This window comes from Dactylosporangium sp. NPDC051484 (genome assembly GCF_040689395.1).
Classification (GTDB): Bacteria; Actinomycetota; Actinomycetes; order Mycobacteriales; family Micromonosporaceae; genus Dactylosporangium.
Genome location: NZ_JBFAZX010000031.1, coordinates 1 through 57671 on the forward strand (window position 1 = coordinate 1; position 57671 = coordinate 57671).

Genomic DNA, 57671 nt, shown 5'->3' on the forward strand with positions numbered 1-57671 from the left:
TCGCCTTGGGCGAGTATGTCGAGCAGTTCGAGGCGTTTGCCGTTGGACAGTGCTTTCCCGCTGACCGCGAACGCGTCGTACAACTGCGCCTTCGCGGCGGTGTCGTGCTCCGGCATGGCTTCCTCCATAACTCCATGGAGTATTATAGTGCATTGGCTGGAGCGCCGTCCGCCACCGACTCTGAAGGAGCATCGTGGGGTTCTCCGAAGACCATCTCGTCCCGCTCGTCGACGCAGGACTGGGCAACAGCACTTATCTCGTCGACCTCGGTGACGGCCGCGCCCTGGCCGTGGACGCGTCTCGCGACCTGCGCGCCCTGCACGCCGCCGCGCAGCGACGCGGGCTGACGGTGGCATACGCGGCGGACACGCACCTGCACGCCGACTTCCTCTCCGGCGCCGTCCAGCTCGGCCACGACCACGGCGCCGTCGTGCTCGCGGCGGCGGCGAGCGGGCGCGCGTTCCCGCACCGCGGCCTCGCCGACGGCGACGAGGTCGATCTGGGCGGGCTGCGGCTGCGGGTGCTGAGCACCCCCGGCCACACCGACGAGCACGTCGCGTATCTGCTGCTGGACGGCGGCGTCGAGCTGGGCGTGTTCACGGGCGGGTCGCTCATCGTCGGCTCGGCCGCCCGCACCGACCTGCTCGGCGCCGACCGCGCGCAGGAGCTGGCCCGGGCGCAGTACCACTCGCTGCGACGCCTCGCCATGCTGCCGGACGCGACCGCGGTCTGGCCCACACACGGGGCCGGGTCGTTCTGCTCCGCTCCGCCCGGCACCGAGCGCACCTCCACCATCGGCGCCGAGAAGGCCGCCAACCCGCTGCTGGCCGCGCCCGACGAGGACGCGTTCGCCCGGCGGCTGCTGGCGAGCCTCGGCACGTACCCCGCCTACTTCGACCGGCTCGCGGAGCGCAACCGGCGCGGCCCCGCCGTCCTGGCCGGGACCCCACCGCTGCCCGCCCTGAGCTGCGACGCGCTCCGGGCGCTGCTCGCCGACGGCGGTTACGTCGTCGACGCGCGGCCCGCCGTGGACTTCGCAGCGGGCCACATCCCGGGTGCGCTGTCGATCCCGTTGCGCGCGCAGTTCGCCACCTGGCTGGGCTGGCTGGCGCCCGACGACGTCCCGATCGCCGTGGTCGCCAACGACGACCAGGATCTGCACGAGATCGTCTGGCAGGCGTACAAGATCGGCTTCGAGCGGCTCGCCGGGCACCTCGCTGGCGGCATGCACGCGTGGCTCGCGGCCGGCCGGCCGCACCGCACGACCCCGTTCGTCACCGCGGACCAGACCTCGCCGGGCCGATACCTGGACGTGCGGCAGCGCGCGGAGTTCGGTGCCGGGCACGTGCCGGGCGCCGTCAACCTTGAGCTCGGCGCCCTCGCCGAGCACCACCTCGACGTGCCCGGCGGCGCGGTGGTCGCGTGCGGGCACGGCGAGCGCGCGATGACCGCCGCGAGCGTCCTCGAACGCGCCGGGCACACCCACGTGAAGGTGCTCGACGGCGGTCCTTCCGAGTACGCCGCCGCACACGGCCTGCGCCTCGTCGACGGCGAACAACGGTGACCGGCACCGCCACCACCGCCACCATCGCGCCGGCTCGTCCGGTGCGGCTGGGGCTGCGGGAAAACTGGCTGCAGTTCACCCTGCTCGTCGTCGTCAACGTCTGCGTCGGCGGCCTGGTCGGTCTGGAACGCACGACCGTGCCACTGATCGGGACCGAGGTGTTCGGCCTGGCCAGCGACCTGGCCGTGTTCTCGTTCATCATCGCCTTCGGCGTCACCAAGGCGCTGACGAACCTCGCCGCCGGCGCGCTGACCGGACGCTTCCACCGCAAGCAGCTGCTGCTGGTCGGGTGGTTGCTCGGCATCCCGGTCCCGTTCGTGCTGGCGTGGGCGCCCGCGTGGGGCTGGATCGTCGCCGCGAACGTCCTGCTCGGCGTCAACCAGGGCCTGACCTGGTCGATGACCGTCAACATGAAGATCGACCTCGTCGGCCCGGCCCGCCGCGGCCTGGCGACCGGCCTGAACGAGGCCGCCGGCTACGTCGCCGTCGGTGGCACCGCCCTGCTCACCGGCTACCTCGCCACCCGTTACGGGCTTCGCCCGGCCCCCGAGCTCATCGGAGTCGTCTTCGTCGCCGCTGGCCTGCTGCTCTCGGTCGTGGTCCGCGACACCGCCGCGCACGTCGCCCTCGAGCTCGCGCAGCACCCGAAACCGGCCACCGAGGCCGAGCAGCCGGCCGGTCTCGCACCGACGTTCGCACGGACCTCGTGGCGGCACCGCTCGCTGCGCGGCGCCTGCCAGGCCGGCCTCATCAACAACCTCAACGACGGCCTGACCTGGGGCGTGTTCCCGCTGCTGTTCACCGACCACGGCCTCGGCCTCGCCGCGATCGGCCTGATCAAGGGCCTGTACCCGCTGCTGTGGGGCCTCGGTCAGATCCCCACCGGGCACCTCGCGGACCGCATTGGCCGCAAGCCCCTCATCGTCACCGGCATGCTGGTCCAGGCCGTCGGTTTCGTCGCCGCCCTCGCCCTGCTCGACCGCCCGATGCTGGCCGGCATCCTGTCCGCGGTCCTGCTCGGCCTGGGCACCGCCATGGTGTACCCGGCCCTGATCGCGTCCGTGTCGGACCATGCCCACCCGGCCTGGCGGGCCAACGCCCTGGGCACGTACCGGTTCTGGCGCGACATCGGCTACGCCGCCGGCGCGCTCGTCGCCGGTGTCCTCGCCGACGCGCTCAACCTCAACGCGACCGTCATCGCGGCTGCCGTGCTGACCGCGGCGTCGGGGCTGCTCGCCGCCCGCTGGATCAGCGACCGCCCGGAGTAGGCGTTCGTCACTTCGCGCGGCCGGCCAGCGCGGAGAGCCGGATCGCCGCCGTCGGGCACATCTGGGCGGCCAGCTCCACCACGCCGAGTTCGGTGATGACGCTGTGGCGTGGGCGGGAACGGTCCTCGTCGTCGAACACAAAGCGGTCCGGCGCGACCGAGACGCAGGTTCCCGAGCCGACGCAGATGTCCGCGTCGACGCTCACCCGCCACGACGGCTGCGCGGCCGCGAGCCCGAGATAGGCGAGGAAGGTCGCTTGCAGCGACGCCGGGAACCGCAGGAACTCGAAGTGCGCACCGGGGAGGATGACCGCGTCGGCGGCCGCGCTGTACTGCGCCCACCCGCCCATCAGCTCGTGCCGGACGTTGGTGTCACTGTCCCAGCCGATCGCTACCAGCGGGCCCCGCAGGCGCGCCGGCTGCGCCATCTTGTACAGGGCGTTGGCGTCCACATCGGCGCGCATCACACCCAGACACAGCTGCACCAGATCAGGCGTCGGCGTGCCGCCCATCTGCCGGATGAGGCTCTCGAGTTCCGCCGCGAGCTGCACGTCGTCCATGGTCAGGTAGGTGCCGTACGGCCCTTCGTGCGGCGCGACCTGGGACGAGACGAAGACACCCGCCGGCGTGGCAGCACCGCCGCGCTCCAGTTGCACGGCCGTCTCATAGGCGATCAAGGCCGAGCCGCAGTGACCGAAGAGGCCGAACGGCCGGTCCAGATACGGAAGCAGGGCCTCGGTGAGGTCCGCGGCGAGCTGTTCGTACGTGGCGTACGGCGCCTCCCGCATCCGGTTCTCCCGCCCGGGCAGCTGGATCGGGCAGATCTCCAGCCCGTCCACCATCCTGGGCCACCGCCGGTACATGCTCGCTCCGCAGCCGGAGTACGGCAGGCAGAACAGGCGCGCCTGGGCGTCCTCGCTCGGCGGGCGCAGCAGCCAGGGCGTCTTGCGGACCGCGCCGGCGTGCTCTGGGTTGCTCATGCTCTCTCCCCCACGGATATCGCGCCGCGGGTGCGCGCGGCCACGGGCAGGCTGGTGATGCCGGCAACGAAGTTGGAGGCGATGTGGGTGACCTCGCCGGCCAGCTCGATCTTGTCGAAGGTGGCGAACAGCTCTTCGAAGAGCGTCCGCAGGGTCATCCGGGCCACCGCGAACCCGACGCAGTAGTGCGCGCCCGACCCGAAGGTGAGGTGGCGGTTGGGGTGGCGGCGCACGTCGAACGTGAACGGCTCCTCGAAGATCTCCCGGTCGCGGTTCGCCGAGCCGTACCAGACCACGACCGCGTCGCCGGCGCGAATCGAGACTTCGCCGATGCGCGTGTCGCAGGTGGCATACCGCAGCACGTGGTTCGCGGGCGATGCCCAGCGCAGGGCTTCCTCGATGCCGCTGCCGAGCAGGTCCGGCTGAGTGGCCCAGGCCTCGTAGCCGCCCGTGGTGATCAGTTCGAGCAGCGCCGCCTTCGGTACCTCAGGCACCGTGACCGTCGAGCCGATGAGCAGCAGGTAGCAGTTGGCCATGACAGCGCCGCGGTCGAGCGGCCGACCGTCGACGTGCATCGTGAGCAGCAGGCTGAGCAGGTCGTCGCCCGGCCGGCGGGCCCGCGCGGTCGCCATGTCCTGGAAGTATGCGAACAGTTCCCGGTGCGCGCGCTGCGCCGTGGCCTGCGCCCCGGCCGGCAGCCGGTAGAGCGGATCGTCCGGCGCGATCGCGATCTCCGCGCGCTGGGCGAGCCAGGCCCAGTCGCTGCTCGGCAGGTCCATGAGCGTGCCGAACATGACCACCGGTAGCTGATGCATCGCGGCGGCGAAGTCGAACGGCTCGCCGGAGCGCATCGGGTCGAGCAGCCGGCGTGCGTGCTCGCGCAGCAGATCCTGGTGCCGATCGGTACGCCCGCCGACCAGCGCACGCTGGAGCGGGGCACGCATCTGGGTGTGCCGCGGCGGGTCCGTCGCGGACAGTTGCTGGCGGCTGGCCGGGTCGGGCTCGCCCAGCAGGGCCAGCAGCGTGCCGCCCTCCGACGTGAAGGTGCGGTGATCGCGGAGCACGGCTTCGACGTCGCGGTATCGGGTGACGGACCAGTAACCCACCCGCGATTCGGTCGGCGGATGCCAGTGCACCGGGTCGCGCTCGCGCATCGCGTGCCAGACCGCGTGCGGGTTGCCGTCCCGGAAGACGGCCGGGTCGGTGAAGTCGACGCAGATGTCGACCGCGGCGACGTCGGGGGCGGGCGCGGTTCTCACGGCTGGTCCCCAGCCTCCTCGTTCGGCACGGTCATGACCGCCGCCAGCTGCCGGATCGTCGGCCGCAGAAACAGGGTCACGGCACTCACCTCGATGCCCAGGCGCGCCTGGATGTCCAGCAACAGCTCGACGGCCATCAGGGAGTGCCCGCCCAACTCGAAGAAGTCGTCGTCGACGCCGACCGGGTCGACGTTGAGCCGACCGGACCACAGCTCGGCCAGGGCTGACTCCAACTCGCCGCGCGGGGCCGCATAGGCCGAGCTCAGCGGCAGGTCCTGCCGGCCCGTGACGCCGAGTGATTCGGTGGGGTTCAAGGGATCACCACTTCGCTGCGAGCGGGCGGGGCAGGTGTCGTGTCCGCGCTGTTCGCGGCGGCCACGACGTCGTCGTCGGACAGGCTCTCGATCTCGTCGAGCAGGGCGCGCAGCGACGGTCCCGCTCCGGCCGGCTCGGACAGGCTCGGTTGCGGGCTCGGCTCGGCGGCACGCTGCTGGCGCACCCGTTCGGCCAGCGCGGCGATCGTGGGCGACTCGAAGAACGTGCGCAGTTCGATCCGCACCCCCAGCCGCTCGCCGATGCGGGCGCACAGCTGGGACGCGAGCAGGGAGTATCCGCCGATCTCGAAGAAGTCGTCGTGCGGGCCGACCGCGGCGCCGTCGAACGCCTCCGACCACATCGCGCCCAGGACACGCTCGATCGCGTCTGCCTCGTCGGCTGCCGACAGGCCGGCCTCGTCCCGATCGATCGAGGCGGTGATCGGCCGATCCGGCTGCGCGGTCATGCTCCGCAGCACCTCCTGGTAGGTCGCCACCATCGCCGCGACCTCATCGACGCGCAGGAGGGCCGAATCGAACTCGGCGGCGACCACCACTCCCCCGCCGGGCTGGAGCTCGACCAGCCAGGTCAGGTCGAACATGGCCGAGCCGGTCTCGACCAGCCGGCCCTGGTGCAGGATGACGCCGGGCGTGTGGCTGCTCGCACCCGGCGCCGAGTCGAGGCTGAAGACGACCTGGAACAACGGGTTCTCACCTCGCTGGCGCGGCGGGGCGAGCCGCTCGACGAGCAGGTCGAACGGCAGCTCGCCGTGCTCGTACCCGTCCAGGCAGGTCGCCCGCACTCGCCGTATCACGTCGCGGTAGCTGGGCTCACCGTGCAGGTCAGCGCGCAGCACGATGGTGTTGACAAAGAACCCAACCACCCGGTCGAACCCGGCCCCGGGCCGGTTGGCGAACGGTGTGCCGATCGGGAGGTCGGTCGCGCCGCTGTGCCGGTGCAGCATCACGGAAAACCCGGCCAGGGCCACCATGAACAGGGTGGCGTCCTCTTCGTGGCCCAACGCCGTGAGTGCGCCGAGCAGCTGCGGGTCCAAGGGCATCCGGATGCTCTCGCCCGCGCGGTCGAAGGTGTTCGGACGTTGGCGCTGCGACAATTCGATCCGCTGCGGTGCCTGCGCCAGCGCCTTCGCCCAGTATCGCTCAAGCCGCTCCAGGTGCTCCCCGCGCAGCCGTTCCCGTTGCAGCGCCGCGAAGTCGGCGTAACTCAGCTCGGGTGCCGGTGCGCCGCGGCCGTCGTACTCGGCGAGGATGTCGTCCAGCAGCACCCGTGCGGACCATCCGTCGAAGACCAGGTGATGTGCCTGGATGGTGAGCTCGAACTCGTCGTCGCCGAGCAGGTGCAGCGACATCCGGCAGACCGGCCCCGCGGCGAGGTCAAACGGCGCGGCCGCTTCCTCGGTGATCAACCGGTCGGCCTCTGCCACCCGGACCGCGGGATCGAGACCGCGCAGGTCCACCGGGCGCAGGGTCACCGCGCCGGCACCGACCGGCGGGAACACCTGCAGCGCGTATCCGTCCACTGTGGTGAACACGCTGCCCAGCGCCTGGTGGCGGACGCTGGCGCGGGCGACCGCATCGGCGAGCCGGGTGACATCCACGGCCCCGGTCAGCCGTAGCCGGATCGCGACGTTGTAGCGGGGATTCTCCGGGCTGAGCCTGTGCAGCACCCACAGCCCTTGCTGGCTCACGGACAGCATGTTCGCCCCGGGCGGCGCCGCGCGGTCGCGCAGCGCGTTGGCCACGAGCTGCGCGCGCCGGCGTGCCTGGGGCAGGTCGTCGTGCGCCTCGATCCCGGCCGCGCGCTGCTCGTCGATGAGCCGGGCCAGTGCTTGCACGGTACCCGCCCGCAGCGTGTCGCCGACCCGCAGCCGGATCCCGAAGATGTCACCGAGCCGGGCGAGCACCCGCGTGGCGGCCAGCGAGTCGCCACCCAGCTCGAGAAAGCTGTCGTGCGCGCCGGGGCTCGCGACCCCGAGCACCTGCGACCACACCTCGGCCACCCGCCGCTGCGTCTGGCTCTGCGGCTCGACCCACGGGGTGTCGATCGCCGGCCGGCTCAGGTCGGGCTCGGGCAGCGCCGCGTAGTCGGTCTTGCCGTTGGCCGACAACGGGATCCGGTCGACGACGACGAAGCGGGCCGGCACCAGCGCATCCGGCAGCCGGGCGGCGGCATGCTCGCGCAGGGCGGACACGCTCGGGACCTGCTCCGACTGCGCGACGAGATAGGCGACGAGCGCCTGACGGCGCGCGCCGACCTGCCGCACCTGTGCCACGGCGCGGCGGACGCCGGGGTGCGACTCGAGCACCGCTTCGACCTCGGCAGGCTGAAACCGCACCCCGCGAAGCTTCACCTCCGCGGCGCTGCCCGTGCCGATACGCCCGAGAAACTCGAGGTTGCCGTCTTCGCGGCGCGCCGCGAGGTCGCCCGTGCGATACATCCGGGTGCCCGGTGGCCCGTACGGGTCGGGCACGAATCGGGACGCGGTGGCGCCGGGGGCCGCGTGGTAACCACGGGCGAGCCCGATGCCGGCGATGTAGACTTCGCCCGGCTCGCCGCCCGTGACCGGCACCAGCCGCTCGTCCAGCAGCCGTACCGTCATGTTCGCCACCGGGCTGCCGATCGGCAACTGCCCGGCCAGCAACAGCCCCTGGTCGTGCTCGCCGCTGTGGAAGTAGGTCGCGGTGGCGGTCGCCTCCGTCGGGCCGTACACGTGCACGAGGGCCACCCCGAGCCGCGGCCAGCGGGCCACCGCGTCCGCCCGCACGGCCTCGCCGCCCATGAGCACCATCCGCACCGTCGCCGGCAGGTGCTGCCGCGACTCGTCGAGCTGCTCGACCAGCTCCTGCCAGTAGGCGGTGGTGATGCCGAAGGCGCTAGCCCCGCTGTCACGCACGATCTGCAGGAACCCCGGGATCGACCGCATCGCCTTGCGGTAGCCGGCGAACACGACGGTCGCTCCGGTCAGTACGGACGGGAACACCTCCTCCAGAAACGCGGAGAAGCTGACCGAGGCCAGTTGGAGGAAGCGGTGGCCGGGCCGCAGGGCGAAGCGGTCGGCGGCCAGCAACGCCAGGTTGACCAGCCCGCGATGGGTGATCACCACCCCCTTCGGCGAGGAGGTCGAGCCAGAGGTGTAGATGACGCATGCCGCGTTCGCCGGATCGACGGCCGGCGCCGACGGGTCGACGGCCGCGGTGACCGCGGTCAGGCTGGGCTCGGCGTCGGCATCGACGATCACGACGGGCGGCGCGGACCCGGGCACCCGATCGGCGACCGCCGCGGTGCAGACGATCGCATCCGGCGCGCAGTCGGCCAGCAGCAGCGCGATCCGGTCCGGTGGGTAGTCGGGGTCGATCGGCACCCACGCCGCACCGGCGCGCATCACCCCGACGGCGGCCACGAGGATCTCGCGCGACGGTGGCGCGATCACCGCGACCCGGCCCTCCAGCGCTACCCCGAGCCCACGCAGCCGCCCTGCCAGCGCCGCGGAGAGCTCGTCCAGCTGACCGTAGGTCAGCACGGCGCCGTCGTGCTCGGCCACCACCGCCCACGGGGTGCGCCGCACCCGATCCGCGATGACGTCGTGGACCACCTCGCCGCGACCGAAGTCGCGGGCCGGCCCGGCGAGATCGCCCATCGTCGTCGCCGTCGCGGTCATCGCAGGACCTCCTGTCCGGCCAGTACACGCTGTGCCGCGGCCACGCCGGCGCCGAGCGTCACCTGATGCCCGAGATCGGCCAGCGCCTGCTCCAGCGCGGCGACCGCACTGACGACGTCGCCACCGTCCACCCACCCGCAATGGCCTATCCGGACGGTTCGGGCAGCGTCGGCACCGATGCCGGCCGTGATCTGCACGCCGTACCGTTCGAGCAGGTGGGCCACGAGTAGCCGGGCGTCCAGCGTCTCCGGCAGGCGTGCGCCGGTGACCGCACCGCTGGCGTGTGCGGCGGCCACCGTGTGCTCAAGGCCGAGCGCACTGACGGCGGCCCGGGTCGCGGCGCAGAGCACCGAATGCCGGCGCCAGACCGCGTCGAGACCTTCGTCCAGGATCGCGGCGAGCGCCTGGTCAAGCTGGACTACCAGGCTCACCGGCGGGGTGAACGGGGTGGCGTGGCGGTCCACGATCGCCTCGCGAGTGGCCGTCCAGTCGAAATAGAACCGCGCGCCCGTGGCCCGCTCGTGCGCGTTCCAGGCCCGCTCGCTCACCGCGACGAAGCTCAGGCCGGCGGGCGTCATCAGCGCCTTCTGTCCCCCGCCGATGACCACGTCAAGGCCCCAGTCCTTGGTGCGCAGTTCGTCCGCCCCGAGACTGGACGCGGAATCCACAATGGACACCACCGTCTTGGTCGCCGCGCCGAACGCCTCCATGTCGCTGAGCGCGCCGGTCGAGGTTTCACAATGCACGCCGACCGCGGCCACGATGGCGGGGTCGCGGGCGATGGTGTCGGCGACCCGCTCGTTGTCGACCGCCTCCCCCCACCGGTGCGTCAGCTCGACGACGTCCAGCCGGAAGGCCCGGCACATGTCCACCCAGCGCTGCGCGAAATAGCCGTTGTTCGCTACCAGCACCCGATCGCCCGGGGAGAAGACGTTCTGGACCACGCTTTCGAACGCACCGGTCATGCTCGAGGTGAAGAGCAGCACGTCACCCTCGGTCAGGAAGACGTGGCGGAGTCCGTGCAGCACCCGGTCGTACAGCTCGGCAAAGCGCGGGATGCGTTCGTCGAAAACGGGCAGTGCCCCGGCGGCGAGCACCTGCGGCGGCGCCGCCGTCGGCCCCGGGACCATCAGCCGGTACCTGCTCCTCATGCCGGCGTCGCCTCCTCGCTCGGTGCCGCGAGCCGTTGCTGGACCTCGGCGTCCGACATGGACAGGACGTCCTCCACGGACTGCGCGATCTGCTCGGCCTGTTCCTCACCGCCGAGCCGATGCGCAAGTTCAGTGGCGAGGGCGCCCGGTGTGGCCGCGCGAAACAACAGCGAGGTCTCCAGCGCCACCCCGAACAGCTCGCCGACATAGGACAGCAGCTGGATGGCGAGCAGTGAATGGCCACCGAGGTCGAAGAAGTCATCGTCGACGCCGACCCCGTCGACGGCCAGGTGCTGGGCGAACGCCGCGGTGAGCAGCCGTTGCACCGCCGTGCGTGGCGGTGCCGTCGCGTTCGCCACGCCGCCCGCGGGTTCGAGCACCGCGAGCGCGTCGGCATCGACACCGCCGCTCGCGTCGAGCGGCAGTCGCGGCAGCGCCACGACGGCACGGGGAAGCATGTAGTCGGGAACCACCCCGCCGAGGAAACGCTGGACCTCGCGCAGGCCCGGGGCCTGGCAGCCCTCGGCCGCCACCACGTAGGCGGTGAGCACCGCCGGCGCGCGCCGGCGGCGCTGGATCAGCACCGCCGCGTCGGCTACGGCCGGGTGGCGGGCCAGCGCCATGGCGACCCGGCGGGTCGGCACGTGCCGGCCGTGTTCGTCCTGCCACGGTTCGGCCACCCGCCCCAGCAGCGAGATGGTGCCGTCAGGACGCCAGCGGGCCCACTGTCCCGTCCGCAACAACCGGACCCCGCTGTGGAAGGGGTCGGGCACGAACGCCCGCGCCGTGCGAGCTGGGTCGTCCGGGTAGCCCAGTGCCACCTGGTCGCCGCCGACGTAGAGTTCGCCGCGCACCCCGATCGGCTGCGGCCGCAGGTTGGCGTCCAGGACATAGAGCCGAGCCCCAGGCCCAGGTCGTCCGATCGATCGTTCGCCGCATCCGTCCAGCGGCTGGGACGTCCACGCGACCGGCCCGGACACTCCGGGCGGGGCGAACGCCCAGCACACGCCGGAACCGGCGGCGACCGAGACGTCTGCCGTCGTCACCGCCATCCGGAGCCCGGCCGAGGCCGATTCTCCGCGCGCCAGCACCGCGACGGTCGGCGCCGCCGCGGGCGGCGAGCCGTCGGTGGCAGGCAGCTGCACCGTGGCGCCGGCCAGCAGGGCCGCACCGAGCTCCCAGAGCGCGTCCGGGTGCCCCAGCGGATTGCGCACCGCCACCCGGTCAGAGCCGGTCAGGCCAAGCTCGTGCGCCGCCGCGGCGATCGCGGCGTCCAGTGCCGCGAACGTGACCGCCAGCGGACCATGGCCGGCGACGACCGGAAGGTAGGCAACCGCCGCACCGTCGACGAAGGGCAGGCCGGCCACGGCGTCCTGCGACGCGGGTTCCAGCTCCTCGACCGCGGACATCTGGGCGGCCATGACCGCCGCACCGCGGGACAGGACCGCGAGCACCGCGACGACCAGACCGGCATCGCCGAACGCCGGCACGCCGACGACGTGCCGCGGTCCGATCCCCTGCTCGCTCAGGGCCGCCGCCATCCGCTCGACCTCGCGATGCAGGACCGCGTAGCTCAGCTCTCCACCGGCGGTGACCACCGCGATCGCGTCGGGTCGCAGGCGGGCCCACCGCTCGATCGCCCGTAGCACCTCGAGCCGGCTCGACCCCTCGTCCCGGGTCGGCGCGCCGGCCCGTGAAGGCACGGCGGGCACGGCGGGCACGGCGGGCAGGACCGGCAGCGACGGGCCGACCGGCCACTCGCGGGTCAGCACCCGCCGCTCGGCATCGTCGAGCAACGGCAACGCCGAGATCGCGGTCCGCGGGTGGTGCGCGATGGCGTTGAGCAGCGTGACGAAACAACGCCCCAGCCGGGCCACCGTCGCTTCGTCGAACAGGTCCGTGTTGTAGTCGACATTGACCTGTGTATGCGTCGAGCGCATGATCGCGCCGAAGGAGAGGTCGAACTTCGCCAACCCGGTGTGCATGCCTTCGACCGCGGCGAGGGTGAGCCCGTCCGCCGTCACCCCGCGCGGCGGTTCCTCGTCGAGTGCGCAGGTCACCTGAAACAGCGGGTTGTAGCTGAGGCTGCGAGCCGGGCCGACGACCTCGACGACCTGGTCGAACGGCAGGTCCTGGTGCGCGTAGGCGTCCAGGCACACCCGCCGGATCCGATCGAGGAGGTCCACGAAGGACGACTCTGGCGCGATCTCGGTGCTGGCCACGACCGCGTTGATGAAGTAGCCGATGACGGGCCGCAGCGCTGCCCGGTTGCGGGTGTCGACGGCGAGGCCGACGTTGATCCGGCCCGCCCCGCTGCAGCGATGCATCAGCACCTGGAACGCCGCCAGATACACCATGAACGGGGTGACCCGTTCACGGCGCGCGAGGTCGCGCAACGCGTCCATGGTCGTGCCTGGAATGCAGAACGAGTACCACGCGCCGCGATAGGACTGAATCGCCTGCCTCGGCCGGTCGGCCGGCAGGTCGAGCAGGCCGTCGGCACCGGCAAGCTGGCGAACCCAGTGGTCGCGGTGCTCCGCAAGCCGTTCGCCCCGCAGATACTCGCGCTGCCACCGGGCGAAGTCGGTGTATTGCAGCTGCAACGAACCGAGGTCTTCGCCGTCGTAGGCACGCATGAGCTCGGCGAGGAAGATCTCGGTCGAGACGTAGTCGAAAATGATGTGGTGCGCCAGCAGTGCCAGCACATGCCGGTCCTGCTCGAGGCGGAACAGCACGGTGCGCAGCAGCGGCCCGCGACGCAGGTCGAACCCGGCCGAGGCCAACTCGGTGAGCCGCGTGTGCAGCCGCTCCTCGCGCTGCGGCTGCGGGCCGTCGGTGAGATCCTCCAGCGGCACCTCGATCGCCGCCGCCGGCTCGACCACCTGGACCGGCCCGCCGTCGCCGACGTCGAACCGGGTGCGCAGCGCGGCATGGCGGGCCACGACCGCCCGCACCGCACGAGCGAACCGGTCGCGGTCGAGCACACCGGTCAGCCGGCAGCGCCACGCGATGGTGTAGAGCGCGCTGCCTGGGGTGATCGCGTCGAGAAAGAACAGCCCTTGCTGCGTGACCGACAGCTCATGCACGCTCGGCCCCTGCCGCTGCGCCAACAGCTGCTCGAAGAGGATGCGCTTCTGCGGTGGCAGCGCGGCGATTCTTGCCGCGAGCTCGGCATCCGCAAGCTCTGCCGAATCCATGAATCGGGCTCCTGTCTAGAACAGCACTCGCGAGTCGGCACGCTCCCGCGCGTCTCGGGATTTGCGCAGGTCCCGGGCCACGTTGAGCCGCTTGAGCCATCGGTCGCGGCCGTCGTAGCGCGGCCGGAACGGGTTGCGACCGTGTACGGCGCGGTAGTTGTCCACGAACAGAACCTGACCGGGGGCGAGGCTGATCTCAGTCAGGCACCGGTCGAGTTGCGCCGACAGCGCCGCGAGGGCTTCCTGCGCCTGTGGGTCGTCCGGCGTCGGGTCCATGAAGTACGGATCCAGTCGCAGATACGGCGTAGCCGGGTCGCCGAACAACACGGCGATGCGAGCCGGCTGCTGGTGCAGCTGGCGGATGCGTTCGTAGCTTCGCCGCTGCGGTTCGGCCAGCTTCTCCATCCGTTCGGAGTCGATACGGTGCGACTCATCGGGGCGAATCTGGAACCGGGGCTGGAAAAGCACCTCCACCACATCGCGGGGCAGCCGAACCGCGTCGACGGGAGCGTAGGTGGTGGCGACCTGGTCGAGGTTGCGCAGACACATCATGCCGACGTACTCGGCCCGGTAGGGGTGGAACGCGTCCTCGACGTGCCACCAGATCTTCGCCGTGCTCGCGGAGTTGAGCTGCAGGTTCTCGTGACCCCGGATCGGCAGGATGTCATGCATGACCCGGCTGTTCTGTTGCGTCGCCCAGCCGAACGGCTCCCCGAGCAGGAAGGCACAGAGCAGGAAGAACCCGTCCTCCGCTATGGTGCGGGCGCCGGTGCTCTGTTGCCCCCAATGCTGCGGCGTGTCCCCGATCCGCTCGTCGTCGACCGGGTAGCCGCTGATGACGACCGCGGCGTCGGTCTCGTTGAGCCGGAACTGGCTCAGCTCGGCGCGCAGCCGCCGCGGCAGTTCCTGAGCGAACACGCTCGCCCGGGCGAGCAGCACCTCGTCCTCGATCGACTGGTGCTCCGCCACCAGGGCATCCACGACCGACCGGCAGGCGGCAACCTCGCCGGCGGTCAGGTTGATCTCCAACATCGCTACCTCGAGCTGGCCATCGACGCGGCACCGACGGCGGCACCGCCGCCGGGACGGGGACGGAACAGCACCGGGAGTCGCGTGATGCCGTTGATGAAGTTGGACCGCATGTGGGTGACCTCGCCGGCGAGGCTCATCTCCTGCACCGCGTCGAGCATCTCTTCGAGGAGGACCGCCAGCACGACCTGCGCCGGCGGGCCGCCGATGCAACGGTGCGCCCCCACGCCGAACGCCAGGTGTGGATTGGGTGTCCGCCCGGGATCGAACGTGTACGGGTCGTCGAACACGGCACTGTCCCGGTTGGCCGAGGCGACCCAGGCGCAGACCAGCTCTCCCGGTTCGAGCTGGACACCGGCGACCCGCACCGGGGCGAGCACCCGGCGCATGAGGTGGTTCGTCGGCGACGACCACCGCAGTGCCTCCTCGACGGCGCTCGGCACGAGACTCGGGTCGGCCTGCAGCCGCCGCCAGATCTGCGGTTGCCGGCACAGCTCGAGGATCAGGTGCGAGGCGACCTGAGGTGTGGTGGTGATCGCGCCCATGGCGAAGCTGTAGCAGTTCAGCAGCAGCTCATGGTCGGTCAGCGGACGGCCACCGAAGTCGATGTCGAGCAGGGCCGAGATGACATCGTCGCGGCGGTGCCGGCGGCGCTCCTGGATGAGTTCGTTGAACATCGAGAAGAGCTCAAGATGAGCGTTGCTGAGGGTGTGACTCTCCGCGCCGGCCGAGTAGGTCGGGTCGCCGGGGGCGACGCCCGCCATCGCCAGCCGCGGAATCTGCGGCCACAGCTCATGCGGAATGCCGATGACGTCACCGATCGCGGCCAGTGGCAGGTGGATGGCGAAGGCGGCGACGTCGACCACCTCACCCGAGCTGAAGGCGTCGCCGACGGCCCGGCGCACATGCTCCCGCACACGCTCCTTGCGCTCGCGCGACACCCTGGTCGACATGGTCCGCATCACCGGCAGCCGGACCCGCGCGTGGTGCGGCTGGTCCATCAGGTTGATGGTGCGACCGCCCGCGATGTCACCCTTGGCGACGGCGAGGATCGTGCCGTACTCGGAGCTGAACCGCTTGTCGTCCATGAGGATCGCGGCCACGTCGCGATGCCGGGTGGCGGACCAGAACCGGTCGCCGTCCGGGGTGTGCTGGGCCCACATCGGCGCCTGCTCCCGCAACTGGGCCCAGGCCGGGTGTTGCGACGAGGTCCGGTAGCGCTCAGGGTCGTAGAGATCTACATCCGACAGTTCCGGCAGGGAATCTGCCTCAGGATGTGCCATGCGCACAAGCACCCTCCCTCGCTGGGGGCATCGACGATGCCACGGCCGGGCGGCGGCGCGCCCTCACCGGAACCGAGCTGAAGCCATTGATCCAGTTGGAATAGAGGTGCTGCGGCGGCGCGATGACGTCCACGCCGTCGAACCGGCGCACCAGTTCCCGGAAGAAGGCGGCCAGCGCCATCCGCGACAGGGGCGCGCCGATACAGTAGTGCGGGCCGGCGCCGAAGCCGAGATGCGGACTCGGCAGTGCCCGCAACGAGAACTCATACGGGTCGGCGAAGACGGTCTCGTCCCGGTTCGCGGACGGCAGCCAGGCGCACACCCAGTCGCCGGCGGCGATCGGGACGCCGGCGAGGACGACGTCGTTGACCGCTCGCCGCACCAGGTGGAACGGCGTCGAGGTCCACCGGGCGCCCTCCTCGACCAGTGCCGGCACGAGCGTCTCGTCGGCAGCGACGCGCCGCCACAGGTCGGGTCGCTCGGCCAAAGCGAGCACGGTGTGGTTGATGACATGCGGCGTGGTCGAGTTCGCTCCAGCCATGAAGCTGTAGCAGTTGAGCAGCAGCGTGCCGTCGTCCATCGGCCGGCCGCCGGGCGCCAGCGCGATCAACGCGCTGATGAGGTCGTCACCCGGATTGGCCCGCTTGTGCGCGATGATGTCCATGAAGCAGGCGAAGATCTCGTGGTGCGAGGTGCTCAGGGTGGCCGCGGTGCTGGCGCCGACCGCGAACGCCGGGTCTTCGGGGGTCAGCCCGACGGCACTCCAGTGGGCGAGCCGGTCCCAGTACTTCTCCTCGATGCCCATCAGCTCGCCGGTGACGGCCATCGGCAGGCTGCGGGCAAGATCGGCCAGGTCTTGCTCGCCCTCGCCGAGCCGGTCGACCAGCGCCGCGACACGCGCGGTGACCCGCGGCGTCCGGTTGCGCACGACGGTATGGCTGAACGAGCGCATCGCCTGGGTGCGCAGCGCGGTATGCCCAGGCGGGTCCATCAGCGAAATCGTCGCGCCGCCGGCGGGGTCGGGCGCGCCGACCGAGGCGAGGATGGTGCCGTGCTCGGAGCTGAAGTTCCGATAGTCCTTGAGCACCCGTTCGCATTCGGCATAGCGGGTCACACACCAGAATCCGGGCTGCCCCGTCCGCTCGTGCCACCAGACCGGGGCGGTTTCGCGCAGAGTTCGCCAGGCACCGTGCTGGTCGCCGGAGCGAAATCGCTCCGGGTCGAACAGGTCGATGCCGGCCAGCGCGACCGTCTCCGGAGGCTTCGGTGTGATCCTCATGGTCAGCCGCCGACCGGCACCGGCTGCGGCTCAGGCGAGGCCTGCCGCAGGTGCTCCGCCAGCTCGGCGACGGTGGGGTGACTGAAGAAGTCGCCTGCGGACAGGTCAAGCCCCTGGGCTCGCAGCTGTTCGAGGATGCTGACGCTGCGCAGCGAATCACCGCCGAGGGCGAAGAAGTTGTCGTGGATCCCGACCACGTCGAGGTCCAGCGCCTGCGTCCACGCGGCCGCGATGGTGCGCTCAACGTGGTTGCGCACCGGCGTGAACTCGGGCAGGTCCAGCAGGTTGCCGCGCGACTTCCACGGCTGCGGCAGCGCGGCCCGGTCGAACTTGCCGTTGGGGTCCAGCGGAAGCTCCGCCAGCACGACATAGGTCGCCGGTAGGGCGTACGCCGGGAGCCGCTGCGCCGCCCAGGCGCGCAACTGCGATGCCGTCACGGTGCCGGCCGAGTCGGTGCTGCCCGTGGCAACGTAGGCGGCGAGGCGCTTGTCGTTGCCGTCCGACTCGACCGCGACGACGACGCAGCCGCTGACCGCGGGGTTGGACCCCAGTACGGTCTCGATCTCACCGAGCTCGACCCGGAATCCGCGGACCTTGACCTGACGATCCGTGCGCCCGTGGAAGTCGATCGCGCCGTCGCTCCGCACGCTGGCCCGGTCGCCGGTGCGGTACATCCGGGCACCGGGACTGGTGGCGTAGGGGTCGGGCAGGAAGACCTGAGCGGTCAGCCCGGGGCGGTGCAGGTAGCCACGTGCGACACCGTGGCCGCCGACGTAGAGATCGCCGACCGTTCCCGCGGGCACCGGCTGCAGCGTCGCGTCGAGTACGTACATGGTGGCACCGGTCAGCGGGGTGCCGATCGCGACCCGTTCCGCCGGCTCGTCCGTCCCGGCGCGGTGTAGCGAGGCGAACACTGTGGTCTCGGTCGGCCCGTAGGCGGCGTAGACCGTCCCGGCGTGCGCCGCGGCGGTGCGGATGTGCTTGGGCGAGAGCACATCGCCGCCGGTGATCAGGCTACCGACGTAGGCCAGAGCCTGCGGCGCGAAGTCGGCGAGCAGATGGAACAGCCCAGTGGTCAGGAACAACCAGTCCGGACGGTGCCGGGCGAGCTGACGGTGCAGTTCCTGGACCGAGCGCAGTGCGGCGGCCGGGAAGAGCACCACCGTGGCGCCGCGACACAGGGCCGCCCAGATCTCGAAGGTCGACGCGTCGAAGGAGACGGGAGCGAGTTGGGCGACGCGCTGCCCCGGGGCGATGGCCAGCCGGCGGTCGTCACGAACCAGCGCGAGGACGTCACGATGCTCCACGACCACGCCTTTGGGCATCCCGGTGGAGCCGGAGGTGTAGATCACGTATGCGGCTTCGCGACCGGATCCGCCCGCACCCGACGGCTCGTCGGCCGGCGGATGGTCCGCCACGGCGAGCGCGTCGACCGTCAGCACCGGAATCGAGGTCTGGCCGGCGAGTTGGGTAGCCAGCTCCGCACTGGTGACGATCGCGGCAACGCCGGCGTTGGCCAGCATGAAGTCCCGCCGCTGCTGCGGGTAGTCGAGATCGAGCGGCACGTACGCCGCGCCCGCGCGCAGCACCGCGAGCAGCGCGACGACGAGGTCGGCACCGCGAGGCAACGCGACCGCGACCGTGGATTCCGGACCGATCCCGCGAGCCTGAAGGCCGGCGGCTACGCGCACCGCCGCGTCGTGCAGCTGTCCATACGAGACGGAACTGTCGTCCGCGTCGATGGCGACGGCGTTCGGGGTCCGCGCCGCCCAGGTGGCGACATGACCATGGATGGTCGTGACATCTGGCGGCGGATCGTCATGCTCGGTCATGGCCTGTCCTCACGTCCAGCTCCGCGTGTGAGCCACCCATGGGTTCGGCGAAAACGCTAGGCCCGCGAAACCGGCGGAACATCGACGCCCGGTTGAGCGGCGACCGGCACATGTGTTGATGCCCGGGCGGTGCCGCGGTGCCTACGCTGGCCATCCTCGAACGGAAGGCCGAGGAGGGCGACGACGTGTCTGACGCTGAGGATTCGCGGACTTACCTCGTGGTGATGAACGATGAGGACCAGTATTCGATCTGGTTCGCCGATCGTGACGTGCCGGCGGGCTGGCGGGTGGAGGGAACGCGTGGCACGCGCGCGGAGTGCATCGCGCACATCGACGCCGCGTGGACCGACATGCGCCCGCGCAGCGTGCGCCTGCGGATGGAGGCCGTCTGAGCACTCGGCTGCGGGTGCTCGGCCCACTACCCGGCCCGCATCGGGAGCGGATCGCGGCGGCGTGGCCCGAAGCCGGCATCACCGACTCGGGCTACGGCGACGTGGTCCTGTCCTGGACCTACGACCCGCAGCCCGTGGTCGATCTGTTGAGCGCGGCTACTCCGCCACGCTGGGTCCAGCTGCGGTCCGTCGGCGTTGACGAACGTATCCTCGCCCTTACCGCGGCGGCCGGTACGACGCTCACCACCGGCCGCGGCGCACACGGCGTCGCGGTCGCCGAGCACGCGGTGACGTTGTTGCTGGCGGTACTGCGCGGCCTACCGGACCTGATCGGACAGCAACGCGACCGGGTCTGGCTGGTGCCGCCCACGCTGCGCGAACTCGCCGGACGCACGGTCGGCGTGATCGGGGCCGGCGATGTGGGCGGCCACGTCGCCGCGCTCATGCGGGCTTTCGGAACCTGGGTGCGGGTGCTGCGCTACCGCGCCCAGGGTCGCCTCACCGCTCCGCCCGCCCTCCCGTGGGCAGATGAACTGTACGGCCCGGATGAGCGGGATGCCTTCCTCGCCGGGTTGCAGGTCCTTGTCGTCGCGGCGCCTCTGACGCCGGCGACCCGCGGCATGCTCGGCGAGCGGGAGTTCGCACTGGTAGCGCCCGGATGCGTGGTCATCAACGTGGCCCGAGGACCGATCATTGATCACCCGGCGCTGGTGAGCGCACTGCGCAGCGGTCACCTGGGCGGCGCGGCGCTCGACGTCACGGACCCGGAGCCGCTGCCACCGCACTCTCCACTTTGGAGCGAACCGGGCGTGCTGCTCACGCCGCACTGCGCTGACCACACGCAGGCCACCGACACGCGCTTCGTGGACCTGTACCTGGACCGGGTGCGACGCTTCCGGAGCGGGCAACCGCTGGACGCGGTCGATCCGGTGGTTGGCTACTGACACGCCGGCCGGCGACCCGCTACCGCATGCCGGCCAGCAGCAGGTCCGACAGCGGCTGCGGGCACCGGGTGAAGGCGAAGTGCTCCCCTTCGAGCACGTGATACGTCACCTGCGCGCATTCCTCCCAGCCGGCGCATACCTGCGCCGCCGGCACGACATCGTCGTCGGTCCAGCCGATCACGCTCGCCGGTACGGGAAGGAAACGGCTCGCGTCGTACAGGTGCGGGCGGTGCAGTTCCAGGTCGACCCGCAGGATCGCGGCCGCGATGTCCACGAAGTCCTCCCGCGCCGGAACACCCAACTGCGTGAACAGCTGCCGCACCTCGGCGTTCAGGTCGGCGGTGCGCAGGTCGATGAAGTTGAGCCGTCCGTAGAGGCTGCGATGCGGCGCCCCCCAGCCGGAGGCGAAGACACGGGCGGGCAGGGCGAGCCCGGCGTCCTGCAGCGCCAGGACGGTGCTCAGCGCGAGCGGAACTCCCCCGCAGTGGCCGAAGAAGGCGTACGGCCGCTGCGGCTGCGCGGCGATGGTCTCCCCGAGAAACTCGACCAGCGCCGCGGTGAACTCGGCATGCGTGCGCAACGACGGTTCGCCGAAGCGATGCTCGCGACCCGGCGGCTGCAGCGCGCAGAACCAGGCATCGCCGACCGTGCGCGGCCACTGCCGGTACAGTGACGCCCCGCCGCCGGCGTACGGGAAACCGAAGAGGAGCTGATCGGCCTCGGCAGGGATCCGGTTGAGACTCCAGCGCCCGCTCGCCATTCACTGACCTCCGATGCTCGGGCATACGCTGCGCAGGTCCGAGCAGATCGCGGCGAGGATCCGCGCGTGCTCGGTGTGGACGAAGAAGTGGTCGCCCGGGTAGCTGCGCACGACGAATTCCGCCGCACACTGCTCCCGCCATGCCGCGAGCTGGCCGGGGCTGGTCGTGGGATCCGCATCGCCGCCGAACGCCGAGATGCCGTACTCCAGCGGCGGCTGCGGCTGGAACCGGTAGCCCTCGCAGACCGCGAAGTCGGCACGCAGAGCCGGCTCGATGAGCTCCATCAGCCCTGGTTCGCCCAGCACCCCCTCCGGGATGCCATTCAAGGCTCGGACGCCGGCGATGAACGCGTCCCGCGGCAGGTGGCAGATCCCCGGCAGATCGTCGGGCAGTTGCGGCGCCCGCCGGCCGGAGACGAACAGGTGCACTGGCTGCGCTATGCTCTGCCGACGCAGCTCGCGCGCCAGCTCGAAGCAGACCAGCGCCCCCATGCTGTGGCCGTAGAGGCAGTAGGGCAACGCCACAAGGTCGCGCAGCTCCGCGGCGATGGCGGCCGCGATCTGCTCCACCCGGGAGGTCGGCGGTTCGGCCAGGCGCGTCTCCCGCGCCGGCAGCCGCACCGCCCACGGCTCCAACCAGTCGGGTAGCAGGTCAGCCCAGTACCGGAACGCATTCGCCCCTGCCCCGGCATACGGCACGCAGATCAGCCGCGCCAGCGGCTGCGAAGGGGGCCGCAACCGCACCAGCCAGTCCGTCCGCGCGCTCATGACGCGCCGGCGTCGGCGTGGAAGCGGTGCAGCAGTTCGACGTAGGCCTTGCGATACACGATGCTGTACCGGTCGGCGGCGGTGTGTTTCTGCGTGTGCAGGTCGAGCGGCGCCTCGACCGGCACCTGGTTCTCCACGATCGGATAGTCCTCTTCGAAAATCTGTTGCTCGTACGCCCACATGCGGTCCATGTCGACGCCGTGCACCTCGCGTACGATCCGGTCGATACCCAGCGTCCAGAACAGCCGTACCCGCTGGCCGTCTTCGTCCAGCGGCGTGGCGAACTGGGCAAGGAACCGGCGCCCGCCATCCGGAAATCGGGTGCGCACGGTCGCCGCCATCGGCAACGCCACCCCGTGGATGAGCCGGATCTGGTTGGCCAGCGCTGCGGTGCCGTCCAGTGCGCTCCCGCCCAGGTCGGTGGTCATCTCCCACTCGAGGCTCCACCCCTGCCTGGTCACGCGATACGGGTCGACGACGCGGCAGACGTTCGGCCCCATCGATCCAGAGTGGACGAATGGGAAGTGCGCGATGTCGCGGAAGTTCTCGGTCAGCTGACGCATCCCGCAGCGCAGGTCATGCGGCACACCGTGCGAGAACGCCCAGCCGGCGTCGGGCTCGATCGTGAGCTCCGGCAGGGGCAGATACGGCTCCGCGAGGCTGGTCCAGACATGCCCATACGCCTCGGTGACCGGGTAGGTCGTGAGCTGGATGTGCCCGATCGCGCCGCCCTCGGGCAACGAGGGCACAGCAACGCATTCGCCGGTCTTCGGCGCGAACACCCATCCGTGGTACGGGCACTCGATGCCCTGGGCCACGGTGCGACCCAGCCACATCGCGACGCCGCGGTGCGGGCACCGGCCCGCCGCCACCACGGCCGTTCCCTCATGGCGGTAGACGACCAGGTCGACACCGAGCACCCGGCCGGGCAGCACCGCGTCGGTCAGGTCCTCGCTGCGGGCCACCGGGAACCAGACGTGGCGCAGGAACCGCCGCTCCACCTCGGCGAGGTCGATGGCCGCGGTCATCGGGCACCGACGAGTGCGTCGGCCAAGCGCGCCAGACCGAAGTCGAAGTCGTCGGTGGCGCAGCCGTAGCCGAGCCGGATGTGCCCGGAGTGGCCGAAGCAGGAACCCGGAACCACGAGCACCCCGTCCCTCTCGAACAGCGATTGGCAGAAGGCATCCACGTCGTCGACATGGATGCGCGGGAACACGCAGACCCCACCACCGCCCATCGGCAGGTCCACCAGCCCGGTGAGTCGCTTTGCCCAGCCGGCCAGGGTGTCCCGGTTGTACGCCGCTTGGCGCAGCCGCGCAGCGACAAGCAGGTCCGCGCAGGCGACCGCCCGAGTGGCGACGAACTCCACCAGTGGCGAGATCGCCAGCGTCATCCGGTCCCGCAGCGGCAACAGCTTGGTGAAGATGGCGGGGTCGGCGATGCACCATCCCACCCGCAGCCCTGGCAGTCCGTGCGCCTTGGACAGTGTCCCGAACGACACTGCCCGCTCGTACCAGCCGGCCGGATCGGGCAGTGGCGGCGCGTCGTAGGTCAGTTCGGCGAACGCGCCGTCCCAGACGAGGTAGCTGCCGTGCGCCGCCACCAGGTCGACGAGGCGCGCCAGTCCGGCTTCGTCGAGGCTCACTCCGGTCGGGTTGTGCGGGAAGTTGACGATCACCATGCGGGTTGCCGGGGTCATCAGCTGGGCGAGCCGATCCAAGTCAGGGGCGAAGCCGTCCTCGGGCCGCAGCACCCACCGGCGCAGCCGAGCGCCGGCAGCGACGGCGACGTCGACGAGCGCGTGATACGCCGGTTCGACCGCGACCACCTCGTCACCCGGCTCCAGCAGCGCCTGCATGACGAGGAAGATCCCCTCGCTGGAGCCGTGGGTCACGAACACCCGGTCGGCGTCGCCGCCGGCCCAGCGCTCGGCGATCGCGGCGCGCAGCGGGCGAGCCCCGAACGACTCGCTGTCGGCGAAGACGAGCTCGTCTAGCGCGCCGGGGTCGAGCCCGATCAGCTCGCGCAGCTCGCCGTAGCTCCAAGGCTGGACTCCGCTGCTGCTCAAATCGGCGCCGGCGGCGAAGTAGCGCTCCCGCAGCCACTCCTCCAGCAGCGCTGGTTGCATGCGCATGTCACTCCTCGCAATCGTTCACGCGCGTCACATGACCACGCCGCCGTTGGGGCTGAGCGTCGCGCCCACGTAGTAGTCCCCCGCGGCGGAGACGAGGAACAGCACGGTCTGAGCGATCTCCGCCGGTGACGCCCAGCGCCCGGCCGGGATCCGCCCGCGGGTCTCGTCGTTGTAGGTCACCGGATTGGCCATCAGCATCGGCGTCTCGGTCATCCCGGGCGCCACCGCGTTGACGGTGATGCCATCACCGATCAGTTCCCGCGCCAGCGCGCGGGTCAGCGCGAGCACGCCGCCCTTGGCCGCGCAGTAGTGGATCAGCCGGGCCTCGCCGGTGAACGCGAGCTCAGAGGAGATGTTGACGATCCGCCCCCATGAGCGGAAAGCCATCTGCGGCACCACGTACTTGCAGCACAGGTAGACGCCCTTGAGGTTGGTGTCGACCACCCGGTCCCACTCGTCCTCGGCGAGCTCCGTACAGCGCGCGCGGGAGATGACCCCGGCGTTGTTGATCAGGATGTCGATCGGGCCGAGCGTGCGCAGTACCTCCTCGGCCATGCCGGCGACGGCGGCCGCGTCGCGCACGTCCGCCTCGACCGCGATCGCCCGGACGCCATACTCCTGCGCCAGCGCCACCACCCGGCTGGCCTCCGCCGGCTGGCCGAAGTGGTTCACCGCGACCGCGGCTCCGGCGCGGGCGAGGGCGAGTGCGCTCTGCGCGCCGATACCCGTCGCGGCCCCGGTCACCAGGGCCACTCGCCCGGCCAGCGGTGCGCCGTCCGCCGGCGTGGAAGGGTGCTCACTCATGGCCGGGTGCCAGTACGGTCGCGGTGACGGCGGCAAGTCCGTCAACGCCAGGCTCGCGCAGCAGGCCGTAGTGGTCGGTCCGGGCGGCATGCGTGCGCACCGTCCCGCTGGTCCACTCGGTCCAGCCCCGGGTGGGATCGGCTCCGTCTGGTTGGTCCTCGGTTGCCCAGACGAGCGTGATGTCGCCGTCGTAGTCGCGCGGCGGCCGGTAACCGTTGATCGCGCGCGCGTGCGCGGTAAAGACATCGACCAGCGCCGCGAGCGTCGCCGGGTCGTCCTCGGCGCTGACCAACGACGCGGCCACCGCCCGCGACCACACCAGGTCGAGCCGCTGCCTCGGCATGAGCGGGGCGAGCTCGCTCGCGTCGACCGCGAGGTCAACGCCGCGGGCCCGGCCCCAGTCGGCGGCGAAGTCGGCGACCAGCGACGCGTCGTCGAGCGCGCCGCCGCGGTGCCAGTGCGGTGCGTAGCTGTCGAACGCGACGATCGGCACCCGCGCGCCGGTGCGGTCGCGGATGACCCGGGCCATTTCGAAGGCGACCAGCCCACCCATCGACCAGCCACCCAGGACGATACCGGCGGGGTCGGGGTAGGCGGCGAGCACCGCGTCGGCATACCGGTTCGCCATCGCCGCCAGCTCGGTCAGGGGCGCGGCGCGACCGTCCAGGCCGGGCGCCACCAGCCCGTCGACGCCGTGCCTGTGGTCGATGCGCTCGATGAGCCCGGCGTAGCACAGCACGTTTCCGCCGACCGGATGGACGAGTACGAGGACCCGCCCGCCCTGCCTCGCCCGCAGCGGGACGAGCACACCGCGTGCCTGTTCAGCCTCGCCGACCAGTTTCGCGAGCCCGGCCACGGTCGGCGTCCGGAAGATCGACCAGGCCCCGACGGCGACGCCCGCCTCCTGCTCCAGGCGGCGCATCGCCTGCAGCGCCAGGAACGAGTGGCCGCCGAGGTCGAAGAAGTTGTCGTGGCGCCCGACCCGGTCGATCCGCAGCACGCGGCCGAAGATCTCGGCGATCGAGCTCTCCAGGCCCGGCAGGGGTGCCGTGTAGGCCGCGCCCACCAGCGGCCGGGCGCCGTCCGGCTCGGGAAGCCGGTCCCGGTCGAGCTTGCCGTTGACCGTCAGCGGCCAGGTCCGCACCGCGACGAATGCGGCGGGGACCATGTACGACGGCAGCCGGCCGGCCGCGTGGGCGCGCAGGGACGTGATCGCGTCGGCGTCGTCGGTCTGCACGTAGGCGACCAGCCGCTGATCGCCGTCGCCGAAGTCGCGCGAGAGCACCACGCTCGCCCGCACCGCGGGATGGTCGGCCAGGACCGTCTCGATCTCGCCCGGCTCGATCCGGAAACCGCGAATCTTCAGCTGATCGTCGGCTCGGCCCAGATACTCGAGCTCCCCGGTGGGTGTCCAGCGGCACCGGTCGCCGCTGCGGTACAGCCGCGAGCCGTCGGCGGCGAACGGGTCTGGGACGAACCGCTGCGCCGTCAGCCCGGGTGCGCCGTGATATCCGCGGGCCACACCTCCGCCACCGACATAGAGCTCGCCCGGCACGCCGACAGGGACCGGTCGCATCGCCGCGTCGAGCACATAGACGCTGACGTCGTCGAGCGGCCGGCCGATCGGGCTGCGCAGCGCGGTCACATCGGCCGGGGTGAGCGGCCGGATCGTGGTGTGCACGGTCGTCTCGGTGATCCCGTACATGTTGACGAACCGGGGACCGCGCCGGCCGAAGTGGTCGAACCACTCACGCAACTGGACCGGTGCGAGCGCCTCACCGCCCAGCACGACCAGGCGCACCGCGAGCCGGTCGGCGACCTCCAGCGCGGAGGCGGTCAGCTCCCGCAATGCCGACGGCGTCTGGTTGACGACGGTGACCCTCTCACGTACCAGCAGCTGGGCGAACTCGTGCGGCGCGCGGGCGACGGCCGATTCGACCACGACCAGGGTGCCGCCGAACGCGAGTGCCCCCCAGAACTCCCAGACCGAGAAGTCGAAGGCGTAGGAATGAAACATCGTCCACACGTCGTCCGGCCCGAAGTCGAAGTCGGCCGCGCTCGCCTGCAGCAGCCGCACGACGTGGCGGTGGCTGACCGCCACGCCTTTGGGCCGCCCCGACGAACCCGAGGTGTAGATCACGTACGCGAGGTTGTCCGGGGCCGCCTCGGCGGGTGGGGCATGACGGGGACGCGCCTCGATTTCCGCGGCCTCGGCGGTGATGTCGACGATGCGGGTGGTGCCCGCGACCCGCCCGGCCAGCACCGTCGTCGTCAGCGCGATGGCCGCACCGGCATCGGCCGTGATCAGCCGCAGCCGCTCCGGTGGGGCGTCGGGGTCCAGCGGCAGGTACGCCGCCCCGGCTTTCAACGTGGCGAGGATCGCCACGATCTGCTCGATGCCGCGGTCCAGGCAAATCGCGACCGGCGTCTCCACCCCGGCTCCCGCCTCGATCAGGTGCCAGGCCAGCTGGTTGGCTCGTGCCACGAGTTCGCCGTAGCGCAGCTGCTGGGCACCGGCACGCACTGCGACGGCGTCGGGCCGCCGGCGGGCATGGGCGTCGACGAGGTCCGGCAGGACTTGCGGCACCCGGTGCACGACCCGCGCCGGCAGGCAGGGCAGCTCGTCGTCGTCGCGGGCCAGGCTGAGTGCGGACAGGCGCCGCCCCGGATCGGCGAGCGCGTCGTCGAGGAGCGAGCCGAAGTGGTAAGCGAGCCGCTGGACCGTGGCGCGTTCGAAGACGTCGGTGCTGTACTCCAGCAGCACGACCGCGGCATCATCGTCCGGCCAGATGTGCAGCGAGAGGTCGAACTTGGCGTTGACCACGGTCACCTCGGACGCCTCAGCGGTGAGACCGTGCAACGCGAACTGGCCGCCGGGGGCGTTGTGCACCGCCAGCAGGACCCCGAACAGCGGTGTCGTGGTCAGGTCGCGGTCCGGCCGCAGCACCTCGACCAGATGCTCGAACGGCACGTCCTGAGCCTCGAATGCCTCCAGCGCGCGCACCCGGGTGCGGGCGAGCAGCTCAGCGAAGGTCGGGTCACCGTCGAGGTCGCCCCGCAACACCAACGTGTTGACGAAGAAGCCGATGATCGGCTCGAGTTCGGGTCGGACGCGACCGGCCACTGGCGAGCCGACGCAGACGTCGCTCTGCCCGCTGTAGCGCGACAAGAGGGCCTGGAAGCTGGCCAGCAGCACCATGAACGGCGTCGCGCCGGCAGCCGTGGCGACCCGCTCCACGGCGCTCCAGGTCCCAGCGGGCAACCGGTGCTGCTCGACCGCGCCGCGCATGGACCGCTCCCCGACTCGGGTCCGGTCGGTGGGCAGGGCGATGGTTGGCGGCGCGCCGGCGAGCCGGTTCTTCCAGTAGTCGAGCTGGCGCTCATAGCCGCCGCCCTGATGCCGGCCGCGCTGCCAGACGGCGTAGTCGGCGAACTGGATCGCGAGTTCGGGCAGACCGGAGGGGCGCTCGTGCACGAACCCGTGATAGAGCGCGGCGAGTTCGCTGAACAGGATCGACGTCGACCAGCCGTCAAAGGCGATGTGGTGCACCGTCATCACGAGCACGTGATCCTGCGGCGCGAGGCGCAGCAGGCGCGCGCGCAGCAGCGGACCGGTGCGCAGGTCGAACGGGCGACGCGTCTCGGTATCGATCATCGCGGGGACGGCCGACTCCCGCGGCGCGCCCGGCACCTCGTCGACCGGGAGTTCGAAGGGCTTCGCCGGCGCGATGATCTGCATCAGCTCGCCGCCGGAGTCGTCGAAGCCGGTGCGCAGCGATTCATGCCGGCGCACCAGTTCCTCGAATGCCCGGCGTAGCGCCGCCACGTCGAGCGGCCCGCGCAGCCGCTCCACCGCGGGGATGTGGTACGCGGCCGTCTGCGGCGCGATCTGCTCCAGAAACCACAGTCGTTGCTGGGAGTACGCGGCCGGGAACACCGCCGGCCCGTGCGCCGGCCGTGGTTGGGCGAGCACCGGCTCCTCGATGACACCGTCGGCCGGGTCGCCGGCAGGTGCCTGAGCCAGATGCTCGGCCAGCGTCGCAACCGTCGGCGACTGGAATATCGTCCACAGTGGAAGTGCGCGGCCGGCCGCCTGGCGCAGCCGGGCGGTCACTCGGGTCGCGAGCAGCGAGTGGCCACCGAGCTCGAAGAAGTTGTCATGGACGCCGACCCGGGCCAGCCCCAGCACCTGTGCCCACACGCCGCTGATCAGTTCCTCTTCGGGGGTGCGCGGTGCGACGTAGGCCTCGTCCACCTCGCGGTGCAGCACCGGCGCCGGTAGCGCGGCCCGATCGAGCTTGCCGTTGCGGGTCAGCGGCAAAGCCTCGATCGTGACGTAGTGTGCCGGCACCATGTACGACGGGACGATATCGCCGAGGTAGGTGCGCAGCTGGGACGCGGTCGGCGCGGTCGTGCCCGACGCCACGAGGTATGCCACGAGTCGGCGGTCACCGTCGACGTCGTCGCGTACCACGACGGCGGCCTCGCGCACCTGTGGGTGGCGGATGAGGCCGGCCTCGATCTCCTCCAGCTCGATCCGGTAGCCGCGGATCTTGACCTGGTGGTCGGCCCGGCCGAGGTACTCCAGCTGTCCGTCGTTGCTCCACCGCACGACGTCGCCGGAGCGGTACATGCGCGAGCCGGCCGGCCCGAACGGATCGGGCAGAAAGCGGTCCGCGGTCAGGCCGCCGCGGTTGAGGTAACCGCGGGCCAGGCAGTCGCCGGCCAGGTACAGTTCGCCGCGGGCGCCCTGCGGCACGGCGCGCAGCGCGGCGTCCAGCACGTACACCCGCGATCCGCCGACGGGGCGGCCGATCGGCGGGTGCACCGGCCAGGCGGCGCGGTCCTCGCGTAGGGGGTACGACGTCACCACGCCGGTCTCGGTCGGGCCGTAGTGGTTGTGCAGCCGCCGGCGCGGGTCGCGCTGGAAGAATCGGGCGAACTCCTCGCTGATCACCAGCTGTTCCCCGGCCTGCGCGATGTCCGTGAGGTCCGGCAGCGAAAGGCCTTGCTGGCTCGCGGCCGCGAGTACCGACTCGATGACAAGGTTCGGAGCGAAGAGCACGTTGACGCGCTCGTGCTCCAGCCACCGCGCGAACGCGAACGGGTCGCGCCGGGTCTCCTCGTCCACAATCGACAGACACTGTCCGGACAGCAGGGTGCCGAGGATCTCCTGGACCGACACGTCGAAGGTGAGGGACGTGAACTGGGCCACCCGCCGCCCTGGCGCCGCCGGCATGGCCTGCGCCTGCCATTGCAAGACCCGCGACACCGCCCCCGCGCACATCAACACACCCTTCGGCGTGCCGGTCGACCCGGAGGTGAACAGCGAGTAGACCGGACTCTGCGAGGTGAGTTCGCCGCGCCGCTCGGACTCGGACGGGTTGTGGCTGGGCGCGGCGAGCACCCGAGCCCGGGCCGGTTCTTCGTCCAGGCACAGCCGCATAACGTCGGGGTGATCGGGCACCGCGGCCGCGACGTCACCGCTGAGCAGCATCACGGCGGGCCTGGCCTCGGCAAGGATGGTCGCGATCCGGGCCTGGGGCAGCGTGACGTCGATCGGCAGGTAGGCGCCGCCCGCCTTGAGGATGCCCAGGATGGCGGCGATCTGCCGGGTGGAGCGGGTGACCGCGAGGCCGACCTGGCTCTCCGGCCCGACGCCGGACTCGATCAGCAGGTGCGCCAACCGGTTGGCCCGCAGGTTGAGTTCCCGGTACGTCATCGTGTCCGGGCCGCAGCGCACCGCGACCGCGTCGGGGGTGCGGGCCGCTTGCTCCTCGAACTGCACGGGCAACGCCGCCGGCACGGGCGCGGCCGGTGTGCCGGCAGCGCCCCAGTCATACACCAGCCGCCGCAGCTGCGGCGCGGTCACGCCGCTCAGCTCGTGAATGTCGCGCCGCGGGTCTTCGACGATCTCGCGCAGCAGCAGTTCCATGCTGTCCATGAAGCGGTGGATCGTTTGCCGGTCGAACAGATCGGTGCTGTACTCCCAGGACATCGTCATGCCGTCCGCGCCGCGCCAGGCCATCACGGTGAGGTCGAACTTCGCGACCGTGAGCTCGGGCTCGATGATCTCGACGTCCAGCCCGGGCAGGCTGGCGCCGTCCTCACCGGGCGCGTTCTGCACGACGAACATGACCTGGAACAGTGGCGAGTGACTGATCGTGCGCTCCACCCCCACCGCGTCGACGACGTGCTCGAACGGGACGTCCTGGTGCTCGTAGCCGACGAGGCAGGTATCGCGCACCTGGGCCAGCAACGAGTGGAAGCTGGTGGCCCGCGACATGTCGGTGCGCAGCACGAGCGTGTTGGCGAAAAGCCCGATCAGGGGCTCGAGCTCCGGGCGCACCCGGCCGGCGACCGGCGTGCCGATGCACAGGTCGCTCTGCCCGGTGTGCTGGAACAGCAGCACGTCGAACGCCGCGAGCAGGAGCATGAACTCGCTGACCCGCTCGGCGCGCGCCAGTGCCCCGATGGCGTCGGCCAGGTCGTCAGGCAGCCGACGGATCTCGCTCGCCCCGGCGACGTCGCGAGCCCACGGCCGGGCCCGGTCGGTCGGCAGGTCCAGCACCTGCGGTGCGTCCGCCAGCTGCTGGCGCCAGTACTCCAGCTGGGACCGATGGCGCTGTGCCTGGTCTGGTTCACGCTGCCAGAGCGAGTAGTCGAGGTACTGGATCATCAGCTCGGGCAGGGGTACGGCCCTGCCGCGCAGCCGGGCGGCGTACAGCGTCTCCAGCTCGCGCAGAAAGACCCCGATGGACCACCCGTCCGCCACGATGTGGTGAAACACCGCCGAGAACACATGAGTGCGTTCGTCGACCCGCAGCAGGCAGGCACGCAGCAGTGGCCCGGTGGTGAGGTCGAACGGCTGGCGCTGCTGCTCGTTGAGCAGGTCGCGCACGGCGGCCGCACGGGCATGCTCCGGCCGGTCCGTCAGGTCGATGACCGGGACGTCCACCGTGCCCGGCGGTGCGACGGCCTGCTGCGGCTCCGGCTCGCCGGCGGCGAACGTGGTGCGCAGCGCCTCGTGCCGTGCCACGATCTCGCCGAGTGCCCAGCGCAGCGCCGCGTGGTCGAGCTCGCCCCGCAGCCACATCGCCAGCGGGAGGTTGTAGAAGTATCCGTTGGGAACCAGCTGGTCGAGGAACCACAGCCGTTGCTGCGCATACGACGCCGGCACCACGACGAGGTCGGTCTCGTTCTGTTGATCGACTGACATGTAGGCCCCCATCGCTAGGTCAGCGCGGCGTGCTCGTGTGGTGTCTCATCGGGCCGGTGCGACCGCGTCCGGTAGCGGTCTCGGTCAATACGCTGGATCGGCGTGGCCCCGCCGCTGCTCGGCCGCTCCAGCAACCGGTCGAGCTGCGCGGCCAGCTGCTCCACTGTGGTCGCGACGAACAGCGTGTTCACCGGCACATCGACCTTGAGTGCCTCCCGGAGCCGGGCCACGACGCGCACCGCGAGCAGTGAGTGCCCGCCGAGGTCGAAGAAGTCGTCCCGGACATCGATCAGGTCCCGGTCGAACACCGCTCGCCAGGCCTGCACGACCGCCGCCTCGGTCGGGGTGCGCGCCGCGACAACGCCGGCTCGGGGCGCTGCCGGGCCGGGGGCCGGCAGCGCGCGCCGGTCGAGCTTGCCGGCCGTGGTGCGGGGCAGCTGTGGAAGCGCCACGAAGGCGCCCGGCACCAGATAGTGCGGCAGGACCGTGGCGAGCCGGCCACGCACAGCCGGCCAATCCGGCTCATCGCCGACCGGCACGCAGTACGCGACGAGTTGGCGGTCGCCAGGCCGGTCCTCGCGCACGATCACCGCGGCCTCACGGATTGCGGGGTGCGCGAGCAACGCCCGCTGCACCTCCGCCGGTTCGACGCGGTGGCCGCGCACCTTGAGCTGGTCGTCCTCTCGACCGAGGTACTCGAGCACGCCGTCGGCGCGCCAGCGCGCGACATCGCCGGTGCGGTACATGCGGGCACCGGCGGTCGGCGTGAACGGATCCGGCACGAACGCCGCGGCGGTGAGGCCGGGCCGGCCGAGATATCCCCGGCCCACCTGCGCGCCGCCGATGTAGAGCTCGCCGGACAGGCCCATCGGCTGGAGATGGCCGCTTGCGTCGAGGACGTAGACGCGGCTGCCGGTCGCCGGCCGGCCGATCGGCACGCCGTCGCCCGGGGCGCACTCCCATCGCGTGACGTCGATGGCGGTCTCGGTCGGACCGTAGTGGTTGACCAGCGGCGCGTCGAAGCGGTCCCGGTAGGCGCGCTGCAGTGGCTCGGTGAGCGCCTCACCGCCGGTCATCACCAGCCGCAGTGACGCGCAGCGCCCCAGCGCCGCCGGCTGCTCGACGAATCCCTCCAGCAACGACGGGACCACATGCAGCACCGTCACGCCCTCGGCATCGATGTGGCGCATCAGCGCCGCCGGGTCGCGATGGCTGTCCGGCGGTGCGAGCACGACGCAGGCTCCCGCGATCAGCGGCCACAGCAGCTCGCGGACCCAGTCGTCGAAGCTCGGCGGTGTGCGGGCCAGGACGCGATCCGACCCGTCAAGCCGGTATGTCTCCTGGACCCAGTTCAGGTGCGCGACGATGCCGCGATGGGTGTTCATCGCGGCCTTCGGGTGGCCGGTCGAGCCGGAAGTGAACAGCAGGTACGCGAGGTTCGCCGGGACCGTCGCGGCGTTCACCGGCGCCTCGGAGGCGGCGGCGATCCGGGCCGCGTCCAGATCGAGCCGGACGAGCTCGATCTGCCCGCCGTCGTCAAGATCGGCCGGTTGGGCATCCCCGCTGGTGACCACCAGACTCAATCGCGCGTCGCGGGCCAGCGCGGCGACCCTCTGCGGTGGGTGTTCTGGATCCAATGCCACCACCGCGCCTCCGGCGCAGAGAATGCCGACCAGCGCGATCACCTGCTCCGGCGAGCGGGGCAGGCACAGCCCGACCGCCGTCTCCGGCCCGACACCTCGCGAGCGCAGGTACCGCGCCAGTTGGTTGGCCCGCCGCATCAGCTCACGCATCCGCAGCTGCTGACCCTCATAGCGCACCGCCACGGCGTCCGGAGCTTGGGCCGCTCGGGCGGCGATCAGGTCGTGCACGCACTGTCCATCGTGGACGGGGGCCGGGGAATTGGGGGCGAGGACGCGTTCGCGTTCCGCCGCGTCGGCCAGGCCGATCGACGAAATACGCGCTGACGGATCGCCCAGGCCGAGGCGTAGGACCCGTTGCAGGTGGCGCGCCAGCCGCTCGATCGTGGCGGGTTCGAACAGGTCGGTGCGGTAGCCCAGGGTGGCCCGGATCTGGCCGGCGGAGTCGTCGATGTCGAGCATGAGGTCGAACTTCGCCTCGCCCGCGTCGACCCGCTCGACCGTCACCCGCAGCCCTGGCATCGCGACCACCAGGTCGTCGGTGCTGGCCACGTCGACCATCACCTGCAGATACGGGGTGTGGCCGGCGCCGCGATCCGGCCGTAGCCGCTGAACCAGGTGGTGCAGCGGCAACTCCTGGTGTGCCAGGGCGTCGAGCACGGTCGTGCGCACCCGCACCAGATGCTCGCAGAAGGTGGGATCGTCGGACAGGTCTGCCCGCAACACCACAGTGTTGAGGAACATGCCGACCACCGGCTCGCTCTGCCGCTGCGTCCGCCCTGCCACTGGTGTTCCCACCACGATGTCCTCTTGGCGGCAGTAGCGCGCCAGCACGACCTGGAACGCCGCGAGCACTGTCATGAACGTCGTGGTCCGCTGCTCCCGGGACGCGTCCCGGATGGCGGCGACCACGTCGTCGTCGAAGCGGAAACGGACCTCGGCGCCGTCGAAGGACTGCTCCGCCGGCCGCGGATGGTCGGTGGCGAGGTTCAGGTAGGACGGCGCCCCGTCCAGCCGGGCCAGCCAGAACCGCAGATCCCGCTCGTACTCCGGGGTGCCGAATCGTTGCTGCTGCCACGCGGCGTAGTCGCCGTACTGGATGTCGAGCTCGGCGAGTCGGGGCGGGCTCGCCTGCACACCGGCGCGGTAGAACTCCGCGAGCTCGCGCAGCACCACGCCGATCGACCAGCCGTCGGCAACGATGTGGTGCACGGTGAGGATGAGGACGTGGTCGTCGGTCGCCACCCGCACCAGCGCCGCCCGGAGCAGCGGGCCGGTCGCGAGATCGAACGGTTCCCGGGCGATCCGGCGCAGTGTCTGCGCCAGCTCCGCCTCGCGGTCGGCTCCGGGCGGCGCGGTCAGGTCGAGCACGTCCAGGCCGACGCGCCGGGCGGGGCCGACGAGCTGGGTCACGACGCCGTCGACCTCGCGGATCGTGGTACGCAACGACTCATGGCGGGCGACCAGCGCGGTGAGCGAATCGCGCAACGCGGCCACGTCGAGCGCGCCGCGCAGTCGCAGGGCGGCGGGCAGGTTGTAGGCGGCGGTCGGCCCTGTCGCCACGTCGATGAACCACAACCCCTGCTGCAACGAGCTTGCCGGCGCGGAGGCACCTTCGGCCCGCCGAGGGATGACCGGCCCCGAACGGCCACCGCCTCCGCGAAGGCGACGGAGAAGCTCGAGTCGCTGCGCGGAGGCGGTGGATGCGGAGTCAGCGGTCACGGCCTCGATTGTAGGTAGGACGCTACCGCATCGAATCATTCCGTTTGTTGAGCCACCGTCAACACATCACGGATCGGCGCATCCACGCCGCGCTCGTCGGCGCTGGTCTCGGCGCTGGTCTCGGCGCCGACCGGCGGCTGGTTTCGCTGCTGCGACGGGCCTTCCGGCGAGCGGCGCAACCACCGCCGCACCGGGGCGAACGCGGCCTCCGAACCCAGCAGGACCGGTGCGAGCAAGATGGCCAGCACGCCGGTCAGGCTTCCCGCGGCGAGCATGCCCTCAACCGGAAGCACCGCGAGCAACAGCGCCGCCAGGGCGAAGCCGATGCCGTTGGCGGTGTCAATCAATGCGAATCCCTCAACCTGGCGATCCTTCGGGATGACCAGGCCAGCCGCGTACGAGCGCACCGTGTTGATCGGCGCGGTCCACACACCCAGCAGGAAGAAGCCAGCCACGATCGCCGGCCAGCCGGGCCCGAACGCGATCAGCGCGCAGCTGCCCACCATCAGCACGATCAGCCCGACCGCCTGCACGTTGTTGCTCAGCCGGATCCTGTTGCTCCACACCGCGTAGGCGATTCCGGAGACGGCGCTTGCGCCGGCGAGCACGGCGATCAGAACGGCCGCCACGGCGTTGTTGGCGCCCAGGTGCAGCGCCAGCGGCAGCGCGCCGGTTTCGGCCGTCCCGAGCAGGTGGCCGAACGCGATCGCCACCAGCACCCAGAACACGTACTCGCGGTTGCGCCACAGCGAGCGCCGCCGCTGCGCGCCGACCGGCCGCGCCGTCTCCAGGTCGGGCGTCGCCGCCTCGGGTATCGCCGCCGGCGACCCCTCCGGCCGCTGTCCCGCCGGCTCGGGCGGCTGCGCTACCGCCGCCGACCGGCCCGCACGACGGTCCCACAGCAGGATCGCGCCCACCGCGGAGAACACCGACATCAGGATGACCGGGGCCAGACCCCCGCCGAATGCGGCGACCGTAACGAGGAAGGGGGCGGCGACGATGACCAACTCCACCATCGAGGAGTCGATCGCGAGTGCCTTTGGCAGCATCTCCTCGGGCACCGTGCGGCCGAGCATGACCCGCACGATCCCGCCGGCGCCGGAACCGACGCACGAGAACACGGTGACGACGACAACCAGCAGCCAAGTCGGCGACTGCAGCGCGAACAGGCCGGCGAGCACCAGCCTTCCGAAAGCGCTGAGCAGCAGTGAACGCGGGGCCCAGCGGGCCACGCCCAAGCGGTCGATCACGCGCCCGGCGAACGGCGCCGAGAGCTCGCCGACGACCAGCATGACGGCGAGGACGATCGCTCCTAAACCGGGGCCGCCCATCAGGTGGACGCTGGCCAGCACGTACGCCATCGGTGCCATGAACGCCGGCAGCCGGATGAGCTGGGTCGCGAGCGACCAACGCCAGTAGCCGCCGTGGGTGAGTAGTCGACGCAATGGAACCTCTGCGGTGCTGGCCTTCATGCGTGCCTCCTATCCGGCCTGGCGAAGCCCATTTTCCCCGGCCTGGCGAAGTCCGGTCTGGAACCCGTACAGGACGGCCTCCGTGCGGCTACGAAGATTGAGCTTGGTGAGGATGTGATAGACGTGGCTGCGCACGGTCGTCTCCTGGATGCGCAGCTTGCGCGAGATCTCCGCGTTGGAGGCGCCGACGCCGAGCAGGGCGAGCACTTCCTGCTCGCGCTCACTGAGCTTGGCGGTCGGCACGTCGGGCTGGCGGGTCGGCTGGCTGAGCCGGTCGGCGAGCCAGTCGAGCAACTGGCGCGCCAGCACCGGCGAGAGGTACGCCTCGTTGCGGGCGACCGATCGGACGGCGTGCGACACATCGGCCGGCGCGGTCTGGCTCGCGACGAAGCCGCGAATGCCGGACTGGACAAAGGGAATGAAGGCCTCCTGGTCCGAGGCACGCAACATGACGACGAACTGACATCGCAGGCGGCTGGCCATGGCGGCCAGGTCAGTACGCTCGGGAAAGGGCTGAGCCACGCCCATGAGCACGACGTCGAACTCGTGCCGGACGGACTCATGCATCAGCTGGCTGCTCGTTTCGACTTCGCCGACGACTTCGACGTTCGCCTCGCGAAGGCTGGACTTGAGGCCCTCCCGGACCAGGGGTTCGCTCTCGCAGACTACGACCCGGACTGGGCGCACGGAGCGGTTAACGTTGTTCTGCATAGCCTCTGGCCTGCGACCCTAATCGATCCGTCTCCTTCGTTCGGGGCGGCTAAGTCAGACCGAGCGGGGTCGGGTTCGTTATCGAAGAGCCCACTGGCATGGCGTTCCTCCTGTGAAGATGATCAACGAGGCGTGAGTCTAGCGACGCGGGCGCCGGAACGATAGATGTCTTTATAATGGCCTTAAGGAAACGAGGCCTGTCGTTATAACTGGCTTAAGGATCCGGGCCGGTTGGCGGTCGCGGTAGTGAAGGGATGACGCAGGGCGACTGCGGCGAAGACGGTTGTGGTGGGAATGCCGCTACCCGCAAGGTGATCGGCATGTCTCTAGCCGAGGGCGCGGGTCAGCTGGCGGGCCAGTTGAGCCGGCTCGGCGCGCCCCACCGCGACGGCGGTGCACCCCACCCACTGCGCCGCCTCTTGAACGGCCTCGGCGAGCCGGCCCACTTGCTGCGCGCCCGCCGGCGGCTCGAGGGCTACCTGGTGCAGCACCAATGTGTTGCCCTCCCGCGCGGGGTCCACCCGACCGATGATGCGTTCCCCGGACAGCACCGGCATCGCGAAGTACCCGTTGACGCGCTCATGCTTCGGACGGTAGGCCTCGAGGAGGACGACGACGCCGAACAGCCGCCGCATCCGGTCGCGGGTCCAGATCAGCGAGTCGAACGGCGACAGCAGCGTGGTGCGCGGGCATGGCGGTGCCGCTTGCTCAAGCGAGGCGGCCTGCGTCCAGGCGACGTCGTCCCAGCCCTCGACCCGCACCGCGACCAGGTCGCTGCGCTGCAGCGCGCGATCGACCGCCCGCAGGCGCAGCCAGTAATAGTCGGCGATGTCATGCCGGGTCGCCACCCCCATCGCCCGGACGGCGGCGTGAACCAGATAGTCATGGCACGCGTCGTCGTCCGGATCGGCCCGCAGCACCTGCCCGGGCAGGACGCGGTGCGGCAGGTCGTAGACACGCTTGAAGCCCTGCCGCTGCGTGCAGACCGCCTCCCCGGTCCCCCACAGCCACTCGGCCAGCACCTTGACCCGCGATGGATTGAACCAGCCGGGTCCACCTTTCGCCCCGCCGAGATCGGTCACGGTCACCGGTCCATCGGCCAGCCGGGCGCGGACCTCGGCCAGTACCGGGTCGGCCTGCAACTGCGCGCTGGTCTTCGCCAGCTTCTCGCGCCGGCGGAACGCGAAGTACGGCCACGCGGCGGCGGGGAGCAGGCAGGCCGCGTGTGCCGGATACTCGAACGCGCCGGCCCGCCCGGTGCGCCAGTAGGCGTGCTCGACGCTGGCCCGCCCGACCGGACCGAGCCGGGCGTACCCGACAAGCTCGTGGGAGCGAGCGAGCACCGCGATCGTGTCGAGCTGCACCGCACCGACCGCATCCAACATTGACGTCGCGTCGGTGAGGCCGGCGAAGCCCTGGGCCCGAACCGCGAGCCGGGTCGCCTCGCTCGCGGACAGACTGGGCAGGCTCGCGCCCGCGAATCGATCGTTGCCCATCGGCACCGCCCTGACCGTCATTCGCCGGCCAGGGCGGTGCGGGCGGCCGCGCTCAACGCGTCCGCTACAGCGCCTACACTGGCCGGCTCCCACATCGAGTAGTGATCGCCGGGCACGACACGCTCCACAACCGGACCGCGGCACCACTCGTGCCACCCGGCCGTCGGCTCGGTCGAGGTGGCGCCGCGGATGAGCACCGCCGGCCCAGACCACACTCGGGCCCGGTAGGCCCGGTAGGCGCGCATGTTGGCCCGGAATACCGCGTAGCGCCGCTGCCGCACATCCGGTTCGAGGGCGTCGGCGGTGATGCCGTAGCCGGCCAGGTCGCGCGTGAAGGCCGCCGCGACCTCGTCCTCGTCGGGGCTGGCGAAGGTTCCTGGAACGGCGCCATCGACGAGGGCGAGCAACACTACGCGGGCACCCGCCGCCGTGAGCTGATGCGCCATCTCGAACGCGACCGTGCCGCCGAAGGACCAACCCGCCAGCAGATACGGCCCGTGTGGCCAGCGCCGCCGGATCGCGGTGAGGTAATGCGCCGCGAGTTGCTCGACACTGCCCGATGGTGGTGCCGAGCCGGACAGTCCCGGACCCTCGAAGCTCACCGCGGGCTGATCGGCCGGCAGCAGGGTGCGCAGGCCGAGGTAGGCGTACGGCGAGCCGGAGACGGCCGGCACGAGAAACAACGGCGGCTGGCCGCCGTCGGGCTTGACCACCACAGTGGTATCGGCGGCAACGGGCGACACTGGCGCGGCCGACTGGCGCAACTGCCGCAGCAGGCGCAGGCGATCAGGCGGGATACCGACCGTCACCACATGACCCGCGCGATCTCGGCGTCGTCCATCTGCTCGATGCGCTCAAGCAGTGCCAGCGGGTCCACCGGCGCCGCGTCCGGCGTGCCGCCGGGTGCCGGTCCGGTCGTTCCCGCCGGCGCCGGGCGCGCGCCGGAGAGCAACTCGCCGATGGCGGCGATGGTGCGCGCGGCGAGCACCTCCCGCGGGTGCAGCACCACACCGATCGACGCGCTGACGCGCTGGGCGAGGAGCACGACATCCAGTGACCGCAAGCCGGCATCGATCAGGTCGTCGTCGATGCCGACCGGCATCTGGTGCGCCCGGTGGGCCGCGAGCAACTCCGCCACGATGGTCGCGAGCAACGCCTGCACGGGCGTACTCGGGGCCCGGAACTCCTCGGCCGTCTGGGCGCCGCGCAGCAGCGCCCGCAGCGCCGCGCGGTCGATCTTGCCCACCGCGGTCAGCGGCAGCGCGTCGATCGGGGTGAAGTGCGCCGGAACCAGGTTGCCCGGGACGATACCGGCCACATGTGCGCGCAGCGCGGCGACATCGACGGTTCCCGCCGCCAGCACGACATGGGCGACCAGGCGCCGAGGCCCGGTCGGCGGGTCGACAAGGGTGACCGCCGCCTGACTCACGTCGGAATGGCTCGCGACGGCGGCCTCGATCTCCTCCAGCTCAACCCGAAGGCCGTTCAGTTTGACCTGGGTGTCGATGCGGCCGAGGAATCGGATCTGGCCGGTCGGCGTCCATTCGCACAGGTCACCAGAGCGGTACAGCCGTTGCCCCGAGTGCCACGGGTCGGGGACGAACCGCTCGGCGGTGAGTCCTGGCCGGTTGAGGTAGCCGCGGGCCAGGCCGGCCCCACCGATGAACAGCTCGCCCGGCACGCCTGCCGGACATGGCCGGCCGGCCGGGTCGAGGATGTAGGTGAGGCGGTTGGGCATCGGCCGGCCGATCGGTGGTTGCGCGGTCCAGGTCCGGTGTTCGCACTCGTATGCGGTGCAGCCGACAGTCGCCTCGGTGGGCCCGTAGCCGTTGATGAACCGCCGGCCGGGTGTGTTCCAGTGATTGACGAGCTCGGGTGTGCACACGTCGCCGCCCACGACCACGTAGCGCAGCTGCGGGCAGGCGCTGGCATCCACCGTGTTCAGGATGGCCGGCGGGCCGAACACACAGGTGATGCCCTCGCGAGCGATGAGCGCACCCAGCTCGGCCGGCGACGACCGGGTCCGGGGCGGCGCGATGACCAACGTGGCACCGCTGGTGAGCGCGGTGAAGATCTCTCCCTCGGCGAAGTCGAAGACGAGAGTCATGTGCTGCAACATCCGGTCGCCCGGCCCGAGGTCGAACAGCCAGCGCGGCCAGAGGACGAAGTTGGACAGCGATCCGTGTTCGATCAGCGCACCCTTCGGCTGCCCGGTGGAGCCGGAGGTGAAGAGCACATAGGCCAGCGCATGCTCGTCGGCGAGTTCGGCGAGCTGAAGATCTGTCGTGCTGGCCGCCTCAAGATCCGGCGATTCGGTGTCCATCGTCAGCGTGGCCCAGCCGGTCGATGCCGGCAGCCGATCCGCCAGGGCCGCGTGCGTGATCACGGCACGCGCGGCGGTGTCGGCCAGGATGAACTCGAGCCGCCGGGTCGGGTGCTGCGGGTCGAGCACGGCGAAGGCGCCACCGGCCCGCAGGACGCCGAGCATCGCGACGACCGCGTCAATGCCGGGATCGAGCAGGAGCGCGACGATGTCGTCGCGGCCGACGCCGAGCCGGCGAAGCCGCCGGGCCAGCGCCTGCGCCCGGCGGTCCAGCTCGCCGTAGGTCACCGTGACGTCGTCGCAGCGCAGTGCGATGGCATCCGGCCGGCGTCGGGCGTGCTCGCGGATCTGCACGTGCACCGGCTCCCGCGGATAGTCCACGGCCGGCCCCTGCCAGACGGCCATCAGTTGCGTCTGTTCGTCGTCGGTGAGCATCGCCAACTCGGACACGGCCGCGGTGGGGGATCCGGCCGCGGCGGCGGCGAGCACATCGATGTGCCCCAGCAGACGTTCGATGCGGCCGGTGTCGAAGACGTCGGCGTCAAACAGCGCGGACACAACGGTGTCCTCGCCCGCCGCCTCGAGGATCAGCTCGAGTTCGGCGCCCGCCACCGGGTGCCCCCGCCCGACGGTCTCGGCAATCCGGCCCGGCCACGGCCTGGCCGGCTGTTCGGCCGCGACGGTGGTGACAGCGACCCGCGCCGGCGGTTGCGGCAGGCTCGGCAACGCTCGGCGCAATGCGTCCAGCGTCGGCAGTGGATGCTCCGTGGCCGCGCGGCAGGCCGCCGTGACTCGGTTGACGGCTTCGGTGAACGTCGGGTTGTCGCCCAGCTGGAGTCGCAACAGCGACCCGGCCGCCGGGTGCGGCAGGGTGTGCGGTTCCGCCGCGTCGTGGCGGTAGCCGACGGTCACATCGGGCTGGCTGCCGTGGCGGGACAGGACAACGAGGGCGGCGGTGAGCACGTGCTCGGTGGCGCGCGAGCCGAGGCGCCGGCTGGTCCGCCCGGCAGCGCCGGACGGCTGGTCGGGCCGGGTCCGGTCGGTGGGCAACTCCAGTCTCGCCACGCCGGCCGCGGCCCGTGACCAGAAGGCCAGCCCGGCATCGGTGATCGGCGCTGCCGGCGCGGGTTCGCCTCGGCCCGGCCCGCCGGCGGCGAGGTCGAGCAGTTCGTCGCCGGCGAGGTCGGCGGAGTGCGGGTCGAGGCAGATCCGGTGGGTGGCCAGGCACAGGATGTACTCGTCTGACGCGCACCGGATCAGCCGGGCCCGCAGCAGCGCGCCTGACTCGAGGTCGAACGACGTGTGTCGTTCATTGTCGATGGCACGGACCATCGCGTCCTCGCGCTCGGCGGCGGGAAGGGCGGTCAGGTCGTCGACCGTGAGAGGCACCGCGGACGCGGGCATGACCTCGCGCCGTACGTCATCCGAAGTGGACACGAACCGGCTGCGGAAGCGGTCGTGCCGCTCGACGAAGGCGGCCAGCGCCGCTCGCAGTGCTACCGGATCGAGCGCGGCGCGCAGGCGCCGCACGCTGGTGACGGTGCCGGACCACGCCACGGGGGCGAAGTGGTGGCCGAGCCAGGCCTCGTACTGGGCCAGGGATAGCGGTTGCAGTTGCATGAATCCCCCTCAACCACTGATGCGGACGAGTAGCTCGGCATCATCGCCGTGATGGCTGATCTCCTCCGCGCCCGACGGAGTGCTGCTGGCCGGGAAGAAGCCCTCGAACAGGTCGACGTAGTCGGGGCAGAGCGCGCGCAGCACCGGAGCGATTTCCGCGCCGAGGCCGGCGGCGGCCTCCCTGGCCATGATCGCGGATGTGATGGTGGTGCGGGCCGCGTCCGGCAGGCCAGTGAGGACGGCCGTGAGACGGGAGTGCCGCATCGCCTCGCTGATCTCCTCCGGTACGTGGGCGTGCTCGCCCTCCCAGACGATGATTCGCACGCACAGGCCGGCCACGACCGGCTGGTCCGGCCACAGCACCAGGTCGTCTCCGAGGCTGCGGCGCTCGTCGGTGAGATCAAGTCGCCACAGCTTCGGGTCGGCACTGTCCACGCTCGGCGACACCGCCGGCGCGCGCCCGCTGAGATCCCAGCACCAGGCCAGGACGTGAATCCGCGCGGCCGGGTCCAGCACCCGGCGAAGCATGCCATGGCTGCTGGCCGGCAGGTTCAGCGCGGCCAGTTCGAGCCGCACCGGCGTGGCGGAGCGGACGAAGGTGACCGGCACCGGCTGCACCTGGCGGGTGAGTTCGCGCAGCGCGGCAAAGCTGCGTTCGCCGGTCGCACCGAAGTGGGTGCTAGCCGGACCGCTCGCTACGGCGCGGAAGGCGTCGAAGGAACCTTGGGAGAACAAGGGCATGGCGACCTCCGGATGCCGCGAACGCGATGACGAACAGGACCACAGCCAGCCAGGCTGGGTAGCCGGCGAATGGTAGGAGTGTGAGGTAGGCGGACGCCGCCAGCAGGGCACAGGCGCGTGCCCATCCCCGCCCGGCGTAGGCCCCGACGAGTGCCGCGGTGACGAACACCGCGAGCCCCATGGCGCCGGGAACGGACAGGACCGAGAAGACGGAGATCCGCTCCTGATGGATCAGCACCGCGCCGCCGGCCGCGACGAGCGCGCAGACGCTGGCGGCGACGACAGCGAGGGTGCGGCCCCGACCGGTCGCGGTCACGTCCACGCCGACGCGGTCGGCAACGGTGAGATCGGCGACCATGGCGACATTGCGCTGGCAGGCGACGGCGCAGACGATCGCCGCCAGCGCCGTGAGCGGTCGGCCAGCCGGGCCGAGGGCACCGCCGTACAGCAGCGTGGCCGCGCTCAGGTAGATGACGGCGACGGCGCCGGCGGCCGCGACCACGGCCCACACCGGGGGCGCCGCCAGGCGCAGCACGCTCTCCCAACCGACGACGGCGAACACGGCGATCACCGCCAGCTGCGGCCAGCCGAGCGCCGCCGCGCCGGCGGCGCTGAACGAAACGGTCGATCCGGCCAGGACGCAGGCGATGACCGCGGCGAAGCTGGCCGGCGACACCCATGCCGGCGCCCGCCAGCCGCCGGCCGTGGCGATGGCGGCGCCGGCCAGGATCACCAGCGTCGCCGGCAACTGGACCCAGGGCGCCGACGCGGCCGTCGCCACCAGGTGCCCGCCCACCGTGGCGACCACGGCTTGGCCGGCGGTGACGCCGACGATGTAGCACCAGCGCAGTGCGCGTTCCACCGGCGCGCCGAAGACCATACCGGCGACGGCCGCGACACCGCCGCTGCTCGCGCTCGCCAGCGGGCGCAGCGCGAACAGCAGCAGCAGACCGGCGGCACCGTGGTAGCACCACGCGATCAGCGCGGCCGGGCCCGCTGGCCGCAGCGTCGCCGGCAGGAACAGCCCGGCGACCCCGACCACCGCCGCGGCCAGCCGCAACACCGGCATCGGCGTGAGCCCAGTGCCCATCGATCAGCGGCCGGCGAAGATTGGCTGGTACGCGGCGGTCAGGGCGGTGCCGGCCGGGAGCAGCCGCTGCCCGGGCTCGGGCCACGGCGGTGCGCTTGCCGTCCGGCTCGGCTGAAGCTGCGACCAGACTCGTGCCGACCAGGTTGGAATGAGCGGTGCCGCAACTGCCGCGAGCACCGCCAGCAGTTCGGTGTGCGCGGCGAGTTGCTCGGGTGCCATGTCACCGTGCGACCGCGCCAGATCGCTGCTCGCCACGGCGACGGCGCTCTCGATTTCCTGCGCCGCCCGCCGCAACGAGAACGTCGCGGGTTCCAGGGCGTCGGCGACCCGGCCGGGCAGCCGTTCGATCAGCTCGCGCACCGCGCCGGGCCACTGCTGCGGTGTGGACTCGGGAATGCTGCCACCACCGGCGCGGACACCGTCGAAGAGCGTCGCCGCCCAGCCCTCGAGTTGGTCGCTGAGGAAGCGGGTGTAGCACTGCTCGTACTCGGCGCGGAAGAAGTTGGTGGGTTCGCGCTCCGGATTGGTGCGGCAGAGGTGGAAGCGAAGGGCGTCCGCGGGATTGGACCGCAGGAAGTCCGAGCCCCAGATCGCGTGGCCCCGGCTGGTGGAGAACTTCTCGCCCTCCAGATGGTAGAACTCGTTGCTGATGATGTGGCGGGGCTGGACCAGATCGCTGCCATCGAGCCCGTTCTCGGCCTCCAGGAGTGCGGGCCACAGCACGGCGTGGGAGAACCCGCAGTCAAAGCCGATGAAGTGAACCAGCGTGGTCTCCGGATCGTGCCACATGCTCCGCGCGAGGCCGGGATCGCCCAGGGCGACGCCGAGCCCTTCGGTGGCCGCCATGTAGCCGTAGATCCCGCTGTACCAGGTGTCCAGGACATGGCCTTCCCAACCGGCGAGCGGGACCGCGACGCCGTAGTCGTAGATCCGGCTGATCGGGGTGTCCGGCAGGCCGAGCTCGAGCAGTTCTTCGCAGAGCTTTTCAATCCGCGGCGACCAGGACCGCTTCTGGTAGAGGCCGCGCAGTGCGTCGGCGTGGCGGGACAGCACGAGCACGAGTCGCGACGAGGGCCGGCTGACCGGGGTCGCCGAGCAGCGGATGCAACGGGCGTTGCGGATGCCCTGGGGGTCCTGCGGGAATCCGCAGTCCTCGCAATACGTTCCGTCGCAGGCCAGCCCGCAGAACCGGCACTGCCCGCGCAGATCGGCCTCGTAGAGGTAGCGCTGGCAGGGTTCGCAGTACGGCGTCGCCATGACCCGCTCTTCGATCAGGCCGGCCTGGTAGAGCCGCAGGAAGTGCGCCTGCACCGTCTCGGCGTGGCGCGGTTCCCGGTGCGGGTGGGCATAGTAATCGGGCAGCATGTCGGCCAGCGCCAGGGTCTGCTCGATGCGCCGGGTGAACCGGTGCGCCGTCTGCTTCGCTCCAGTGCCCAACTCCGTGGCCCGGCGGGGCACGTAGCACGACTCGTCGTCGGTGTAGCTCACGTAGTGCGCGGTGACGCCTCGGGCGCACAGGTAGCGGCGGAGCACGTCGGCGCCGAGGAACGGTCCGCTGAGGTGGCCTAGGTGCAGGTCGCCGTTCGGGTTCGGTGGCGCGCAGGTGATGAGGACCTGTCCGCTCGTACGGGACATGTCAGGCAACCCTTCGGTCGACGCAACAGGGAGGTAGGCGGCAGTGGTGTGCCGGCGGCGGACCACGGCGCCGGCCGGGACAGTGGTCTGCGCGGGCAGATCGGTCAGCACGACGGCGTGCGCCCCGACCCGTGCTCCGTCGCCGATGCTCACCGGGCCGAGCACGCTGGCACGCGCGCCGAGCACGACGTTGTTGCCGACGGTGGGATGGCGCCGGGTGCCGCTGCCTGCCGACCGGTCCGCCGCCCAGCCGACCGAGCCGAGGGTCACGCCGTGGTAGAGCATGACGTCGTCGCCGACGACCGCGGTCTCACCGATGACGACCCCGCAGCCGTGGTCGATGAACAGCCGGCGTCCTACGCGCGCCCCAGGATGGATCTCGATGCCGCCGGAGACGAACCTACCGAATTGCCCGACCGCCCGAGCGAGCAGCCGGTGGCCGTGCCGGTACAGCCAGTGCCCTATGCGGTGCAGCCAGATGGCGTGCAGGTGCGGATAGAGCAGGACTTCCGCTCTGGATCTCGCCGCCGGATCCTTAGCCAGGACGACGTCGATGTCCTCCGCCAGCCGCCCGCGCACGGTACCCACCTCACATGTGCCGGTAGGCGACGGCGGGAGCGATCGCAGCTGCCCGCTCGAACCGATCCGGCCGATAGGGCTGTAACTCCTCGCGCGGGTGGTCCGCGTCGATCTCATCGGCGACCGCCGCGCCGACGGCGGGTGCCACCTTGAATCCACCGCCGCTGAATCCGGTACACACGTAGGCGCCGGTGAGGCCGGGCAGCGGACCGATGAGCGGGTGGTTGTCCGGGGTGTACGCCTCGATCGCGGCGGCCGCGGATTCGATGGGAGCCTCGCGCAGCGCGGGCAGGCGCTGGGCGACTGCGCGCTGGGCCCGGTCGATGCGGTCCTGCTGCGGCGCTGCGGTGTCCGGCCGCGCCGGATCGTGTGGTGCGGGCGGGTCCCAGTCGTCGAGCGGGACCCCGAAGAGCACGCGATCGGTTCCGTGCGGCCGGAAGTAGACGCCGAGGGTGTCGTCGATGATCACGTGTGCCGGCGGGGCGGCAACGGCGATCGCCCAGCCCACGCGGCGGGTCCGCAGGCGCAACTGAAGTCCGGCGGTGGCGCCGAGGGCGGCACTGTGAACACCGGCGGCGATGACCACCCGCGTGCTGTGGTGGATGCCCGCCGCGGTCCGCACTCCGGTCACCGTGGCGCCGTGCCGTAGCAGCCCGGTGACGGCGGCGGACCGTACCACCCGGGCGCCGAGACGGCCGGCGGCGGCCAGCAGCGCCTCGGTGGTTCGGGTCGGATGCGCGTAGCCACTGCGTGGTTCCACCGCCACCGTGCCGACGCCGTCGAGGCTCAGCTCGGGCGCGAGTATCCGGTAGCGCTGTGGCGACATCACGGTGGTCTCGACCCCGAGGTCGGTCAACGCGGCGGCGATGGTGGCCACGCCGGCGCGCCGGTCGGCGTCGGCGAGGAACGCGAAGCCGACCGCCGCGAAGCCGCAGTGGCCGCCGATCCGCTGCGCCCAGCGTTCATAGGTCGGCAGCGACAAGGCCGCGAGCCGGCAGTCGAACAGGTCGGCGTGGTGCATCCGGATCTGCCCGGCCGAGTGAACGGTCGCGCCAGCGGTACGATCAGCGGCGTCGAAGAGCGTCACGTCGACGCCGCGGCGAGCCAGGTGGTAGGCGATGCTGGCACCGATGACGCCGCCCCCTACGACCGTGACGTCACTAGCCGTCACTGCCGGCCCCCCACCACAGGGCGAGCATGCGAAACGGGGTGTCGGCGTCGTTGCGCAGCCGGTGCCGCTCGCCGACGGGAATCAGCACGCTGTCGCCGGGCCCGACCACGGTGGACTCCTGGCCGACAACGAGGGTGCCGGATCCCTCGATGACGAAGAAGATCTCGGTTTCCCCCACCGGATTGACGTGTTCGGTCATGGTCGTGTGCGGATCGAGGATGACCCACGCGCCGCCCTCGTAGGGCTCGTTGCCGAGCCGGGCGAGGCGCGCGGCACGCACGGCGTAGTCCGGTTCAGGCGTGATGTCTTCGTCGGTCCAGCTGTGGCGCAGCATGTCAGCTCCCGAGCTCGGCCAGTGACTCGTCCAGGATCGCGATGGCGGTGTCGACGACCGCACGGCTCACGTTGAGCGGTGGCAGCATCCGGATGACGCAGCCATGCTGGCCGCCGACCTCCACGATGAGCCCGCGGGCGAGCGCGGCGGCCTGGACCGCCGCGGCGAGCGTCCCGCTGGGTTGCCCGGTGGCCGGGTCGGCGATCTCGACACCGACCATCAGGCCGGTCCCCCGCACGTCCGCGATCGCGGCGTGCCGGGAGGCGAGGCCGCGCAGCTGCCGGAACATCCAGTCGCCCTGCTCGGCGACGTTGTCCAGGATGTTGTCACGGTGCATCACCCGAAGGGTGGCCACGCTGGCGGCGAAGGCCAGGTGATGACCGCGGAACGTGCCGATGTGGGTGCCGGGCGCCCAGGAATCCAGCCGCCGGTTGTAAAGGATCGCGGCGACCGGCAAACCGATCCCGCCCACCGCCTTCGACACGACCACCACGTCGGGTTCGATGTTGTAGCGCTGGAAGGCGAACCAGGTTCCGGTACGGCCGTATCCGGTCTGGATCTCATCGACGATCAGCGGGATGCCCAGTTCGGCGGCGGTCGCGGCGACCCGCTGGACGAACTCGGCCGTGGCCGGGATGACGCCGCCTTCGCCCTGCACGAGTTCAAGCAGGATCGCGGCTGGCCGCGGCACGCCACCGAAGTCGTTGCGCAGGGTGTTGTTCAGGTACGTGGCACAGTTGGTGTCGCAGCTCGACGGGGACAGCCCGAGTGGGCAGCGCCGGCAGTGCGAGTACGGCAGGAAGTGCGTGTCGGGCATCGAGGTGCCGACCTGGTTCTTCGGACCGACCAGCCCGCTGACGGACATGGCGCCGTGGGTCGAACCGTGGAAGCCACCCTGAAATGCGACGATGCCGGATCGTCCAGTGTGGACCTTGCAGAGCTTGATCGCCGCCTCGATGGCGTTCGCGCCGGTGGGCCCGCAAAAGTGGATCTTTGTCTGGGAGCGCATCGGCTCCGCCAGCAGCGACAGGTGGGCGTCGACGAACTCCTGGCGAATCGGGCTCGGCAGGTCCAGGCCGTGGACGTGCCGGCGCAGCTGCGCCTCGACCGCCTCGACCACCTCGGGGTGGGTGTGTCCCAGCGGCAGCGCACCCGCGCCGTTGAGAAAGTCGATGAAGACATTGCCGTCGACGTCGCGCAGGTAGGGACCGAAGGCCCGGTCAACGGCGATCGGCAGGCGCCGCGGATAGGTCCGGGCATTGGACTCCAGCCGCTCCTGCTCACGGAGCAGGTGGGCGGATCTCGGGCCCGGAATCGGCGTGTGTATCTCGAGCTGGACCTGCTCCGTCAGCGCGGGAACGGTCATGGCGCCTCCTCACCGCGCGTGTTGGCCAGCTGCTTGGCGATGCCGGTGGCGATCGTCGCGGAGCGCAGCGAGAGCAGGCTGAAGGAACCGGCGTCGCCGAGTCCGTGCGTCGTCTCGCACAGGCCGTTGAGGTAGATCGAGGGCAGCGAGCCGGCGTCGCTCGGCAGCAGCCGATAGTCCCGGTCGATCTGGGCGTGGCCGCTGGGAGCGCGGGCCACGTCACCGGCGACCTCGTCGAGGATGCCGGGCAGGAACTGCGGCCCGGCCGCGTCGGTGAGGTCGTGGTATCCGGTGGCCAGGATGACGACATCGGCGTCCACCGTGCTGGTCTCGCCGCGATGCACCTCGGTCAGCTCCAGCCGGACCGCGCCGGGGCTCACGTCGACCCCCGTGACGGCGGTGTTGCGGATCAGCCGGACCCGCTCGACACCGTCGAGCCGGTCGGCATACATCTGCACGTAGAGCGCGTTCAGCACGTCGGGGTCGGCGGCCGAGTAGTTGGTGTACCGAAGCTGGCGGTCCAGCTCGCGTCTGGCCGACTCGGTGGAGTCGTAGTAGTAGTCGGTGAACGCGGGAAAGTAGACCTCACCCGAGAACGGGCTGAGGTCCTTCTGCCGATGACCGAACTCCCGGATGATGTTCACGACCGTGGCCGCGGGCCAACGCCGGGACACGTCAAGGGCGAGTTCGACCGCGGACTGGCTCGCCCCGATGATGGCGACCGTGGGGCGTGGTCGCGCCGAGAACCGGTCCAGCCGGTGCAGGTAGAGCGACGAGTGGAAGACACGCGGGTCGGCCACGGCGGCGAAGGTCGCCGGGATCCGCGGCCGCCGACCCGGCGCGACCACCGCGGCCCGGGCCTGAACCCGCTCGCCGGTGGCGAACTCCACCTCGACGAACCGGCCGCCGTCACCGCCGGCGCGCACCGCTCGCACCTCGCTGCCGTAGGTGACCTGGTCCGCGAATTCGCCGGCCACCCAGGTGATGTAGTTGGCATAGTCCTTACGGAACGGGTACGGCAGGCCGAGGTTGAGATACTCGAACAGCTGCCCGCGCTCGAACAGGTAGTTGTAGAAGGTGTAACGGCTACGCGGGTTGCGAGGCAGGGCCAGGTCGCGAGCCGCGTTGTGCTGGATGTCTGAGCCGCCGAGGAGCATGCCCGACTGCCAGCTCGGGCCGGAGTTGCGCTCAAAGAAGTGCGCACTCAGGCCAAGTTCGAGCTCCTCGAATGCGACGGCCAAGGCGATATTGCCAGGGCCGAAGCCGATGCCAACGACATCCAGATCCGGGGGCATCGTGCACCGTCCTCTTGCCGCACCTTCCCGACATCGATCAGGCTAGGCACCGCCCATCCGACCGTCGTCGCACCCGAGTTGGTCGCCACATCAACACATTGCGGATGACGAACGTTCGCTGTGGACGCCTGCCTCAGGCTGAGTCCCTGCTGGCGGTGATGAGCCCGGTCTCGTAGGCGACGATCACCAACTGCGCCCGGTCCCGTACCCGAAGCTTGTTCAGGAGGCGTCCGACATGGGTCTTCACGGTCGCCAGGCTGAGCCGCAGCCGCTCGGCGATCTCCGCGTTGGACAGGCCCCGGGCGACGAGCGTGAGGATCTCGCGCTCGCGTTCGGTGACGCCGTCGAGCCTCCGGGCCACCGTCTGTGGCATCTCCGGGCGGCGGGCGAACTCGCCGATGAGCCGCCGGGTGACGCTCGGGGCGAGCATCGCCTCGCCGGCGGCCACCAGGCGGATGCCCGCCAGCAGGTCCGGTGGCGGCGTGTCCTTGAGCAGGTATCCGCTGGCGCCGGCCCGCAGCGCGCCGTACACGTACTCGTCCATGTCGAACGTCGTCAGGATCAGCACCCGCGTCGCGGCGGTCGCCGGGTCGCCGCAGATCAGCCGGGTCGCCTCGATGCCGTCCATCCCGGGCATCCGGACGTCCATGAGCACGACGTCCGGGCGGTGCTCCGCCGTGAGCGCGACCGTCTCGGCGCCGGTGCCGGCCTCGGCGACCGTGGTGCAATCGGGCGTCAGGTCCACCAGCAGCCGGAAGCTGCCACGCAGCAGCGCCTGGTCGTCGGCGATGAGCACGCGGATCACGCGGCGGCCTGCCCGGCGCCGTGCGGACCGCCCGGCGCGGCCACCGTGTCCCCGCCGGAGTGCGGTGCTGGCGGCAGCGGCAGCAGCGCCGTCACCACGAACCCGCCGCCGGGTCGCGGCCCAGCGGCGAAGGTGCCGCCGTGCAGGCCCACCCGCTCGCGCATGCCGATCAGCCCGTGCCCCGCGCCGCCCGTGCGGACCGGCCGGCGCCCGTCGTCGGTCACCTCGACATGCACCGTGCCGGCGCCTACGGCCACGGTGGCGCGGCAGGTGGCGGGTGCCGCGTGCTTCACCACGTTCGTCAGGGCCTCCTGCACGATCCGGTACACCGACAGACCCATCGCCTCCGGCACGGCCGCCGCGGAAGGACCGTCGGCTCGCACGTCGAGGTGGACCTCGACCCCGCCGGCCGACGCAGCGGCGGTCAGGGCCGGCAGATCGTCCAGGCCGGGCGGCGGCGCGTAGGGCGTGTCGTCGCGCAGCATCCCCAGCAGATGCCGGATCTCGCCCAGTGCCTCGCGGCTGGTCCTGTCGATGACCCGCAGCGCGTCGAGGGTCTCCTGCGGCCGCTGCTCAGCGACGTGGACGGCGACGGACGCCTTCACCGCGATGAGGCTCAACGTGTGCCCGACGACGTCGTGCAGCTCGCGGGCGACCCGCACGCGTTCCTCGGTGGCGGCCTGCCGGACGAGCTGGTCGCTGTGCCAGGCCGCATACGCGCGCCGCTCCCGCACGATCCACCCGATCAGCCATCCCGGCGTGATCATCGCGGCGCTGAACACCACCGCGCCGATCCCGCTCCACAGCTGGTCGGCGGCGATGATCAGCGCCGCGGACATCGCGGCGAGGCAGCCGATCGCCGTGACGATCGAGCGTCGCTGCGGGACCAGCAGCCCGACGGTGTACGACACGAGGGAGACGGTGAACGCCGGAGCGGCGGCCGCGTAGTCCGGGATGACACCGGTCGCCAATGCCACGGCGGAGACACCGGTGACGACCACCGCGACGCCGGCCGGCCACCTTCTGCGGACCGCCACCGGCAACCCGATCAGCACACCCGTGAGGCACGAGACCCACAGCGGCTCCCGGACCCCACCGTCCATCGGCGACTCGAGCGCGGCGTAGCCGCACAGCAGCACGGCGGCGACCATTCCGACGAACACGTCCAGCAGGAAGGCGTCGACCGGGCGCATCCTGCGAGTCAGCAGGCGGTGGGGCACGTTCACCCGTTCGACGGTAGCCGCCCGCGCGCATGGTCGCGTCAGCCTCCGGCGTGTCATCCCCGAGGATGACACGCCGAGGGCGGACTGGCGCCGCGTACGGCTTGCGGACGACGCGAAAGTGCATGCCCCGGCCCGATGTGCCGGGCGCCGCCACCGGGCACCGTTGCAGGACATGACGACACACGCAGTGGTACTGCAGAACGTGCGAGCGGTCTACGGCAGCGGTCCCCGGCAGGTCACCGCGCTCGACGGGGTGAGCGTGGGATTCCAGCAGGGCACGTTCACCGCGGTGATGGGCCCGTCCGGCTCCGGGAAATCGACGCTGTTGCACTGCGCGGCCGGGCTGGACCGCCCCGCCGAAGGCAGCGTCACCATCGACGGCACGGCCGTCGGCAACCTCGGCGAGGACGCGCTCACCCGGCTGCGGCGTGACCGCGTGGGCTTCGTGTTCCAGGCGTTCAACCTGGTGTCGGCGCTCACCGCCCAGCAGAACGTCGAGCTGCCGCTACGCCTCGCCGGCCGGCGTCCGGAGCCGGCGGACACCGTCGCCGCCCTGCACGCGGTCGGGCTGGCCGACCGGGCCCGGCACCGGCCCAGCGAACTGTCCGGCGGCGAGCAGCAGCGGGTCGCGCTCGCCCGGGCCCTGATCAGCCGCCCGGCAGTGGTCTTCGCCGACGAGCCGACCGGCGCGCTGGACAGCACCACCTCCCGCCACGTACTGACGCTGCTGCGCGAGCTTGTCGGCAAGCACCGCCAGACGGTGGTGATGGTGACACACGACCCGGTCGCCGCGGCCTATGCCGACTGGGTGCTGTTCCTCGCGGACGGCCGCATCGTGGACGACCTGACCGGCGTCACCGCCGAGTCGATCGCCGCGCGCACCGCGCTGCTGGAGTCGGCATGCTGACCGTCCGGCGCCTCGCCGGCGCGTTCGTCGCCGTCGCGATCGGCGTCACCATCGTGGCACTCAGCACCCTGCTCCTCGCGTCGGGCCGGCCGCACGTGCCGGACCGGCTGGCCGCGGCGGCGGTCGTGGTGCAGAGCCCGATCGCGCGCACTCCGGCGGATCCATTCCCACCGACCCGGCCGTGGTCCTCACAGACCGCCGACGAACTCGTCCGGCGGCTCGCGGCGGTACCCGGCGTGGCCTCGGCCGTGGCGGACCGCTCGTTCTACGCCCAGGTCCTCGTCGGCGGCCGGCCGGACCACCGGACTCGTCAGGGCCACGGCTGGTCCAGCGCGCTGCTGGGCGCGCTGCGGCTGTCCGCCGGCGCCCCGCCCCAGCGCCCCGGAGAGGTGGTCGTCGGCCGGACGCTCGGCCTGGCACCCGGCGCATCGGTGACGGTGCTCACCGCGACCGGCCCGGCGACCTACACGGTCACCGGCGTCGTGGACGAGCCCGCGATCTACGTCGCGGATGCGACCGCGGCGACGCTCGGCCCGGGCGTGCATGCCGTCGGGCTCGTCCTCGCGCCCGGCGCCGACCCGGACGAGGTCGCCGCGGCGGCCCGCGGGATCGTCGGCGCCGACGGGCAGGTGTACACCGGGGACGGCCGCAGCGCGCTGGAGCCGCGCGACGAGGCGCAGACCCGCTGGGTCGGCATGCAGGTGCTCACCGGCACCGCGGCGCTTGCCGGGTTCGTCACCGTCTTCGTCGTGGCCTCGACGTTCGCGTACACCGTCACGCAGCGCCGCCGCGAGTTCGGCCTGCTGCGCACGATCGGTGCCAGCCCCCGGCAGATCAAGCGGATGCTGTACGCCGAGGCGCTCGTCGTCGGCACGACCGGCGCACTGGTGGGCCTGGCGCTCGGCACGGTGTTCGCGCCGGCCGTGGGCGACGTGCTGATCGACGTCGGGTTCGAGCCGGCCACCTACACAGTGCGCTACACCCTGTGGCCCGCGGCCGTCTCCTTCGCCGTCGGCCCGGTCGTCGCGCTGCTCGGCGTCTGGGGGGCCTCGTGGCGGGCGTCGCGGGTGCCGCCGCTCGAAGCGCTGCGCGAGGCGGCCGTGGAGCAGCGCCCGATGGGCCGGCTGCGCTGGATCGCCGGGGTGCTCCTCGTGGCCCTGGGGCTCGCCCTGGCCATCGGCACCGCCACGTCGGACCGTGCCGAGGACGGCGCCAACTTCGCCCTGTACAGCGCGATGTCCCTGGTCCTCGGCGCGACCGTCCTCGCGCCCGCCTTCGTACCGCTGGTCGTGCGGGCGGTGACGTGGCCGGCGCTGCGATCCCGCGGCGCGGTCGCGCTGCTGGTCCGCGAAGGAGCACTGACCGCCGCCCGGCGCACCGCCTCGACGGCCGCGCCGGTCCTGCTCACCGTGGCGTTCGCGGTGCTCGTCTCGGGCCTGGTGCGGACCACCACCGAGGCGTACGCCGCCGGTCGTGCCGCCGCGGTCCGGGCCGGCTCGGTCGTCGCGCCGGACGGCACGCCCGGGCTCACCGACGCCGCCGTCGCCGCGGTACCCGGCGCCGCGCTACTGCCGACGGCGGTCTTCGCGGGCGACCGGCCATTGACCGCCCTCGGTGTCGACCCGGCCGCGTTCGCGGCGGTGAACCGGCGGCTCGAGGTCGTGTCGGGATCGATCGGCGACCTGCGGGGCGACGCGACCGTGGTCGTCACCGAGTCGGTGGTCGCCGCGTCGGCCGGCGGCGCGGCGCTCACGGTGCGGTTCGCGGACGGGGAGCAGGTGCCGCTGCGCGTCGTCGCCGTCGTGACCGACGACTCGCTGCCGGGTGATCTGCTGCTGTCCCGGCCGGTGGTCCGGCAGCACGATCCGTCGGCGCTCACCTCCGCCGTTTACCTGAGCGGCCCGGTCGAGCTGCCGCCCAACTCGGGCGCCCGGGTGCTCGACGTCGCGACGTACGCCGCGGAGGCCGATCAGGAAGAGGACCGCCTCGTGTGGATCTTCACGCTCCTGCTCATCGGGGTGTCCGCCGGCTACGGCGCGATCGCCGTGGCCAACACCCTGCTCATGGCCGCCGCGGCGCGGAAGCCGGACCTGCGGGTGCTCCGGCTGGCCGGCGCGACCCGGCGACAGATCGCCCGGGTCGTGGCGGCCGAGTCCGCCGTGGTGGTGCTGATCGGTTCGGTGCTCGGTGGCGCGGTCGCGTTCGTCGCGTTGCTGAGCATCCGGCAGGGGCTGAGCGCCCAGGCCGGCGCACCCGTCGACCTCGTGGTGCCCTGGTCCGTGATCGGCGCGGTGGTGGGCCTGTGCCTGCTGCTGGCGACCACGGCGAGCGTGCTGCCCGCCCTGCGTCGCTGACGCCCGTCCCGACCGCGTTGCTCATGCGCTTGCGGCGTCCGGCAGCTCCGCGCGCTCGCCGGCCTGCGCGGTGCCCAGCCCCCTCACGGTGTGAACAGCCGGCTCCGAAGCTGGTAGACGTAGTCGTCCGGGCCCCGCCGCCCGGCCGGGCCGGGACCCTCGCGGGGCATGAACAGGTTGGCGTCCGAGCGCGTCCACTCGCGCGACGCGTACCGCTCGAGGATCCGCCACTCGTCGTCCCGCCGCTCCACGAGGTCGACGTAGCGGAACCCGCTGGTGAAGTTCAGGCGCGGGCTGTCGGACGGCGCGCCCCAGTGCACGGCCATGCCGTAAGTCTCCGACAGTGCCCGGGACCCCGCGAACTCCACGAGATGGTTCGCGACCAGGTGCATGGTCCCGTCGAAGCGGCGCAGCTTCGGCTCCACCCAGGCGATGTACTCCTCGATGGGCCCGTCGAAGCCGGTGTGATGGTCGAGCGCCCCGTCGTGGTAGCAGGACCGGACCAGGTCCATGTCGAGTCGGTCGATGCCCCTGCAGTACCGGCACACCAAATCCCGGATGGCAGCCCGGTCGGAATCCCTGTTCGTCATCGAACCTCCCTCGGCATCGACTGTTCGGTGTGGGGCTTGGCCTGGTGCGATCCCGGCCCACACAGGTAAGCTACCAAGCGATTGCTTGGTTGGGAAACCTGTTGGCTACCAACGGTTCCGATGACGAAAGTGGAGACGCGATGGCGCGGCTTGGCTTCAACCTGATGGGCGTGGACGAGCTCTATGGCGGCCGGTTCACCGGCATCCTCGAGGCGGCGGCCATGGCCGACCGGATGGGCGTCGACCTGCTCGTGCTTCCCGACCACGTGACGATGAGCGAGCAGGCCCACCGCGACCGGGTGGCCCTCGGCTTCCCGTACCCGATCTCGACCAACTGGTACGAGCCGCTGACCGCGCTGGCGGCGGTCGCCACCGTCACCGAGCGCGCCCGCGTCGGCACCAACGTGCTCGTCGCGCCGCTTCGCCCCGCGGTGCTGCTGGCCAAGCAGCTCGCGACGCTCGACGTCATCTGTGCCGGGCGGCTCGATGTGGGCCTCGGGGCGGGCTGGCAAGTGGAGGAGTACCGGGTCACCGAGCGGCCGTTCGAGGGCCGCTTCGGATACCTCGAGGAGCAGGTCGCGGCCTGCCGCGCACTGTGGGCCGGTGGCCCCGCGGCGCATGAGGGCCGGCGGCTGGACTTCACGGACCTGCACAGCATGCCGGTGCCGGTGCAGGGCGCGGACCTGCGGCTGTCGTTCGGCTTCAACCCCACCGCCCGGGCGATAGAGCGCATCGTGCGCC

At 71.5% G+C, this 57671-nt stretch carries 38 protein-coding genes and 1 pseudogene (1 of these 39 running past the window's edge); 7 read left to right on the forward strand and 32 right to left on the reverse strand.

Features of this window, described 5'->3' with window-relative positions; all coding sequences use genetic code 11:
• Positions 1 to 193: 193 nt before the first annotated feature.
• Together AB0367_RS32395 and AB0367_RS32400 are read left to right on the forward strand one after the other, a co-directional pair.
• Positions 194 to 1564, forward strand: coding sequence for a rhodanese-like domain-containing protein (locus AB0367_RS32395; protein WP_366230288.1), 1371 nt, complete (start codon positions 194 to 196; stop codon positions 1562 to 1564).
• On the forward strand, positions 1561 to 2832 hold the full coding sequence (locus AB0367_RS32400) for an MFS transporter (RefSeq protein ID WP_366230289.1): 1272 nt from the start codon (positions 1561 to 1563) through the stop codon (positions 2830 to 2832). The genes AB0367_RS32395 and AB0367_RS32400 overlap by 4 nt, the downstream gene beginning before the upstream one ends.
• Positions 2833 to 2839: 7 nt before the next feature.
• Here AB0367_RS32400 and AB0367_RS32405 read toward each other — a convergent pair whose 3' ends face one another.
• The 10 genes and pseudogenes from AB0367_RS32405 to AB0367_RS32450 all read right to left on the reverse strand — a co-directional run bounded on the left by AB0367_RS32405 (position 2840) and on the right by AB0367_RS32450 (position 18835).
• On the reverse strand, positions 2840 to 3811 hold the full coding sequence (locus AB0367_RS32405) for a thioesterase domain-containing protein (RefSeq protein ID WP_366230290.1): 972 nt from the start codon (positions 3809 to 3811) through the stop codon (positions 2840 to 2842).
• Entirely contained in the window at positions 3808 to 5070 is a 1263-nt protein-coding gene (locus AB0367_RS32410; RefSeq protein ID WP_366230291.1) for a cytochrome P450, read from the reverse strand. The genes AB0367_RS32405 and AB0367_RS32410 overlap by 4 nt, the downstream gene beginning before the upstream one ends.
• Positions 5067 to 5333 (reverse strand): annotated as a pseudogene (locus tag AB0367_RS32415) (phosphopantetheine-binding protein); the annotation flags it as partial. The pseudogene AB0367_RS32415 and the gene AB0367_RS32410, both read right to left, overlap by 4 nt.
• Before the next feature lie 47 nt (positions 5334 to 5380).
• Positions 5381 to 9064 (reverse strand): amino acid adenylation domain-containing protein, encoded by a 3684-nt coding sequence (locus tag AB0367_RS32420; RefSeq protein WP_366230292.1) that lies wholly within the window; start codon positions 9062 to 9064, stop codon positions 5381 to 5383.
• On the reverse strand, positions 9061 to 10215 hold the full coding sequence (locus AB0367_RS32425; protein ID WP_366230293.1) for an alanine--glyoxylate aminotransferase family protein: 1155 nt from the start codon (positions 10213 to 10215) through the stop codon (positions 9061 to 9063). The genes AB0367_RS32420 and AB0367_RS32425 overlap by 4 nt, the downstream gene beginning before the upstream one ends.
• Complete coding sequence (locus AB0367_RS32430) at positions 10212 to 13412, reverse strand: condensation domain-containing protein (protein WP_366230294.1); 3201 nt, start codon at positions 13410 to 13412, stop codon at positions 10212 to 10214. The genes AB0367_RS32425 and AB0367_RS32430 overlap by 4 nt, the downstream gene beginning before the upstream one ends.
• Before the next feature lie 15 nt (positions 13413 to 13427).
• Complete coding sequence (gene gntD / locus AB0367_RS32435) at positions 13428 to 14444, reverse strand: guanitoxin biosynthesis L-enduracididine beta-hydroxylase GntD (protein WP_366230295.1); 1017 nt, start codon at positions 14442 to 14444, stop codon at positions 13428 to 13430.
• 2 nt (positions 14445 to 14446) lie between these two features.
• Positions 14447 to 15724 (reverse strand): cytochrome P450, encoded by a 1278-nt coding sequence (locus AB0367_RS32440; protein ID WP_366230296.1) that lies wholly within the window; start codon positions 15722 to 15724, stop codon positions 14447 to 14449.
• Positions 15711 to 17003 (reverse strand): cytochrome P450, encoded by a 1293-nt coding sequence (locus tag AB0367_RS32445; RefSeq protein WP_366230297.1) that lies wholly within the window; start codon positions 17001 to 17003, stop codon positions 15711 to 15713. The genes AB0367_RS32440 and AB0367_RS32445 overlap by 14 nt, the downstream gene beginning before the upstream one ends.
• Before the next feature lie 2 nt (positions 17004 to 17005).
• Complete coding sequence (locus tag AB0367_RS32450; protein ID WP_366230298.1) at positions 17006 to 18835, reverse strand: non-ribosomal peptide synthetase; 1830 nt, start codon at positions 18833 to 18835, stop codon at positions 17006 to 17008.
• A gap of 185 nt (positions 18836 to 19020) precedes the next feature.
• Between AB0367_RS32450 and AB0367_RS32455 the strand changes: the two genes are divergently transcribed.
• Together AB0367_RS32455 and AB0367_RS32460 are read left to right on the forward strand one after the other, a co-directional pair.
• Positions 19021 to 19227: an MbtH family protein gene (locus AB0367_RS32455; RefSeq protein ID WP_366230348.1), complete on the forward strand. Its 207-nt coding sequence runs from the start codon at positions 19021 to 19023 to the stop codon at positions 19225 to 19227.
• A gap of 14 nt (positions 19228 to 19241) precedes the next feature.
• Positions 19242 to 20171: a D-2-hydroxyacid dehydrogenase gene (locus AB0367_RS32460; RefSeq protein WP_366230299.1), complete on the forward strand. Its 930-nt coding sequence runs from the start codon at positions 19242 to 19244 to the stop codon at positions 20169 to 20171.
• 19 nt (positions 20172 to 20190) lie between these two features.
• Here the strand turns inward: AB0367_RS32460 and AB0367_RS32465 are convergent, their stop codons facing one another.
• The 21 genes from AB0367_RS32465 to AB0367_RS32565 form a co-directional block, all read right to left on the reverse strand.
• Positions 20191 to 20931, reverse strand: a complete 741-nt coding sequence (locus tag AB0367_RS32465; protein ID WP_366230300.1) for a thioesterase domain-containing protein — start codon at positions 20929 to 20931, stop codon at positions 20191 to 20193.
• A complete protein-coding gene (locus tag AB0367_RS32470; RefSeq protein WP_366230301.1) occupies positions 20932 to 21699 on the reverse strand; it encodes a thioesterase domain-containing protein in 768 nt (255 codons plus the stop codon).
• Complete coding sequence (locus AB0367_RS32475; RefSeq protein ID WP_366230302.1) at positions 21696 to 22727, reverse strand: aromatic ring-hydroxylating dioxygenase subunit alpha; 1032 nt, start codon at positions 22725 to 22727, stop codon at positions 21696 to 21698. The genes AB0367_RS32470 and AB0367_RS32475 overlap by 4 nt, the downstream gene beginning before the upstream one ends.
• Positions 22724 to 23833, reverse strand: coding sequence for a capreomycidine synthase (gene vioD / locus AB0367_RS32480; protein WP_366230303.1), 1110 nt, complete (start codon positions 23831 to 23833; stop codon positions 22724 to 22726). Before vioD ends, AB0367_RS32475 begins: the two co-directional genes overlap by 4 nt.
• 27 nt (positions 23834 to 23860) lie before the next feature.
• Positions 23861 to 24637, reverse strand: coding sequence for an SDR family oxidoreductase (locus tag AB0367_RS32485; protein WP_366230304.1), 777 nt, complete (start codon positions 24635 to 24637; stop codon positions 23861 to 23863).
• The gene (locus AB0367_RS32490) at positions 24630 to 31856 is read right to left on the reverse strand and encodes an amino acid adenylation domain-containing protein (protein ID WP_366230305.1); all 7227 of its coding nucleotides are present in this window, start codon (positions 31854 to 31856) and stop codon (positions 24630 to 24632) included. The genes AB0367_RS32485 and AB0367_RS32490 overlap by 8 nt, the downstream gene beginning before the upstream one ends.
• Positions 31857 to 31870: 14 nt before the next feature.
• Positions 31871 to 35257: an amino acid adenylation domain-containing protein gene (locus AB0367_RS32495; RefSeq protein WP_366230306.1), complete on the reverse strand. Its 3387-nt coding sequence runs from the start codon at positions 35255 to 35257 to the stop codon at positions 31871 to 31873.
• Positions 35254 to 36690, reverse strand: coding sequence for an MFS transporter (locus tag AB0367_RS32500; RefSeq protein WP_366230307.1), 1437 nt, complete (start codon positions 36688 to 36690; stop codon positions 35254 to 35256). Before AB0367_RS32500 ends, AB0367_RS32495 begins: the two co-directional genes overlap by 4 nt.
• 9 nt (positions 36691 to 36699) lie before the next feature.
• Positions 36700 to 37401 (reverse strand): response regulator transcription factor, encoded by a 702-nt coding sequence (locus tag AB0367_RS32505; protein ID WP_366230308.1) that lies wholly within the window; start codon positions 37399 to 37401, stop codon positions 36700 to 36702.
• Positions 37402 to 37727: 326 nt separating this feature from the next.
• Positions 37728 to 38897 carry a crosslink repair DNA glycosylase YcaQ family protein gene (locus AB0367_RS32510; RefSeq protein ID WP_366230309.1) on the reverse strand — a complete coding sequence of 390 codons (1170 nt, stop codon included), beginning with the start codon at positions 38895 to 38897 and terminating at the stop codon, positions 37728 to 37730.
• A 17-nt stretch (positions 38898 to 38914) separates the two neighbouring features.
• Positions 38915 to 39706: a thioesterase domain-containing protein gene (locus AB0367_RS32515; RefSeq protein WP_366230310.1), complete on the reverse strand. Its 792-nt coding sequence runs from the start codon at positions 39704 to 39706 to the stop codon at positions 38915 to 38917.
• Entirely contained in the window at positions 39703 to 42840 is a 3138-nt protein-coding gene (locus tag AB0367_RS32520; RefSeq protein ID WP_366230311.1) for an amino acid adenylation domain-containing protein, read from the reverse strand. Before AB0367_RS32520 ends, AB0367_RS32515 begins: the two co-directional genes overlap by 4 nt.
• A 9-nt stretch (positions 42841 to 42849) precedes the next feature.
• Positions 42850 to 43581 (reverse strand): hypothetical protein, encoded by a 732-nt coding sequence (locus AB0367_RS32525; protein WP_366230312.1) that lies wholly within the window; start codon positions 43579 to 43581, stop codon positions 42850 to 42852.
• Positions 43520 to 44650, reverse strand: a complete 1131-nt coding sequence (locus tag AB0367_RS32530) for a hypothetical protein (RefSeq protein ID WP_366230313.1) — start codon at positions 44648 to 44650, stop codon at positions 43520 to 43522. Before AB0367_RS32530 ends, AB0367_RS32525 begins: the two co-directional genes overlap by 62 nt.
• A 24-nt stretch (positions 44651 to 44674) precedes the next feature.
• On the reverse strand, positions 44675 to 46885 hold the full coding sequence (epsC, locus tag AB0367_RS32535) for a serine O-acetyltransferase EpsC (protein ID WP_366230314.1): 2211 nt from the start codon (positions 46883 to 46885) through the stop codon (positions 44675 to 44677).
• A 10-nt stretch (positions 46886 to 46895) separates the two neighbouring features.
• The gene (locus AB0367_RS32540; protein WP_366230315.1) at positions 46896 to 48056 is read right to left on the reverse strand and encodes an FAD-dependent oxidoreductase; all 1161 of its coding nucleotides are present in this window, start codon (positions 48054 to 48056) and stop codon (positions 46896 to 46898) included.
• Positions 48046 to 48390 (reverse strand): cupin domain-containing protein, encoded by a 345-nt coding sequence (locus AB0367_RS32545; protein WP_366230316.1) that lies wholly within the window; start codon positions 48388 to 48390, stop codon positions 48046 to 48048. Before AB0367_RS32545 ends, AB0367_RS32540 begins: the two co-directional genes overlap by 11 nt.
• A 1-nt stretch (position 48391) precedes the next feature.
• Complete coding sequence (locus AB0367_RS32550) at positions 48392 to 49756, reverse strand: diaminobutyrate--2-oxoglutarate transaminase family protein (RefSeq protein ID WP_366230317.1); 1365 nt, start codon at positions 49754 to 49756, stop codon at positions 48392 to 48394.
• Positions 49753 to 51051 carry a SidA/IucD/PvdA family monooxygenase gene (locus AB0367_RS32555; protein WP_366230318.1) on the reverse strand — a complete coding sequence of 433 codons (1299 nt, stop codon included), beginning with the start codon at positions 51049 to 51051 and terminating at the stop codon, positions 49753 to 49755. Before AB0367_RS32555 ends, AB0367_RS32550 begins: the two co-directional genes overlap by 4 nt.
• A 133-nt stretch (positions 51052 to 51184) precedes the next feature.
• Entirely contained in the window at positions 51185 to 51856 is a 672-nt protein-coding gene (locus AB0367_RS32560; protein ID WP_366230319.1) for a response regulator transcription factor, read from the reverse strand.
• Positions 51853 to 53082, reverse strand: coding sequence for a sensor histidine kinase (locus AB0367_RS32565; RefSeq protein WP_366230320.1), 1230 nt, complete (start codon positions 53080 to 53082; stop codon positions 51853 to 51855). The genes AB0367_RS32560 and AB0367_RS32565 overlap by 4 nt, the downstream gene beginning before the upstream one ends.
• 169 nt (positions 53083 to 53251) lie before the next feature.
• Here AB0367_RS32565 and AB0367_RS32570 point away from each other — a divergent pair, with 169 nt between their 5' ends.
• Both AB0367_RS32570 and AB0367_RS32575 read left to right on the forward strand, forming a co-directional pair.
• Positions 53252 to 53986: an ABC transporter ATP-binding protein gene (locus tag AB0367_RS32570; protein ID WP_366230321.1), complete on the forward strand. Its 735-nt coding sequence runs from the start codon at positions 53252 to 53254 to the stop codon at positions 53984 to 53986.
• Positions 53980 to 56340, forward strand: coding sequence for an ABC transporter permease (locus AB0367_RS32575; protein ID WP_366230322.1), 2361 nt, complete (start codon positions 53980 to 53982; stop codon positions 56338 to 56340). The genes AB0367_RS32570 and AB0367_RS32575 overlap by 7 nt, the downstream gene beginning before the upstream one ends.
• Before the next feature lie 83 nt (positions 56341 to 56423).
• Here the strand turns inward: AB0367_RS32575 and AB0367_RS32580 are convergent, their stop codons facing one another.
• Positions 56424 to 56930: a nuclear transport factor 2 family protein gene (locus AB0367_RS32580; protein WP_366230323.1), complete on the reverse strand. Its 507-nt coding sequence runs from the start codon at positions 56928 to 56930 to the stop codon at positions 56424 to 56426.
• A gap of 140 nt (positions 56931 to 57070) precedes the next feature.
• Here AB0367_RS32580 and AB0367_RS32585 point away from each other — a divergent pair, with 140 nt between their 5' ends.
• Positions 57071 to 57671, forward strand: partial view of a TIGR03619 family F420-dependent LLM class oxidoreductase gene (locus AB0367_RS32585; RefSeq protein ID WP_366230324.1) — the 5' portion only. 338 nt of this gene lie beyond the right edge of the window; 601 of the gene's 939 nt are visible here — the first part of the coding sequence; the start codon lies at positions 57071 to 57073; its stop codon lies off the right edge, out of view.

What these genes read in the sequence shown, in the direction of transcription:
- AB0367_RS32520 (WP_366230311.1), bottom strand. Translation starts at nt 42,840, where the DNA reads ATGCAACTGCAACCGCTATCCCTGGCCCAGTACGAGGCCTGGCTCGGC.
- AB0367_RS32445 (WP_366230297.1), bottom strand. Translation starts at nt 17,003, where the DNA reads ATGAGGATCACACCGAAGCCTCCGGAGACGGTCGCGCTGGCCGGCATC.
- AB0367_RS32475 (WP_366230302.1), bottom strand. Translation starts at nt 22,727, where the DNA reads ATGACCGCGGCCATCGACCTCGCCGAGGTGGAGCGGCGGTTCCTGCGC.
- AB0367_RS32575 (WP_366230322.1), top strand. Translation starts at nt 53,980, where the DNA reads ATGCTGACCGTCCGGCGCCTCGCCGGCGCGTTCGTCGCCGTCGCGATC.
- AB0367_RS32570 (WP_366230321.1), top strand. Translation starts at nt 53,252, where the DNA reads ATGACGACACACGCAGTGGTACTGCAGAACGTGCGAGCGGTCTACGGC.
- AB0367_RS32425 (WP_366230293.1), bottom strand. Translation starts at nt 10,215, where the DNA reads ATGAGGAGCAGGTACCGGCTGATGGTCCCGGGGCCGACGGCGGCGCCG.
- AB0367_RS32465 (WP_366230300.1), bottom strand. Translation starts at nt 20,931, where the DNA reads ATGGCGAGCGGGCGCTGGAGTCTCAACCGGATCCCTGCCGAGGCCGAT.
- AB0367_RS32500 (WP_366230307.1), bottom strand. Translation starts at nt 36,690, where the DNA reads ATGAAGGCCAGCACCGCAGAGGTTCCATTGCGTCGACTACTCACCCAC.
- vioD (WP_366230303.1), bottom strand. Translation starts at nt 23,833, where the DNA reads ATGCGCATGCAACCAGCGCTGCTGGAGGAGTGGCTGCGGGAGCGCTAC.
- AB0367_RS32580 (WP_366230323.1), bottom strand. Translation starts at nt 56,930, where the DNA reads ATGACGAACAGGGATTCCGACCGGGCTGCCATCCGGGATTTGGTGTGC.
- AB0367_RS32525 (WP_366230312.1), bottom strand. Translation starts at nt 43,581, where the DNA reads ATGCCCTTGTTCTCCCAAGGTTCCTTCGACGCCTTCCGCGCCGTAGCG.
- AB0367_RS32510 (WP_366230309.1), bottom strand. Translation starts at nt 38,897, where the DNA reads ATGGGCAACGATCGATTCGCGGGCGCGAGCCTGCCCAGTCTGTCCGCG.
- AB0367_RS32550 (WP_366230317.1), bottom strand. Translation starts at nt 49,756, where the DNA reads ATGACCGTTCCCGCGCTGACGGAGCAGGTCCAGCTCGAGATACACACG.
- AB0367_RS32405 (WP_366230290.1), bottom strand. Translation starts at nt 3,811, where the DNA reads ATGAGCAACCCAGAGCACGCCGGCGCGGTCCGCAAGACGCCCTGGCTG.
- AB0367_RS32470 (WP_366230301.1), bottom strand. Translation starts at nt 21,699, where the DNA reads ATGAGCGCGCGGACGGACTGGCTGGTGCGGTTGCGGCCCCCTTCGCAG.
- AB0367_RS32440 (WP_366230296.1), bottom strand. Translation starts at nt 15,724, where the DNA reads ATGGCACATCCTGAGGCAGATTCCCTGCCGGAACTGTCGGATGTAGAT.
- AB0367_RS32495 (WP_366230306.1), bottom strand. Translation starts at nt 35,257, where the DNA reads ATGATTCGATGCGGTAGCGTCCTACCTACAATCGAGGCCGTGACCGCT.
- AB0367_RS32485 (WP_366230304.1), bottom strand. Translation starts at nt 24,637, where the DNA reads ATGAGTGAGCACCCTTCCACGCCGGCGGACGGCGCACCGCTGGCCGGG.
- AB0367_RS32430 (WP_366230294.1), bottom strand. Translation starts at nt 13,412, where the DNA reads ATGGATTCGGCAGAGCTTGCGGATGCCGAGCTCGCGGCAAGAATCGCC.
- AB0367_RS32490 (WP_366230305.1), bottom strand. Translation starts at nt 31,856, where the DNA reads ATGTCAGTCGATCAACAGAACGAGACCGACCTCGTCGTGGTGCCGGCG.
- AB0367_RS32530 (WP_366230313.1), bottom strand. Translation starts at nt 44,650, where the DNA reads ATGCCGGTGTTGCGGCTGGCCGCGGCGGTGGTCGGGGTCGCCGGGCTG.
- AB0367_RS32545 (WP_366230316.1), bottom strand. Translation starts at nt 48,390, where the DNA reads ATGCTGCGCCACAGCTGGACCGACGAAGACATCACGCCTGAACCGGAC.
- AB0367_RS32555 (WP_366230318.1), bottom strand. Translation starts at nt 51,051, where the DNA reads ATGCCCCCGGATCTGGATGTCGTTGGCATCGGCTTCGGCCCTGGCAAT.
- gntD (WP_366230295.1), bottom strand. Translation starts at nt 14,444, where the DNA reads ATGTTGGAGATCAACCTGACCGCCGGCGAGGTTGCCGCCTGCCGGTCG.
- AB0367_RS32450 (WP_366230298.1), bottom strand. Translation starts at nt 18,835, where the DNA reads ATGACCGAGCATGACGATCCGCCGCCAGATGTCACGACCATCCATGGT.
- AB0367_RS32505 (WP_366230308.1), bottom strand. Translation starts at nt 37,401, where the DNA reads ATGCAGAACAACGTTAACCGCTCCGTGCGCCCAGTCCGGGTCGTAGTC.
- AB0367_RS32420 (WP_366230292.1), bottom strand. Translation starts at nt 9,064, where the DNA reads ATGACCGCGACGGCGACGACGATGGGCGATCTCGCCGGGCCGGCCCGC.